This is a genomic window from Pseudomonas syringae, from assembly GCF_021606685.1.
In the GTDB taxonomy this organism is placed as follows: Bacteria; Pseudomonadota; Gammaproteobacteria; order Pseudomonadales; family Pseudomonadaceae; genus Aquipseudomonas; species Aquipseudomonas syringae_R.
Window position 1 is genome coordinate 1 of sequence record NZ_WKCB01000019.1, and the last position, 57671, is coordinate 57671.

44 protein-coding genes and 3 pseudogenes (1 of these 47 running past the window's edge) are annotated in these 57671 nt (G+C 60.7%); 18 read left to right on the forward strand and 29 right to left on the reverse strand.

Going from position 1 to position 57671, the window contains the following annotated elements; genetic code table 11:
- Positions 1-120 precede the first annotated feature (120 nt).
- The 4 genes from GIW02_RS27040 to GIW02_RS10025 all read right to left on the reverse strand — a co-directional run bounded on the left by GIW02_RS27040 (position 121) and on the right by GIW02_RS10025 (position 2202).
- Positions 121-246: a hypothetical protein gene (locus GIW02_RS27040; RefSeq protein WP_268935383.1), complete on the reverse strand. Its 126-nt coding sequence runs from the start codon at positions 244-246 to the stop codon at positions 121-123.
- Positions 247-417: 171 nt separating this feature from the next.
- Entirely contained in the window at positions 418-597 is a 180-nt protein-coding gene (locus tag GIW02_RS10015; RefSeq protein ID WP_236417727.1) for a hypothetical protein, read from the reverse strand.
- A 155-nt stretch (positions 598-752) separates the two neighbouring features.
- Entirely contained in the window at positions 753-1928 is a 1176-nt protein-coding gene (locus GIW02_RS10020) for a lactonase family protein (RefSeq protein ID WP_236417725.1), read from the reverse strand.
- Entirely contained in the window at positions 1915-2202 is a 288-nt protein-coding gene (locus GIW02_RS10025) for a DUF5629 family protein (RefSeq protein ID WP_236417724.1), read from the reverse strand. Before GIW02_RS10025 ends, GIW02_RS10020 begins: the two co-directional genes overlap by 14 nt.
- Positions 2203-2422: 220 nt before the next feature.
- Between GIW02_RS10025 and GIW02_RS10030 the strand changes: the two genes are divergently transcribed.
- Positions 2423-7291, forward strand: a complete 4869-nt coding sequence (locus tag GIW02_RS10030; protein WP_236417723.1) for a dermonecrotic toxin domain-containing protein — start codon at positions 2423-2425, stop codon at positions 7289-7291.
- 45 nt (positions 7292-7336) lie between these two features.
- On the opposite strand, the gene GIW02_RS10035 is transcribed toward GIW02_RS10030, so the two are convergent.
- Positions 7337-9712, reverse strand: coding sequence for an efflux RND transporter permease subunit (locus GIW02_RS10035; protein ID WP_236417722.1), 2376 nt, complete (start codon positions 9710-9712; stop codon positions 7337-7339).
- 15 nt (positions 9713-9727) lie between these two features.
- On the reverse strand, positions 9728-10762 hold the full coding sequence (locus tag GIW02_RS10040; protein WP_236417721.1) for a YCF48-related protein: 1035 nt from the start codon (positions 10760-10762) through the stop codon (positions 9728-9730).
- A 302-nt stretch (positions 10763-11064) separates the two neighbouring features.
- On the opposite strand from GIW02_RS10040, the gene GIW02_RS10045 reads away from it, so the two are divergent.
- Positions 11065-12180, forward strand: a complete 1116-nt coding sequence (locus GIW02_RS10045) for a Gfo/Idh/MocA family protein (RefSeq protein ID WP_236417720.1) — start codon at positions 11065-11067, stop codon at positions 12178-12180.
- Positions 12181-12310: 130 nt separating this feature from the next.
- On the opposite strand, the gene GIW02_RS10050 is transcribed toward GIW02_RS10045, so the two are convergent.
- From GIW02_RS10050 to GIW02_RS10095, 10 genes are all read right to left on the reverse strand, one after another.
- Positions 12311-14014: an AMP-binding protein gene (locus tag GIW02_RS10050; RefSeq protein WP_236421845.1), complete on the reverse strand. Its 1704-nt coding sequence runs from the start codon at positions 14012-14014 to the stop codon at positions 12311-12313.
- 31 nt (positions 14015-14045) lie between these two features.
- The gene (locus tag GIW02_RS10055; RefSeq protein ID WP_236415695.1) at positions 14046-15344 is read right to left on the reverse strand and encodes an acetyl-CoA C-acetyltransferase; all 1299 of its coding nucleotides are present in this window, start codon (positions 15342-15344) and stop codon (positions 14046-14048) included.
- A complete protein-coding gene (locus tag GIW02_RS10060) occupies positions 15341-16231 on the reverse strand; it encodes a MaoC/PaaZ C-terminal domain-containing protein (RefSeq protein ID WP_236415693.1) in 891 nt (296 codons plus the stop codon). Before GIW02_RS10060 ends, GIW02_RS10055 begins: the two co-directional genes overlap by 4 nt.
- A 4-nt stretch (positions 16232-16235) precedes the next feature.
- Positions 16236-17579, reverse strand: coding sequence for a 3-oxoacyl-ACP reductase (locus GIW02_RS10065; RefSeq protein WP_236415691.1), 1344 nt, complete (start codon positions 17577-17579; stop codon positions 16236-16238).
- A 337-nt stretch (positions 17580-17916) separates the two neighbouring features.
- Positions 17917-20442, reverse strand: a complete 2526-nt coding sequence (locus GIW02_RS10070; protein WP_236415689.1) for an acyl-CoA dehydrogenase — start codon at positions 20440-20442, stop codon at positions 17917-17919.
- Between the two features lie 292 nt (positions 20443-20734).
- Positions 20735-22150: an outer membrane protein transport protein gene (locus tag GIW02_RS10075; RefSeq protein ID WP_236415687.1), complete on the reverse strand. Its 1416-nt coding sequence runs from the start codon at positions 22148-22150 to the stop codon at positions 20735-20737.
- 127 nt (positions 22151-22277) lie between these two features.
- Positions 22278-22781 carry an alkane oxidation protein activator PraB gene (praB, locus tag GIW02_RS10080; RefSeq protein ID WP_236415685.1) on the reverse strand — a complete coding sequence of 168 codons (504 nt, stop codon included), beginning with the start codon at positions 22779-22781 and terminating at the stop codon, positions 22278-22280.
- Positions 22782-22913: 132 nt separating this feature from the next.
- The gene (praA, locus tag GIW02_RS10085; RefSeq protein WP_236415683.1) at positions 22914-23408 is read right to left on the reverse strand and encodes an alkane oxidation protein activator PraA; all 495 of its coding nucleotides are present in this window, start codon (positions 23406-23408) and stop codon (positions 22914-22916) included.
- 130 nt (positions 23409-23538) lie between these two features.
- Positions 23539-24819, reverse strand: a complete 1281-nt coding sequence (locus GIW02_RS10090) for an alkane 1-monooxygenase (RefSeq protein WP_236415682.1) — start codon at positions 24817-24819, stop codon at positions 23539-23541.
- A 300-nt stretch (positions 24820-25119) separates the two neighbouring features.
- On the reverse strand, positions 25120-26118 hold the full coding sequence (locus GIW02_RS10095) for an alpha/beta fold hydrolase (protein ID WP_236415680.1): 999 nt from the start codon (positions 26116-26118) through the stop codon (positions 25120-25122).
- A gap of 253 nt (positions 26119-26371) precedes the next feature.
- On the opposite strand from GIW02_RS10095, the gene GIW02_RS10100 reads away from it, so the two are divergent.
- Genes GIW02_RS10100 through GIW02_RS10110 form a run of 3 tightly spaced genes read left to right on the forward strand, consistent with a single transcriptional unit; the run spans position 26372 to position 29637 of the window.
- Complete coding sequence (locus GIW02_RS10100; protein ID WP_236415663.1) at positions 26372-27901, forward strand: flavin-containing monooxygenase; 1530 nt, start codon at positions 26372-26374, stop codon at positions 27899-27901.
- Positions 27898-28788, forward strand: a complete 891-nt coding sequence (locus tag GIW02_RS10105) for an SDR family NAD(P)-dependent oxidoreductase (RefSeq protein ID WP_236415661.1) — start codon at positions 27898-27900, stop codon at positions 28786-28788. Before GIW02_RS10100 ends, GIW02_RS10105 begins: the two co-directional genes overlap by 4 nt.
- 15 nt (positions 28789-28803) lie before the next feature.
- Complete coding sequence (locus tag GIW02_RS10110) at positions 28804-29637, forward strand: metal-dependent hydrolase (protein ID WP_236415659.1); 834 nt, start codon at positions 28804-28806, stop codon at positions 29635-29637.
- Here GIW02_RS10110 and GIW02_RS10115 read toward each other — a convergent pair.
- Entirely contained in the window at positions 29634-31709 is a 2076-nt protein-coding gene (locus GIW02_RS10115) for an EAL domain-containing protein (protein WP_236415697.1), read from the reverse strand. The genes GIW02_RS10110 and GIW02_RS10115 overlap by 4 nt on opposite strands.
- Before the next feature lie 314 nt (positions 31710-32023).
- On the opposite strand from GIW02_RS10115, the gene GIW02_RS10120 reads away from it, so the two are divergent.
- Entirely contained in the window at positions 32024-32290 is a 267-nt protein-coding gene (locus GIW02_RS10120) for a hypothetical protein (RefSeq protein WP_236415657.1), read from the forward strand.
- 22 nt (positions 32291-32312) lie between these two features.
- Positions 32313-32642: a DUF6388 family protein gene (locus GIW02_RS10125; protein WP_236415655.1), complete on the forward strand. Its 330-nt coding sequence runs from the start codon at positions 32313-32315 to the stop codon at positions 32640-32642.
- Between the two features lie 8 nt (positions 32643-32650).
- Here the strand turns inward: GIW02_RS10125 and GIW02_RS10130 are convergent, their stop codons facing one another.
- From GIW02_RS10130 to tssA, 10 genes and pseudogenes are all read right to left on the reverse strand, one after another.
- A complete protein-coding gene (locus tag GIW02_RS10130) occupies positions 32651-33493 on the reverse strand; it encodes a serine/threonine-protein kinase (RefSeq protein WP_236415653.1) in 843 nt (280 codons plus the stop codon).
- Positions 33494-33503: 10 nt separating this feature from the next.
- The gene (locus GIW02_RS10135) at positions 33504-34187 is read right to left on the reverse strand and encodes a PP2C family protein-serine/threonine phosphatase (protein ID WP_236421849.1); all 684 of its coding nucleotides are present in this window, start codon (positions 34185-34187) and stop codon (positions 33504-33506) included.
- A 214-nt stretch (positions 34188-34401) separates the two neighbouring features.
- Positions 34402-34746, reverse strand: a pseudogene (locus GIW02_RS27230) (FHA domain-containing protein); the annotation flags it as partial.
- A complete protein-coding gene (locus tag GIW02_RS10145; protein ID WP_236417302.1) occupies positions 34691-34822 on the reverse strand; it encodes a type VI secretion protein in 132 nt (43 codons plus the stop codon). The pseudogene GIW02_RS27230 and the gene GIW02_RS10145, both read right to left, overlap by 56 nt.
- Before the next feature lie 41 nt (positions 34823-34863).
- Positions 34864-34980 (reverse strand): annotated as a pseudogene (locus GIW02_RS10150) (helix-turn-helix domain-containing protein); the annotation flags it as partial.
- Positions 34976-35170: pseudogene (locus GIW02_RS10155) on the reverse strand (type VI secretion system baseplate subunit TssF); the annotation flags it as partial. The pseudogenes GIW02_RS10150 and GIW02_RS10155, both read right to left, overlap by 5 nt.
- On the reverse strand, positions 35160-35561 hold the full coding sequence (gene tssE, locus GIW02_RS10160) for a type VI secretion system baseplate subunit TssE (RefSeq protein WP_236417334.1): 402 nt from the start codon (positions 35559-35561) through the stop codon (positions 35160-35162). The pseudogene GIW02_RS10155 and the gene tssE, both read right to left, overlap by 11 nt.
- Before the next feature lie 14 nt (positions 35562-35575).
- Positions 35576-37051 (reverse strand): type VI secretion system contractile sheath large subunit, encoded by a 1476-nt coding sequence (gene tssC / locus GIW02_RS10165; RefSeq protein ID WP_236417304.1) that lies wholly within the window; start codon positions 37049-37051, stop codon positions 35576-35578.
- A gap of 27 nt (positions 37052-37078) precedes the next feature.
- Positions 37079-37576, reverse strand: coding sequence for a type VI secretion system contractile sheath small subunit (gene tssB, locus GIW02_RS10170; RefSeq protein ID WP_236417306.1), 498 nt, complete (start codon positions 37574-37576; stop codon positions 37079-37081).
- 32 nt (positions 37577-37608) lie between these two features.
- Positions 37609-39162: a type VI secretion system protein TssA gene (gene tssA, locus GIW02_RS10175; protein ID WP_236417308.1), complete on the reverse strand. Its 1554-nt coding sequence runs from the start codon at positions 39160-39162 to the stop codon at positions 37609-37611.
- A gap of 479 nt (positions 39163-39641) precedes the next feature.
- Between tssA and GIW02_RS10180 the strand changes: the two genes are divergently transcribed.
- Entirely contained in the window at positions 39642-40157 is a 516-nt protein-coding gene (locus GIW02_RS10180) for an Hcp family type VI secretion system effector (protein WP_236417310.1), read from the forward strand.
- Between the two features lie 54 nt (positions 40158-40211).
- Here the strand turns inward: GIW02_RS10180 and GIW02_RS10185 are convergent, their stop codons facing one another.
- The gene (locus GIW02_RS10185; protein WP_236417312.1) at positions 40212-41033 is read right to left on the reverse strand and encodes an aldo/keto reductase; all 822 of its coding nucleotides are present in this window, start codon (positions 41031-41033) and stop codon (positions 40212-40214) included.
- 106 nt (positions 41034-41139) lie between these two features.
- Between GIW02_RS10185 and GIW02_RS10190 the strand changes: the two genes are divergently transcribed.
- The 9 genes from GIW02_RS10190 to GIW02_RS10230 all read left to right on the forward strand — a co-directional run bounded on the left by GIW02_RS10190 (position 41140) and on the right by GIW02_RS10230 (position 51693).
- Positions 41140-41634, forward strand: a complete 495-nt coding sequence (locus GIW02_RS10190; protein ID WP_236417314.1) for a DUF1543 domain-containing protein — start codon at positions 41140-41142, stop codon at positions 41632-41634.
- 106 nt (positions 41635-41740) lie between these two features.
- Complete coding sequence (locus tag GIW02_RS10195; RefSeq protein WP_010210937.1) at positions 41741-42022, forward strand: peptidylprolyl isomerase; 282 nt, start codon at positions 41741-41743, stop codon at positions 42020-42022.
- A 130-nt stretch (positions 42023-42152) separates the two neighbouring features.
- Complete coding sequence (locus GIW02_RS10200; protein ID WP_236417316.1) at positions 42153-44015, forward strand: extracellular solute-binding protein; 1863 nt, start codon at positions 42153-42155, stop codon at positions 44013-44015.
- The gene (locus GIW02_RS10205; RefSeq protein WP_236417318.1) at positions 44015-45076 is read left to right on the forward strand and encodes a microcin C ABC transporter permease YejB; all 1062 of its coding nucleotides are present in this window, start codon (positions 44015-44017) and stop codon (positions 45074-45076) included. The genes GIW02_RS10200 and GIW02_RS10205 overlap by 1 nt, the downstream gene beginning before the upstream one ends.
- On the forward strand, positions 45076-46098 hold the full coding sequence (locus tag GIW02_RS10210) for an ABC transporter permease (RefSeq protein WP_236417320.1): 1023 nt from the start codon (positions 45076-45078) through the stop codon (positions 46096-46098). Before GIW02_RS10205 ends, GIW02_RS10210 begins: the two co-directional genes overlap by 1 nt.
- A gap of 10 nt (positions 46099-46108) precedes the next feature.
- Complete coding sequence (locus GIW02_RS10215; protein ID WP_236417330.1) at positions 46109-47680, forward strand: ABC transporter ATP-binding protein; 1572 nt, start codon at positions 46109-46111, stop codon at positions 47678-47680.
- Between the two features lie 147 nt (positions 47681-47827).
- Positions 47828-49225, forward strand: a complete 1398-nt coding sequence (locus tag GIW02_RS10220) for a sigma 54-interacting transcriptional regulator (protein WP_236421846.1) — start codon at positions 47828-47830, stop codon at positions 49223-49225.
- A gap of 295 nt (positions 49226-49520) precedes the next feature.
- Positions 49521-50912 (forward strand): GntP family permease, encoded by a 1392-nt coding sequence (locus GIW02_RS10225; RefSeq protein WP_236419871.1) that lies wholly within the window; start codon positions 49521-49523, stop codon positions 50910-50912.
- A 7-nt stretch (positions 50913-50919) separates the two neighbouring features.
- A complete protein-coding gene (locus tag GIW02_RS10230; protein WP_236419873.1) occupies positions 50920-51693 on the forward strand; it encodes a 3-hydroxybutyrate dehydrogenase in 774 nt (257 codons plus the stop codon).
- A gap of 155 nt (positions 51694-51848) precedes the next feature.
- On the opposite strand, the gene GIW02_RS10235 is transcribed toward GIW02_RS10230, so the two are convergent.
- Complete coding sequence (locus GIW02_RS10235; protein WP_236421847.1) at positions 51849-56360, reverse strand: hypothetical protein; 4512 nt, start codon at positions 56358-56360, stop codon at positions 51849-51851.
- Positions 56361-56483: 123 nt separating this feature from the next.
- Between GIW02_RS10235 and GIW02_RS10240 the strand changes: the two genes are divergently transcribed.
- On the forward strand, positions 56484-57671 hold the 5' portion of the coding sequence (locus GIW02_RS10240; protein WP_236416966.1) for an acetoacetate--CoA ligase. Its footprint extends 765 nt past the window's final position; only the first 1188 of its 1953 coding nucleotides appear in the window; the start codon lies at positions 56484-56486; its stop codon lies beyond the right edge, outside the window.

Consider the following 57671-nt stretch of genomic DNA (forward strand, 5'->3'; position numbering starts at 1 on the left):
GCCCTGAAACCAGGCACCGTGGGCTTACTGACACACCGCATTCATCTTGATCGGGGCCGCTTCGCAGCCCAACGCGGGCAAGCCCGCTCGCCACGAGAAGCGCGCCAGCGTGAGCGTTTCTTAGCCTTCGATGAGGCTTAGCAAGCGCTCTCGGGCCATGTCCGGCTCGCCGTCCACCGGCTGCACGGAGGACAGGATTGGTGCGGAATAGAGGAAAAGGATGAAGGCGGCGAGTCGGAGGGCCATGCTGTCGATTCCATGAAATAAGGCGCCAATATTTGAGCGCCAAATTAAAACACATGGCAATGTGCCATTGCTTCAAATTTCTTTCGACAGATGCAAAAACGCCAAACCACTGAAACGAACACGATGTCGTTTCAGTGGTTTGGCGTTTGAGTGCGGGCCGTCAAGCAACGCTCATTGCTGGGTTTTGTGGTCCAGGGCGGCGTAGAAGTTGGCGCTTTGTTGCAGGTATTTCTGGGTATAGGCGCTGGTGCTGGATTTTTTGCCGCTGACGTCGACGCTGGCGGCGGCAGGCAAGGCAACAGTGGCGGAAACAGCGGAAGCGGCGATGATGGAGAATAGATTCAGATTCATGGCGGTAACCCTTGTGTTCGTTTGGTTGAGTGGCCGGGAAGGCCTTGGAACCAAACTTACGCCCGAGCGCTACGCCTTAGAAATGCTTTGAAACACTAGCCGCTATCAATACAATTAATACACAGGCTCAGGCCCCGCATCGCGGGGCCTGTGGCTTATTGACGCAGCAGAAACTTGAGGTCGCTGGGGGCATCGATCGGCAATTTCTGCACGGTTTTACCCAGCAGGCCGGTCTTGGGGTCACGTTCGACCACCACAATTTGGTTACTTTTCTGGTTGGCGATCAACAGGAACTTGCCGCTTGGGTCGAGACTGAATTCCCGTGGGTGGTCGCCTTCCACGGTGCGACGCTGCAGTTCCTTGAGGTGCGCGGTGGCCGGGTCGATGCTGAACACCAGCATCTGGTTGGCCGTGCCGCGATTGCTCAGGTACAGGAATTTGCCATCGCTGGAGGCGTGCAGCGCGGCGCCGGCTTTATCGGATACCGGTTGCCCGTCAGCAAAGTTAACCAGTTGGGTTTGGCTGAGCTTGCCATCCTTGTAGTCGAAGACCGCCACCTGGGCGCTCATCTCGGTGGTCAGCCAGGCATGTTTGCCATCGGCGCTGAACAGCAAGTGGCGCGGGCCACTGCCCGGCGGCAATTGCACAAAGGCCGGGTCGGCCGGGGTCAGCGGCAGCTCGTGGTTGGCCTTGGGGTCGTAGCGGTAGGCAAAGACCTTGTCCGCGCCCAGGTCCTGTACGAACACGTACTTACCGTCCGGCGACGACACCACCGAATGCACATGGTTGGACGCCTGCCGCTCAGGGTTGACCCGGCTGGCCGGGTGCCCACTCAGTTGCACCGGCGCCGACAGCTTGCCCTCGGCGTCGACCGGCAATACCGCGAGGCTGCCGCCCGGGTCTTCGAGCACCGCATAGTTGGCGACGAACAGGTAACGCCCGTCTGCGGCCACGCTGGAATGGGTCGGTTCGTTGCCCAGGCTCTGCACCTGGTTGATCAGGGTCAGCTGATGATTCTGCGGGTCAATGCTGTAGCTGCTCACGCGGCCGACCGGGTCTTTCTGGCCTGGGCCGTTTTCATTGACCACAAACAGATGCTTCTGGTCTTTGGACACTGTGAGCCACGACGGGTTGGCCGCCTTGGCCGCCAGCACCGGCTTGCCGCTGAACTGCCCGGTACGGCTGTCGAACTGCAGGCGGTAAATCCCTTCGCTGGTGCCGGCGGTGTAGCTGCCGACCAACAGTTCATAGGTGTCCGCCGGTGCGGCTTGCACCGACATCGCGCCGACACTGCCGGCCATCAGCAGGGGCCAGAATTTACGCATCATCATCCGCTTCTTCCTCGTCGTTATTGTTGCCGGTGAAGGCGCTCATACAGATAAGGCGGTGCTCGCCCGAATCACCGGTAATTATCCAACTGTGCAGCGTGTCATCGAAACGAGCGGCCTGTACCTGTTCCAGGCTGAAGTGCCAGCGTTTTTCCGCACGGCCGTCCATGGCAGTGATCAGCAGTTGCGCGTCATCCAGCTCAAACTCGAAGGCGTGCAGCCCGTCGATTTCGAGCATGTCGCTGGTGGCAAGGACGGTCGTCAAATTATCAGTCATCACAGTCTTTCATCAGGTTCAAAGTGCTCATGATAGGCCAGTTTGTGACTTCAGCCTAAATCGCGAGTTCCGGGTTGCACCGATCCGCTGGCCGCGCTTGATCCCGCGACCGTGTTCTGCGAATACAAATGCGCCTGCCCGAGTTAACGGGCTACCACCTGCTCCGTGTGCCGAACACTAACGTGCGTATCACTCCCAACCGATACCGAGGCATGCATTCATGTCGCAAACACTCGTTCCACACGTTAGCAACGCGGCACAATCGGCCGTCCGCGCGCAGTTCGCTGATCGCCCGACACTGCGCTCAGTGGTTGCTCAACGCCTTCGCAGCAGCCTGCTGGAAAAATACCCGCCGCTTACCCTCCCAGTCGATCAACTACGCCTCGCCATTCCACGGGACAGCGGTGGGCGTGAGCTCTATCCACTGCTGGAGGTCGCGCTGCAGTACCTGGCCGATGGCACCTACCCAGACCTATCGACGCGCAATAATCTCGACGGCTATTTAAGCGACGCCACGGGTACACGATTGACCTATACCCTAACGGTCGCCAAACCCTACGACCTGAATGTTGTCGAGGCGGTCATACGGGAGCTGCAATGGCTGGTGTACATCAATTTTCAAGATGCACTCGCGCAGTTCTGGGGGCAGCCCGACGCGCCTGCAATCAGCCACTGGTCGTGGCTGTCGGGGTTGCTGCAAAGCAATCTGCGGGATGCTGCGATTCGCCACTCGCACACTGATGAAGCGCAGTTGCGCGGGCTCACCGCTCTGACTGACTGCCCGGATCGCCGGTCCCGCCTCGCCCTGCCGTGGCCCGACAATGGTGTTCACGCGTACACCCTGGAAAGCACGGTGACGTGGGCCGGTCATTCCGTCAGCGTGCAAGCGTGCGACATCCTGGTAACGGCTGCCAATCGGGTCTGGCTGTGCCGGTTTTCGGGAGAAATCGAAACCTATGCCAGCCTCGATGATTTCGGCAAGGCCTGGGGCGAGCGTCTGCAACAGCACTACCTGGCCGATGCCATTACCTGGCGTCAGTACGAACCTGACGGCTCGATTTTTGACAATCAGGCGGCGCTGGCGCTTAACCAGCAACTGGAGGATGTGGCCCAGACCACACTGCCCGCGCGGTGCAGCGTGGCGCAACTGGAACAACACTTTGCCGACATTACCGACCCAGCCCCGTTGTTTGACGCCGCCCTTCCCCCTATCCGCGCCATGAGCGTGCTCGCAACTGGCCTGCCGGACTGGCTCAAGGACGCCTCCCCCGCCGACCGTTTTGCCTATCGCCAGTGCCTGCTGGAAGAGGCCAGCGCCAAGCAACTGGCCAACGGCGACAGCTACTTGAACGGGCTGGACAACATCAAGGACTTCGCGAAAAAGGCACTGAATAAACAACTGTGCCTGGGTTACATGAAGGCGCACGCGCCGCAAGATTCCGAACTTTCGCAGATGTGCGCTGACGGAGCGCTGCCCTCATCCTATGCCGCAGACAAGCTGCAGGTGAACTTCAAGGTGCCCTATGGCGACCTGCGTGGCGGCTTCGTGGAATCCGTCAATATGGGCCTTATCGACCTGGCCCTGAAAAACCTCTCGGGCAAGCCCAAAGGGACGATGACGGTAAGCCACAGCAACGGCGAGGTCCTTGAAGCGTGGCTGACCCCGGAGTACCTGTTGGACATTGTGCAGGTCGTGGATATCGGTAAAGTCTACCCCGACTACATCCGCACGCATTTGATGGGCGAGAGCCCGGAGGCGCAACGGCGCCAGCAGCTGTTCGCCCAGTTACAGCCAGCGTTGCTGTCCACCCAGGCAACTGAGTACAGGATCCGTGGTTTGCACGGTTTTACGGCTCGTGGCCTGCAGTTGATCAAAGCCGTATTCAAGCCTGTCCGGGCACAACGCTGGGTGCAGGACGATGAAATTGTCATGCGCCCACTGGCCTTTCAGCGCAAGCCCGGGGCCACGGCTGATGTTGTGCAAAATATGTTTATCATCGAGACGCGCAACACCAAGAGGGGACCGCACCTGCTCTATCGCCCCTCCTACCAGGCCCAACTGATTCAGTTCGAAACCCGCGATGCGTTACTGGCAATGATTGCCACGCCGGGAGCGCTACAGGAGAGCGTCCTGGCATGGTTATCAGACGGCGCTCGGGGGATCTACAGCAATGGAGGCTTCCTGGAGCCGCACTATGTACGGATCGGCATCGGCTCGGAGTTCGACATGTTGCCCCCCGTCCCCAAACCGGCAACGTTGGCGAGCGTCGATGACAGCAGTGCTGACGAACTGCTGCAGTTTTTGCAGAGCGGCAAGCTCATGCAATTCCTGTATGGCAGCGAGGTATGCACGCTGCTGAACCAGGCAGAAGCCGACTCGACCGCCAATACCGAAAGCCGCTGGGCGTTGATTCTGGAGGGCCTGGAAATTGGCTTCAACACGGTGCTGACTGTGGCACGGGGCCCCATCGCGATAGTGGGCTGGATGCTGCAACTGGCCATGAGCCTCAAAAAGGATATTCCGGCCTTGGAGAGCGCTGACCCAATCACTCGAGAACTGGCCTGGGTCGACGTGTTATTGAATATCGGCATGCTGCTGCTGCACATGGGCCAACACACCGAGATTGCGCCTCCCGCCAACTCGGATGCCACTCGCGTGCTGGTGCTTGAACCGCTGCGCCGTAAAGCCTCCTCGCCGCTCACCCCAGCACCGGTCATCAAGCGTGGCACTGTGGGCGTTGCATCAGAGCCGCCAGGGGACGGTAAGACCCCACTCGACTTTGATCGATCCTTCAGCGGTGATTCGGCGGCGGGCGTCGCCCTTGAAAAACTGCTGGCGATCAGCGTGCCCTGGCCTGTCCCATTGCCGGAGCCCATCAGCATCGGTCTGTACGAAGGCCTCTACAGAATAGGTACGCGGTGGTACGCCAGCGTCGGTGGTCTGTTTTTTGCGGCGAAGATCGTCCCTGGTTTCGGCGAGGTGTTTATCATCGACCCGAATAGGCGGGAGCAGCCAGGGATAAAGCTCCAGTCACTTGGCCGAGGCCGCTGGATCCTTGACCGAGGGCCGAAATTGGTAGGGGGTGGCCCGAAACGCATACAGGGTGCAAGGCAAAGACTTCAAGAAACGAGGGACAGACTTACGAACAGGCTCGCCGAGCTAGCGGCAGAGTTCTCGGCGTTCTCGCAACCGCACGACCAATTAAGCGAGCGGTTGAAGGATGCCAGCAAGACGATGGAGACGGATTACAAAAAGCTTAACGAAGCCTGGCAGTTGCTCCAAAACGCCACCGAAACCAACAGGCGGTTTTTAACAGAGTGGCACGCGCAGGCAAAACTTCGACGACAAAATGCATCCATCCAATTCAAGGGTTTCCTGGACACCTTTCGAGATAGCCTGCCCAGGGCAACCGAGTTGGTTCAGGATATCAGCACAGTGGCAAAAGACTTGGCTAACGCGGGAGTGGAGACGCCAGGCAGGGAAAAACAACTGCAACTGATCTGGCAGAATTTGAATCTCATGCGCGAAATGCTAAGCAGCAGAACTGGAGACCTTTCCTTCAGCCGTGACGGCGAACGCATGCAGGATCTGATCAAGCGCGTGTACCCAACCGATAGGGCCCTGGTTGACAGCAACGCCAGCGCCGAATACCAAGCCAATATGTTGGAACTGTTCAATACCTGGGTCCAGGAGACGAGCTTTGCGAGAGACATGGAGTCCTTGCTTGAGCAACTCAATAATTATTCCAAAGCCGGGCGGGCGTTGCGGCACACACTGCTGAGCACAATCGATCCGCCGAGGTTCTTTGCCGCGAACGTAAAGCTCAAAGCCACCAGAATCCTGTTGATACTCGGTGTTGATATGGGCATCGAACCTCAGTCACCCCAGGAAGCCCAATTCCTCGGACACCTGGACAGAACTGACCTGTACAAGGTAATAAGCACCCACATCGAGGTTCGTAGCAATGATGGCTACTCCCTCACGGAAGAACGCAAGGTATACCAGACACTTATCAGCAAATATCGCCGTTATGAGGCGGCGATCAGCGCACTTGTGGATATTCACTCCGAAAGCATGAATTCGCCTTATTCCGACCGGCTTCTGCAGCGTTTGCACGAAGCACGAGCCATGGCAGAAAGCGAATTGGAAGACGTTGTGCGTAAGCAGGAAAAGCTCGAAGTAAAACTGCGACCGCCAATACCACGGAAGACCAAGAAAGCCACAAAACGCGTATTCAAGACCCGCAAAAAGGAATTCCTGATTGGTGACATACAGCCAGCCGAAGGAGAGAACGCCCACGACCACATCATCATTACGGACGCCGCCAATGGCGACACCATCGCCTCCTATGAAGCCAATGAAGACGGTTGGAGTGACCCCGCCGACACCCGGCAGACACAGCCTGCCCCGCTGCAGGAAGAGTCGCTGCCGACACTCAGGGATCAAGGGAACCGTCTGGTCCAGCAACGCTCCGACATCGAACACTGGGTTCGCAGCCAACTGTTGAAGCTCGACAGCCCACTCACCCGCGAAGACGTGAACCCTGCCGACTGGAGTGCCCTGCTCACCAACCATGCAGACGAACTCGCAGCCATCGCGGATGCATTGCAGCAACACCACCCCGGCTCACAGACGGCAGCCAAACTGATCGAGGACTATCGCGCGCACGCACGGGACATTTCCCGCTGGGCCGAGCAGGTCTGCGGCGACGCTTACAAGCGCCAATTACCGAGCATGGAGGGCCTGCAATACCTGTGGGACCATCAGCAAATCGATATCAACCTGACCAGTCGAGCCGACCCTCAGCGGCCGACACTCAGCGGCGATTTCTTTACCGAGTACGCGGTTTATGACAAGGCTGCAAAACCGCCGAAAGTGCTGTGGTACGCGCATTTTCACTACGCCAGCGCAGACGCGGATGCGGTGTGCACCCGCGCTCATTTGAAGTTGCCCGAGCAACGCAAATACACTCAAAAGGATTTGCTCAAGGTGCATGCGCAAGCGGGAGCCGAGCCGTTGGGCAAAATCATCTACGTGTTGATCACCGAGCCGCAAGACCAGCTATTTTTAGCCATTGCCCACACTTGAGGCCATAGACCGAAAAGCCGGGCACAACGCCCGGCTTTTCCCAGCTTAATGGGCAAACAACGAGTTACCCTTCTGCCCCGCCAGCTTCTCGGGTTTGATCAGGAAGCGTGCCAGCGCCGGCAACAGCCACAGCGCGCCGAACATGTTCCACAGCAGCATAAAGGTCAGCATCAGGCCCATATCCGCCTGGAACTTGATCGCCGAGAAAATCCAGGTGCACACGCCGATCGCCAGACACAGGCCGGTGAACAGCACGGCTTTACCGGTGGACTTGAGCGTCTGGTAGTAGGCCTCTTGCAGTGGCAACCCGGCACGCAGGAAGCTTTCCAGGCGGCTGTAGATATAGATACCGTAGTCCACGCCGATCCCCACGCCCAGCGCCACCACCGGCAAGGTCGCGACCTTGACGCCAATGCCCATGAACGCCATCAACGCGTTGCCCAGCACCGAGGTCAGCACCAGCGGCAGCACGATGCACAAGGTTGCCGCCCAGGAACGGAAGGTAATCATGCACATGGTGGCGACGCACAGGTACACCAGGATCAGGATGGTCAGTTCCGATTCCTTGATCACCTCGTTGGTGGCCGCTTCGATCCCGGCGTTACCGGCGGCGAGAATGAATTCCAGGCCGTCCTTGTTGTTGTCCTTGGCGAAGTCCTGCACCGCATGCACCGCACGGTCGAGGGTTTCGGCCTTGTGGTCGTTGAGGAACACCAGCACCGGCGCCAGCGAGCAATTGTTGTTGTACAGGCCATCGGCGCGGGCGATGGAGTTGTTCAGCACGTCCGGGTTACGCGACAGGGTTTCCCATTTCAGGTTGCCCTCGTTCATGCCCTTGATCATCTGCTTGGACACGGTCACCAGCGAGATCGCCGACTGCACGCCCTCGGTGTTCTGCATCTTCCACATCAACTGGTCGATGGGCGCCATGGCTTCATAGCGCGAACAGCCTTCGGCCTTGGTCTTGACCATCACTACCAGCACGTCGGAGCTGGTGGAGTAGTTGCTGATGATGAAGTTGTTGTCTTTGTTGTAGCGCGAGTCCGGGCGCAGTTCCGGCGCGCCCTGGTCGAGGTCGCCGATCTTGAGGTTCTGGCTGTACCAGAGGCCGCCGCCGAAAGCGACCAGCGCCAGCAGGATCGAGACGGGCGCAACTTTGGCGCTGGCAAATTTCGACAGCAGACGCCAGAACGGGTGGTCGCGGTGCGCGTCCTTTTTGCTCTTGGCGATGGCGCGCTTGCTGATGCCTACGTAGGAAATCGCCACCGGCAACAGGATCAGGTTGGTGAACACGATCACCGCCACACCGATGGACGCGCCGATGGCCAGTTCGCGAATCACGCCGATGTCGATGATCAGCAGCGTGATAAAGCCCACCGCATCGGCGAGGATCGCGATCATCCCCGGCAGGAACAGCTGCCGGAAGGTGCGCCGCGCGGCGGTCAACGCGTTATCCGCTTCGCTGGATTGCAGGGCGATACCGTTGATCTTCTGCACGCCATGGGAAATCCCGATGGCGAAAATCAGGAACGGCACCAGCATCGAATACGGGTCCAGGCCAAAGCCGAAAAAGTGCATCAGCCCGAGCTGCCAGACCACCGCCACCAGCGTGGTGCTCAGCACCGCGATGGTGCTGCGCAGGCAGTTGGTGAACCACAACAGCAGAATCAAGGTGATCACGAACGCGACGCCGAAGAACAGCACCACCATCACCAGGCCGTCGATCAGGTCGCCGACTTTTTTGGCAAAGCCGACGATATGGATCTTGACGTTGGGGTTTTGCGCTTCGAACTTATCGCGGATCTTGTCTTCGAGTTCATGGGAGAACTTGCGGTAATCCAGGGCCAGCAATTTGCCCTGGTCTTGCGGGTCCGGGTAGGACTCCAGCAACGGGATATCGACGATACTCGACTTGAAGTCGTTGGCCACCAGGCGCCCGACCTGGCCGGACTTGAGCACGTTATTACGCAGTTGATCGAGGCTCTGCGCCGAGCCGTTGTAGCTCTGCGGGATCACTTCGCCACCGGCAAAGCCTTCTTCGGTCACTTCGGTCCAGCGCACGCTGGGGCTCCACAGCGACTTGAGACCCGAGCGGTCGACGCCGGAGATGTAGAACACCTCGTCGTTGATCTGGCGCAGGGTCTCCATGTATTCCTTGGTGAAGATGTCACCGTCCTTGGCCTCCACCGAGATGCGCACGGTGTTGCCCAGGTTGGCCAGGTCGTTACGGTGCTCCATCATCTTTTCGATGAAGGGGTGCGTGAGGGGGATCATCTTTTCAAAGCTGGTGGACGGGCGAATCAACGTCGCCTGCCAGAACAGGAAAATACTCACCAGCAGGCAGATCACGATCACTGCCGGGCGGTTGTTGAAGATCAGGCGCTCAAGAAAGGTCGCTTTATCGTTGTGATGACTGCTCATTCTTTGCCCGCCTTCTTATTGTTTTTCGAGTGCTGCGCCGGTGGGCTTGGCGACGCGTACGCCACCCTGCCCGGCCAGAATCAGGTTGCCATTGCCGGCCGCCGTCACGGCCGACAGCGAAATACGGTCCGGGCGGTTGAACACGCTGAAGGTCTGCCCGTCGTCGTGGCTGACCACCACGCTGCCGCCGTTGCCGACCACCACGATGGAACCGTCATCGAGCAAGGTAGCGCCTGACAAACCAAACTCCAGCGCCCCACGCGCCGCGTTCAATTCGACCTGCTCCCAGGTGCTGCCAAAGTCGGTGGAACGGTACAGGTTGCCGCGCAGGCCATAGGCCAACAGGGTTTGCGGCTGGGCGGTGCTGATCACGCCAAACAGCGAGCCCTCGTAGGGGCCTTCGAGTTTCTCCCAGGTCTGGCCGTCGTCGCTGGAGCGGAACATGCTGCCCTGCTCGCCGACGATAAACAGCCCGGCGTCCTTGATCTGGGCAATGGCGTTGAGGTGGAACTGGTCTTCGTTGTCGAGACGGTCGCTGACGTCTTCCCAGGCCTTGCCGCCGTCGGTGGTTTCGATCAGCGCACCGTAGGCACCTACGGCCAAGCCGTGGTTGGCGTCGTTGAACCACACGTCGAGCAACGGTGCTTCACGCTTGAGGTCCTGGTATTGCTGGGTCCAGGTCGCACCGCCGTCGGAACTGGCGAGGATCTGCGCATCATGGCCGACCGCCCAACCTTGCTTGTCATCGACGAAAAACACCGCCGTGAGCAGTTGCCGGGTCGGCACTTTGGCTTGGGTCCAGGTGCTGCCCTGGTCATCGGAATAGAGGATGTGCCCGCGATCACCGACCGCCACCAGGCGCTTGCCGGCGTGGACCACGTCGATCATCAGGCCTTTGGCGGCCTTGGGGGATTCAATCGCAAACACTGCAGCAACAGTGGTATCGCTGGCGGCCTGGGCGGCAGTTACGCCGAATCCAAACAGCGAGAGCGCTGCGGCCAGCAACGCAACCTTGCGTGCGGCGCGTGGGCGGCGAACAACCCTACCCATGACAGGCTCACTCATAGACCTTCTCCCAATTATTATTTTTTGTTAGGTCGTCTCGCCTTCCAGGGCCTTGAAACCTGCAATCTAGAGCGCCTGAAGGAAGCAGGGGCCATCCTATCGGGCTTTCGAATCGTCTGACAATCGGCGCTACGTTATCTTTTGTTAACTGACGGCGTTTGGCCATGGCCTGAATAGGCGTGTATCAGCCTGGGTGATTAATGAATTTTAATTCCACCTATTGAGTTATGAGAATTTTTATTCCATAAATACGCTTCCTGAAAACAATAATGCAAAGGACCACGGCTATGCGTGAACTCGGAATCGGTTTGATCGGCACAGGTTTCATGGGCCGCGCTCATGCCCTGGCGTTCAACAATGCCCGTGCGGTATTCGAACTGCCGGTAACCGTCAAACTGGCCGCCCTGGCCGATGCCGACACCGAGCGCGCCCAACGCTGCGCCACGGCCTGGGGCTTTGCCCAGGCCCACGGCGACTGGCAGGCGCTGATCAATGACCCGGCCGTGGACATCGTGGCAATCACCACGCCCAACCATCTGCATTACCCCATGGCCATGGCCGCGATTGCCGCCGGCAAGGCGGTGTACTGCGAAAAACCCCTGGCCGTGAGCCTGCAACAGGCCAACGCCATGCGCCGCGCCGCCAGCGCAGCCGGGGTGGTGACGCGGGTCGGCTACAACTACCAGCACAACCCCATGATCGGCCTGGCGCGGCAGATGATCGCCAACGGTGACCTCGGAGAAATCATCAGCTTCCAGGGCGAGTTCAGCGAAGACTTCATGGCCGACCCGGCGTCACCGTGGTCGTGGCGCTGCGAAGTCGAACATGCCGGTGGCGCCCTGGCGGACCTGGGCAGCCACTTGTTGTCGATGGCGCATTACCTGGTGGGCGATGTGGTCAGTGTGTGTGCCGATACCCAAACCGTGCATGCCCAACGCCCCGCCGTAAAAAGCAGCGCCGATCTGAAAGCCATCGCGGTGGATGACCAGGTGCACGCCCTGCTGCGCTTTGCCAACGGCGCACGCGGTACGGTGAGCAGCAGCTGGCTCAAGCACGGCTACAAGAACCACCTGTGTTTCGAGGTCAGCGGCACCAAGGGCACGCTGGCGTTCGACCAGGAACGCCTGAACGAACTGCGCCTGTGCCGGGTCGGCCAGGAGGGTTTCCAGCGCCTGCTGGCCGGCCCCGCCCTGCCCGGCTATGCGGCGTTCAGTCCGGCTGCCGGGCACCAACTTGGGTACAACGAATTGAAGACGCTGGAGGTGCAGGAATTGATCATGGCCGTGGCTGGCCAGGGCGCGGATGGCACTGATTTTGAGGCCGCGTGGGCGGTTGAGCGGTTGGCGACGGCGATTCGCGTGGCGGCGGCTGAGGAGCGCTGGGTAAAAGTGGACTCGGTCTGAAACACCCTGCAAAACCCCTATGGGAGGGGGCTTGCCCCCGATAGCGGTTCGTCAGCCAGTCTATTTTTAGCTGATGGACTGCCATCGGGGGCAAGCCCCCTCCCACATTTGGATCACCTACAGATTCAAGTCAGCGCAAGGCTCTTCGCAACACTTTACCGACCGTGGTTTTGGGCAATTCTGTGGTCCGAAACTCCACGTACTTGGGCATTTTGTAGCCGGTCAGGTATTCCCGGCAGTGCGCCAGAATCTGTTCCTGGGTCAGGTTCGGGTCCTTGCGCACCACGATGATCTTGACCTTCTCGCCCGTCACGCCATCTTCCACGCCAATCGCCGCCACCTCGCCAACCCCAGGGTGCAACGCCACCACATCTTCGATTTCATTGGGGTACACGTTAAAGCCCGAGACCAGGATCATGTCCTTCTTGCGGTCCACCAGGCGAATGTAGCCACGCGCGTCCATTACGCCGATATCGCCGGTCGATAACCACCCTTGAGAATCCAGCACCTCAGCGGTTGCCTCGGGGCGTTTCCAGTAGCCCTGCATCACCTGCGGGCCGCGCACTTGCAACTCACCCTGCTCGCCAACCTGCGCCAACTCGCCGTCTTCGCGCACGAACCGCACCCAGGTCGACGGCAACGGCACGCCGATGCTGCCGGTGAACTCCATCTCGCGCATGCGGGCAATGTCGATGGGGCTGATGCTCACCACCGGCGAACACTCGGTCAGGCCGTAGCCTTCGATGATCGGCAAGCCGGTGACCTCCTTCCAGCGCTTGGCCACCGCGGTGTGGGTGGCCATGCCGCCGGCGATCACCATGCGCAGATCGGAAAAGTCCCGCGCGCAGAACTCCTTATTCTCCAGCAAGCCGTTAAACAGCGTGTTGACCCCGGCAATACCGTTGAAGCGTTCCTTGCGCAGGATCATCTGCACGCGTTTCACATCCCGTGGGTTGGCGATCAAGATGTTGCGCCCGCCCAGGCACATAAACATCAGGCAATTCACCGTCAGCGAAAAGATGTGGTACAGCGGCAGCAAGGTGACGTTGGTTTCCTGCTTGTCCTGGTCCAGTTGGTCGCCGACCCATGCCTTGGCTTGCAGCAGGTTGGCGATGATATTGCGATGGCTGAGCATCACGCCCTTGGCGTCCCCCGTGGTGCCGCCGGTGTATTGCAGGAACGCCAGGTCGTCGAGGTGCAGGGCCACAGTAAAGTGGTTTAGCGCCCGGCCTTGCTTGAGCACCTGGTTGAAGCGCACCGAACCAGGCAGATTGAAGCGCGGTACCTGTTTTTGCACGCGGCGCAGGATGAAGTTCATCGCCGCGCCTTTAAAGGTGCCGAGCAAATCGCCGATGGCTGCCACCACCACACGTTTGACGCTGCTGCCGGCCACGACTTTCTCCAGGGTGTGGGCGAAGTTTTCGAAGATCACCACGGTTTCGGCGCCACTGTCCTTGAGCAGGTGCTTGAGTTCATGGGCGGTGTACAACGGGTTGACATTGACCACCACCGCCCCGGCCAGAATGGTGCCCAGCAGACAGATCGGGTATTGCAGGCAGTTGGGCATCATCAGCGCCACACGGTCGCCCGGCTGCACGCCCTGGCCTTGCAGCCAGGCGGCAAACGCGACGCCTTGCACCTGCCAGTCGGCGTAGGTCATTTCCGTACCGATGCTGACGTAGGCCACCCGCTGATGAAACTTTTCCAGGTGTTCCAGGAACACCTCGCGCAACGACGGGTAGTCCTCGATCGCCGCATCGATGTCCGCCGGGACGCCCGGCAGGTAAGCGTCCAACCAGATCCGTTCGGTGTGTTCCTGGCTCACAGCGTTCATGGCAGTCTCCTTGTTGTTATGGTTGATAGCGCTACTTTTCGACGATGGCGGTAATGCCCAACCCACCCGCCGCACAAATCGAGATCAGGCCGCGCCCGCCGCCGTTGGCGTGGATGGTCTTGGCCAGTGCCGCCAGTTGCCGGCCACCGGTGGCGGCAAACGGGTGGCCGCAACCGAGCGAGCCGCCGTTGACGTTCATTTTGGCGCGGTCGATGGCGCCCAGCGGTGCGTCCAAGCCTAGCCGCTCACGGCAGTAGTCAGGGTCTTCCCAGGCTTTAAGGGTGCACAGCACTTGGGCCGCGAAGGCTTCGTGGATTTCGAAGAAATCAAAATCGGCAAAGCTCAGCCCTTCGCGTTTGAGCATGCGCGGTACTGCATAGGCCGGGGCCATCAGCAGACCTTCGGTGCCATCGACGAAATTCACCGCTGCGGTCTCGCCGGTGCGCAGGTACGCCAGCACCGGCCAGCCGTGTTGCGCGGCCCATTCTTCACTGGCCAGCAGCACCACCGAGGCGCCATCGGTGAGTGGCGTGGAGTTGCCCGCCGTGAGCGTGCCGTTCTGGCGGTCGTAGGCCGGGGCCAGGCCGGCGAGCTTTTCCAGGCTGGCGTCGGCGCGCAAGTTGTTGTCCCGCGCGAGGCCACGATGGGGGCTGATCAAATCGTCGAAAAAACCGCGTTTATACGCGGCATCCAGGCGCTGATGGCTGGTGAGGGTCAGTTCATCCTGGGCCAGGCGCTTGATCTGCCAGCGCTTGGCCATTTCTTCGCAGTGTTCGCCCATGGACAGGCCGGTGCGCGGCTCGCCATTGCGCGGCAGCAGCGGTTTGAAAAACATCGCCGGGCGCACCTTGAGCAAGGTCTTGAGCTTGTCGCTCAGGCCCTTGGCGCGGTTGGCCGCAAGCAAGGTATGGCGCAGCGACTCATTGATGCCGATGGGCGCATCGGAGGTGGTGTCGGCGCCGCCGGCGATGCCCACCTCGATCTGGCCGAGGGCGATTTTATTCGCCACCAGCAAAGCGGCTTCGAGGCCGGTGCCGCAGGCCTGCTGCACGTCGTAGGCCGGGGTGTCGGGGGAGAGCGTGGTGGACAGCAGCGACTCACGCGCCAGGTTGAAGTCGCGTGAATGCTTGATCACCGCGCCGGCGGCAAATTCGCCCAGGCGCTGGCCGTGCAAGTTGTAGCGGTCGACCAGGCCCTGCAAGGCGGCCACCAGCAAATCCTGGTTGCTGTCGTGGGCATACACCGTGTTGGAACGCGCGAACGGAATGCGGTTACCGCCGATAATCGCCACGCGGCGGGTCGGCGCTGGATTGAAGCTGTAGTCACTCATTTAAAATTCTCGTTCCAGATGAACAACCCGCGCATATGGGGTTTGTCGCCGGCCACATTGCGCACTTCGAACTCACGGCGCGGGCCGGTCACCGGGTGGCTCCACAGGGCGACCTGGCCGGGCAGAAAGATTGGCAGCTTGAAGTCGCAATGCGCCTCGGCCTGGCCCACTCCGCCAGGCGGTTGCTGGGCGGCCAGCGCGCGGCCGAGGGTCCACATGCCATGGGCGATGGCGCGGCGAAAGCCAAAGATTTTTGCACCGATCAGCGAGGTATGGATCGGGTTGAAGTCCCCCGACACCTTGGCAAAGCGCCGCCCCAGGTCGGCAGGCAACACCCAGCGCTGGGTGCGCAGCAGGCCCTCTTGCTGCAGGGGCAGCGTGTCGACCCACGGCTCGCCCAGCGGCTCTTTCACGTCGCGACGCAGGTACAGGCTGTCGCTTTCCCATACCAGGTTGCCGCCGCTATAAGCCCGGGTGGCGATGCTCAGCGCCTGGCCCTTGGGATGGGCGACCCAGCGCGCGCAAAACACCTCAAGGCGCAAGGCCTGGCCAGCTTCCAGGCGCTGGTGCTGACGGATGCGGTTGGCCAAATGCACCATGCCGCTGGCCGGGTACGGAAAGCTTGGCCGTGTCAGCAGCATCAGGTGCAAGGGGAACGCCAGCACATGGGGATAGGACAGCGGCACGCCTTGCTCGGGACGAAAACCGCAGGCGCGGCCATAAGCGGCAATGTCATTGGCCGACAGCTCCACCGCCGGACGCACCAGGCGTTCTTGGGGCAACAACGGCGCCCCGTCGAGCTTGGTTTTGCGCAGCGCGCGCACGCCGTCCAACAGCAATTGGGTACGGGTTGGCGCTGGATCGATGATCTGCGTCACGTAGTCCATGGGCTTAGGCTCCCAGCAGGCTTTGGCCGCACACGCGTACGATTTGGCCGTTGACCGCGCCCGACGCCGGGTGCGCCAGCCAGGCAATCGTCTCGGCCACATCGATTGGCTGACCCCCTTGGCTCATGGAGTTCATGCGCCGCCCCGCCTCGCGGATCATCAGCGGAATCCTGGCGGTCATCTGGGTTTCGATAAACCCTGGCGCCACCGCGTTTACCGTGACCTGCTGCGCCGCCGCACGGCTGGCCAGGCCTTGCACCAGGCCAATGACACCGGCCTTGGAGGTGGCGTAGTTGCTTTGCCCCAGGTTGCCGGCAATGCCAGAAATCGACGACACACAGACGATGCGCCCACCAGGGTTCACGCCGCCGTTCTCCAGCAGCGCAGTGCTCAGTTGCAGCGGCGCCTCGAGGTTCACCGCCATGACGCTGCGCCAGGCGGCTTCGGCCATTTTGGCAATGGTCTTGTCGCGGGTGATCCCGGCGTTGTGCACCACCACGTCGAAGGCGCCGTATTGGCTGACATGGGCCTGCAACAGGGCGGCGGCGTCGGGCGCGGTGATGTCCAATGCCAACGCGGAGCCGCCGACGCTGGCGGCCGCCTGTTGCAGCGCTGCCTGGGCCTGGGGCACGTCTACACACACGACGTGGGCACCGTCCCGGGCCAAGACCTGGGCAATCGCCAGGCCGATGCCTCGGGAAGCGCCGGTGACCAGCGCGCGACGGCCGACAAAAGGTTTGTCCCAATTGGCCGTGACCCGCCCGTCTACCGGGTTTTCCAGGCGCACCACCTGCCCTGACACATAGGCCGAACGGCGCGACAGGAAGAAACGCAGGCTGCTGTCCAACGCCTCCTCAGCGCCTGGCGCGACATACAGCAACTGCACGGTGATCGCCCGCCGCAGCTCTTTGGCCAGCGAGCGCACCAGCCCTTCGAGGGCCCGCTGGGCGACCGCTTGGGGCAGATCCGCGCAGTGTTCCGGCGCAGTGCCCAGCACCACCACGCGACCGTGTTGACCGAGACGTTTGGCGTTGGCGTGGAAGAATTCATACAGCTCGTCCAACTGTTGCAGGCTGGTCACGCCGCTGGCATCGAACACCGCGCCCTGCACCTTCACCGTGGACGGCGCCGTGGGTGTGGCGGGCGTGGCGATAACCGTGTCGGTGGCACTGAACACCTGCTGCACCTGCGCAGCCAGGCGCCCTGCCCCGCCGACGATCACCGGGTTGGCCAAGCCTACCTGGCCACTACGATGGCGTTGCAACGGCAACGGCTGCGGCAGGCCCACCGCCTGAGCCAGGCGGCGGCCCCAAGGGGAATTGACGAACGAAAGATAGCGGTCACTCATAGAGACACTCACTCACAACACAATCCTGGTTTGTAAACCCGATCCCCTGTGGGAGGGGGCTTGCTCCCGATAGCGGTGGGTCAGCCGATGAGTCGGTGACTGAGAGATTGCTATCGGGGGCAAGCCCCCTCCCACATTGGGGCGGCGTTTTTCCTGATTCGCCCAAGCGTTTTCGCGTATGCCTGCGCTGTTGCACTTACAACACATTCTGACCGTGTGAACCCGATCCCCTGTGGGAGGGGGCTTGCTCCCGATAGCGGTGGGTCAGCCAATAAGTCGGTGACTGAGAGATTGCTATCGGGGGCAAGCCCCCTCCCACATTTGGATCGAGTTTTCCCTAGTTGACCGCGGCGTTTTCGCCTTGGGCGGTGCGGCGTTTGGCCTTGGGCTCCAACGCCTGTTGACGCTGTTGCAACGCCTCCAGCAGGCCGAAGTCCTGCGGAAAGTCATCGACCTGGATAGCGTGGTCGGCGTATTCCACATAGCGCGCCAGAACGGCCTCTTCGTCTTCGCTGATCAGTTCCAGCGCCCGCGCCTTGACGCGCCAGGCGGTGAACGCCGTGGCGGAGATCGGCATCGGTTCGAGCAGGCCTTGCTTGATGGCAGGTTTGAGCCGCGCGTCGATCAACTCCACCTGCGGCAGCAGACGGAAGCCCAACTCGCCGTAGGCCAACTTGTCGATTTCCGCGCGTGGGATGTAGGAATTTGCCAGCAAACGGTCGCGGGTCTCGCCTGGGGTCTGCACTACATCGGCGACCTGGGCCAACAGCCGATCCGACGGTTTGTGCAGCGGAATACCGAACGGAAAGCTCAAGCCGCGCACCACGGCTGCGGCGGCTTTGGAGGGGTAGTTATCGAGCACTTCAGCCAGGGCTTCATGGGCGCGCAACAAGGCGTCCTGGGCCGACCAATGCACCAGTGGCAGGTCTGCCTGCGGCCGGCCGTCGTCCTCAAAGCGCTTGAGCACGCAGGAAACGATGTACAGCTGCGACAGAATATCCCCCAGGCGCCCGGTGATACTTTCCTTACGCTTGAGGGCTCCACCCAGCACGCCCATGGACACATCCGAGATCAATGCCAGCACCACCGACAGACGATTAGCCTGGCGATAGTAGGCCGCCAACGCCGGGTCGGTCTTGGCCGGGGCAGCAATCAGGCGTCCGCCGGTCAGCGCATGCACCGCCGCGCGTACGGTGTTGGCCAGCACGAAACTCACATGACCGAACATCGCGCTGTCGAACGCTTCCAGGGCCTTGCGCCGGTCCGGGTTACGCGCCGCTTCCATTTCGCGGAACACGTAGGGATGGCAGCGGATCAGGCCCTGGCCGAAGATGATCAGGCAGCGCGTCATGATGTTCGCGCCTTCCACCGTAATCGCGATGGGGCTTTGCTGGTAGGCGCGGGCCAAAAAGTTGTTGGGGCCCATGCAGATGCCTTTGCCGGCGACGATATCCATACCGTCGTTGACGATAATGCGGGCGCGCTCGGTGACGTGGTACTTGGCGATGGCCGAGATCACCGAGGGTTTCTCCCCCGCATCCAACGACGCCACCGACACCTTGCGCACCGCATCGCAGGCATACAGATGCCCGGCCATGCGCGCCAGCGGCGCCTGCACGCCTTCGAACTTGCCGATGGGCAGGCCGAACTGTTTGCGCATCGCCGCATACGCGGTGGTGCCGCGCACCGCGACCTTGCCCAGGCCGACATTGGCCGACGGCAGCGAAATCGCACGACCGGCGGCCAGGCATTCCATCAACATGCGCCAGCCGTTGCCGATTTGCTCGCGGCCGCCGATCACCCATTCCAATGGGATAAACACATCTTTGCCGGTCGTCGGGCCGTTCTGGAACACCGCATTCAGCGGCCAGTGACGCCGCCCGCTGTTCACCCCCGGATGGGACGTGGGGATCAGCGCACACGTGATACCGAGCGAACCGGGAGCCCCCAGCAAACCTTGCGGGTCCTCTGCACGAAAGGCCAGCCCGAGCACCGTGGCGATGGGGCCGAGGGTGATGTAGCGCTTGTCCCAGGTCACGCTGAACCCGAGCACTTCCTGGCCCTCGTGCAGGCCTTTGCAGACAACGCCCAGGTCCGGGATCGCACCGGCATCCGACCCGGCATACGGGCTGGTGAGGGCAAAGCACGGGATGTCTTCGCCCCGCGCCAGGCGCGGCAGGTAGTAATTGCGCTGGGCGTCGGTGCCGTAGTGCAGCAGCAGCTCGGCCGGGCCGAGGGAGTTGGGCACCATTACCGAGATCGCCGCCGCCGAGCAGCGGGTCGAGAGCTTCATCACCACTTGCGAGTGCGCATAGTGGGAGAAGCCTTTGCCGCCATATTGCTTGGGAATGATCATGCCGAGGAAGCCGGCGTCCTTGGTGTACTGCCAGCCTTCGGGGGACATGTCCTGCCAGACCTGGGTGGTTTCCCAGTCGTTGGCGATGTCGCACAGGGTTTCCACTTCATTGTCGAGGAATGCCTGTTCCTCGGCACTGAGGCTGGCCGGGGCCGCTTGCAGCAAGCGCTGCCAGTCGGGTTTGCCGCTGAACAACTCGGCGTCCCACCACACGGTGCCAGACTCGATGGCCGCGCGCTCGGTGTCGGACATCGCCGGCATGATCGTACGAAACAGGCCCAGAGCCTTGCTGGTCAACAGCGTGCGGCGCAGCGGCTTGATCGTCATCAGCAGCGCCGGCAACACCACCAGCACGGCGGCGACGCTGGCGCCGAACCCCGCGACCGCATTGAACAGATAACCCGCTGCCAGCCAGATCAGGCCAGTGCCCAACCACAGGGTGGCGGCGGCTTGTCGATACGCCAGGGCAATCGCGGCTGCGAAACCCACCAATAACCAGATAACCATGGGGATACCTCTACTCGATTCAGGGCACGGCTCAGGTGCGTAAGGTCCAAATGACCTGCGGCGTAAAGCCACACTACAAACTTGCCAGGCCAAATTCAAATTTTGTTTTGAAATTTTTATTTAATGCCGTGGCGAAAAAAAAGCGACTGAATGAATCAGCCTGTTGTGTTGCGTGGATAAAACCCGCGCAACGGCGCGCGTGGGCAACCGTTGGTGCATGACCGGTGCGGCACAGGGCAGACAGATGCGCTGCCTGCCAGGTTACACCGGCGTTGCACGACGTAAGGCTGGGTCAGAACTCGTACGTAACCCCCAAGCTGACGACATCGCCGTACGCATCGGCTTTGCCATCCAGCGTGGCACCGCCCAGGCGGTCCTGGTTTTGCGTCTTCAACTTGGCCTTCTCAACGAACTGGTGGGAGTACGACCCATCGATCCCCAGGCCTGGGATAGCCCGGATCTTGTAGCCGAAGCCCAGGGACGTGAAGATGCGATCACCGTCCGGGATGCGCGGGTCACGCGTCGAGTTGCGGGTCGGGGTCTGGTCCGTGGCCACACCTGCGCGCAAAGTGAAATCGTCGGTGAGTCGGTAGTCACCCCCCAGCGACACCATCCAGGCGTCCTTGTAGTTGTAAGGGATGGCGACAATGGTCGAGCCCTCAGACTTCAAGGTCAGGCTCTTGAACGATGACCATTGCGTCCAGGTGACGCTGGCGCCCAGGGCAAAGCGATCAGTGAACTGGTGCACCCAGTCGAAAGAGGCGTTGGCAGGCACATCCAACTGCGTGCTGGCCTTGCCCTGCATTTTAAGATTCAGGCCGGGATACAGAATGCCCGGCAGCCCGCCCTCGATCAGCGCCGTCGACCCTGGGTCGGCGTAGATGTTGTATTTACCCTCGAGTTTGTTCTTGATCTTGGCGTGGTAGTTCAAGCCGAGGGTGTCCTGGGGTGTTGGCTTCCAGGCCAGGCCGGCAAACCAGCCCACCGAGGTGTTGTCGACTTTGACCCGCATCAACGAATAGCCTACGCCCGCCGGGAATGGAATCGAATTCGGCGCCAGCGCGGCGGCGGCATACAAGTCGACGTTCTGGCTGACGAAACCTTTGGTGTGCTGAACAATGGCACCGCCGCCGATGGAGAAATCATCCGTGACCTTGAACGACAGCGAGCCCGTCAACCCAACGGTTTCAATCCGCGTATCAACAGCGAAATCGCGCCCTTTCCAGTCGTTGTCCCAGGTGGTACGCGCGCCCATGGGCACGACCTGGCTCAGACCAAAGGCGAAACGATCACCGATGGGCATGACCATGAATCCAGTCGGCAACCATGCGGTGAACCCCCCTTGTCCGCCGTCTCCGGTGCGCGGCACCGAATTGAATTGACCGGTATCGGGGTCGACGGTGGTGCTCGACGTAGGGTTGCCCGCATAGTCTTTGGCCGACCCCTTGTACTTGATACTGATGCGCGCGTAGTCAACGTTGAATTGCGAGATGTTGTGATCGATAAACGCCATGGCCGCCGGGTTGTTATAGGCCGCTGACGGATCATTCTTGAACATCGAACCACCACCAAACGCACGGCCCCAACCTTCCGCCCCGAACGTCGGAGTGGCGAAGCCGCCCGCGTGCGCAGTGCCTGTCATTCCCAGGAGCCCGCCCATGATCGCCAGGCTCAATAACGTGCGCGCCTGTTGTTTCTTATTATTCATGCTCAACTCCTTATTATTGTTATCCGCCACGGCCGGTTGTCCCGATCTGGCCTGCCGCCACAAGTGCCTCTTTCGAGGCACTTGCTTCTTTCAACGTGTGATCATCACGTCAAGCGCTTGAAGTCGCTCAGGGAGTAACGGTAAAGGCTGGAGTTGGCACGGCGGTCAACGCCGTGATTTTGCAAGAACCCACGGTCTGTGAGCTTGGTACCTTGAGCGTATTGGTGCTGTTGTTGAAGCCCACCTGGATGGTCACCGGTGAAGCGCTGCAGTCAGACAGGATCTTGAATTTCACGCCCGACACCGTGCCCGCAAAGTCAGTCGGCCCACCACCGGTTACGGTGAGCGCCCATGGCAACCCCTGCAGAACAGGCACCGCACAGAGCGAGTTGGAACCGCTGACAGTGGCGCCGGTAATCGAGGCGCCAGAGCCGTTGGCGGCGACGGTTCCGGTAAAGACGATGTTGCACGTGACCGGAAGGTTCAAAGACGCAGGCGACGTTACGGTAATGGAACCTGCCGTGGTGAACCCCGCACCGGCCGGCGCGATCGTTGCCGCATTGGCCATCGACACTGCACTCAGGCACAGCGCGAAGGACGAGACACAAACGAGGGTTTTCAAACTTTTCATTGTTATTCCTCACATGTTATGGCGAGTCATTTCGCCAGGGGGTAATGGCCATGAACGAGAGGTCACGGTGAAACTGCAGAACATCCCTTTCCAGCCAAATTTCAATTCGATTACCGCAGTAACATCCGGCGTTTATTCAACAACTTTGAAGTTCGGCGGCATCTTGATCGACACCGTCTTGATCTTGCAGTCTTCGCCAATCGGCACATTCGCGGCTTCCAACTTGCCCGTGGCGTTGTCCCATGTACCCTCGGCGGTAGAAGGCCCGCACTTGCCGCCGAGGCCGAAGGCGTGAACATCCACGCTGATCTTCGACATCGAACCGCTCTTGGTATCTTTGGCGACCAACACCCACGGCAAGTTGATGGCTTCGACGCGGCTGCACTTGAGGCCACCGTCGAATTCAACTTTGTCGACATTCACCGAGCTGCCATCCGCCGCCACTTTGCCGGCAACCTTGATGGTGCAGTCGGCGCTGATCAGCGCGCCTTTGGAGAAACTGATGGGGCCTTGGGCAGTGAACGCACTGCCGGCTGGCTCGATACGGGCGGCCTGGGCCTGGTGATAGGCGATCAGGCCCAATGCGGCCAACAGGATATGGCTGGTGAACTTGGCAGGTGCTTGCATGGTGTACGTCCTTCCCTTTAATTATTTTTGTTCGGGTCAAACAACTTTCTTGCAACTTATCTGGCAACGTCGGGGCGATAAAAAACTGCGCGACATACAGCCCCGAGCCTGTACACAGTGTTACCTCAGATCAGAAAGGTTTAGCGCTGTTGCTGTACTTCTCCAAATACTTCAACCGCTGTGAAGGCTGAAGATTGGTCAGGGTGATATCCCCGGCATAATGATTGACGACGCGATGGTCCATGCGCCGTCGCCATAAGTAAGGCACGTAAGCCCAGACAATCATGCTCGCGTAGCCATAAGGAAGTTGCGGCGACTCATCAAAATGGCGCAACGACTGATAACTGCGCGTGGGGTTGGCATGGTGATCGGAATGCCGTTGCAACTGGAACAGAAAGATATTGGTGACAATGCGGTTACTGTTCCACGAGTGCCGGGGTGAACACCGTTCATAACGGCCGTTGGGCAACTTTTGGCGTTTAAGGCCGTAGTGCTCCACGTAGTTCACCACTTCCAGCAACGAGAACCCGTAGATGCCCTGGATGATCAGGAACGGAATCACCGCCGCCCCCAGCCAGGCGATCATCGCGCCCCACAGCACCACGCTGTACATCCAGGCGCTGAGCACGCCGTTCTGCCAATGCCAGGCCGGCAGCCCGAGCTTGCGCAGACGCTCGCGCTCCAGGTTCCAGGCCGAGCGTGCGCTGAACCACACCGAGCGCGGCAGGAACGCCCAGAAACTCTCGCCCAGTCGCGAACTCGCCGGGTCTTCCGGGGTGGCAACGCGCACGTGATGGCCACGGTTGTGTTCGGTGTAGAAGTGCCCGTAGAAGGTCGGCGCCAGGGTCACCTTGGCGAGGAATACTTCCAACGCATTGGGCTTGTGCCCCAGTTCGTGGGCGGTGTTGATCGCGATGCCAGTGGCGGCGCCGGTCGCCATCGCCATGCCCAGGTAGGTAAACCAGGTCGGCTCGCCATGCAGTTGCGTGCGGGCGGTGATGTAGCCGGCCACCTGGGACAGCCAACTGGTGGGCTCCAGGTTTGCGACAGAATGCAGCAGGCCGCCCTGGATGATCCACGTTATACCGCCAGCGGCCAGCCAGCCGGTGATCACCACAGAAGAGATGACAAAGGCCACGCCGGTGTAAACGATCCAGCGGTAATAACGTTGGGATTCCAGGTGGCTGACGGCCGATTCGGGCGGGTTGCTCACGTCTTCACCGAGCAGGCCGTCGATCAGCGGGATCAGGCCGAAGATCACCAGCACGCCCACCCACCACAGTTGCTGGATACCGGTGCTGATGGCCAGGGCGCCGGACAACAGCGGTGTGGCCAGGGGCATGATGCCCAGCCACCACAGGTGGCGCTTGCCATCGGCCCATGCAGTTGGCGCTGCCAGAGTCTGGTTCATGGCAGCCTCCGGATGAGGCGATTGGGCAGGGAAAACAGGTTCAGGGAGCGCGGGGCGTTCCGGGAATTCAACCATGCGATAAAAGGCGTTTTTTTCATTTTTATTCGCTCTTAGGCATTTCAAAAATCATTTCAAAATAAATATTGAAATATTTTTTTAAATAAATAGCGCGTAATCGTTAGGTCGTCAACTACTTTTTCGAGGCCTTTTTCCGGTGACTGAACAGTCGGTTTTTCAGCCGTTCGGTCAGGTCTCTAGGGCAGGCATTTCGGACCGTTGAAGCCGCTACAGGGGTTTGGGTTATTTGCTCGCCAGGGCAAAAGGCGGGTGCAGCACGGTGGCGCTTTGCGCTGGCCGCGCGCGCTTGGCGACCTGTTGCACCGCCTCCACCACCCGTGCAGTCGCGGTGATCGGCAGCATATGGCCGCGCCCCTCCACCAGCTGCAGCTTGAGGCCCGGTACCTTGTCGGCGAGGGCCTGGCCGTGGCGGCGGAAGTCCAGCACCTTGTCCCGCGCGCCGTAGATAAGCCCGATGGGCAGGCTCAAGCGCGGGTAGCGCTTGACCATGTCCGGCAACACATCATTAACCAACGCAATCTCGCTGGAGGCGGCGTAGAAGTTGTCCGGACGCATGCCCAGCAGCCCACCGCCACGGGTGGCAAAATCTTCAGGGGCCGGGTCCGGCGCGAAGACGCCCTTCACCACCGCACGCCGCGTCAGCAGGCCGATGGGCACCGTCAGGGTGTGGGCCACCCAGCGCCGCAGCCATGCCGGGCGTACCGCCAGCGACCAGAACACCAGCGGCAACGTTGGCTGGGGATGGGTCAGCGGCGCCACCAGCACCAGGCCCGACACCGCCTCGGGATGGTCCAGGGCCAGCGCCAGGGCAATCGCCCCGCCGAGGGAATGCCCCAGCACCAGCGGTTTTTCCAGGCCCAACGTCGCGATGAAGGCCGCCACTTGGCGGGCCTGAGCCGGCAGGTCGGCCGCGGTGCCTGAATGCCGGGTCGAATAACCCGACCCTGGGCGGTCGAGGGTGATCACGCGAAACTGCTCACACAACTGGCCGGACAACGCATAGGTCAGGTTGCGACTGCTGCCCATCAGCCCGTGGATCATCAGCAACGGTGGGCCTTTGCCCTCTTCTACATAATGAAAGCGCTCGCCATCGACCTCCACGAAGCGCCCGTTGATCGGAACAGCCGCTTCAATACGCCGTGTCATCCGGCGACTGAAACCCCATAACACGGCGCTGGCGCCGACAAACACCGCCGCAGCAATAACCCACTCAACAGCCATAGCTCGGTCCTCTGCTTCCCTGCCGCTGGCGGCCTGACCGGAATTGATCAAGGCCTCAGCACATCGTCCAACCCTGGACCTGAACCTCATGCACACCGTGTTCGTCCGTCGGACGAATCGCATATGAAGGCGCAGGGGCTAGCGTAGGCGATATTTTCAGGTAGATTATTTAAAATCTTTTTTAAAATAATTAATTCAATTTTCCTTTGCAATGGTGTTCTATCTAAAAGACACAACAAAAGGAGCACACTCGATGCCCGATTCAATCGACATCGCCATCATCGGCTCAGGCTTTGCAGGCCTGTGCATGGCCATCAAGCTTAGAGAGGCCGGCTTCAGCGACTTCTTTGTCGCCGAACAGGCGCAGACCCTCGGCGGCACCTGGCGTGATAACCACTACCCGGGTTGCGCCTGCGACGTGCAGTCCCATGTGTATTCGTTTTCCTTTGCGCCCAACCCGGACTGGACGCGGCAGTTCGCGCCGCAAGCGGAAATCCGCGCGTACCTGGAGCAATGCGCCACACGCTTTGAGCTGGCGCCCTACCTGCGTTTTGGCATGGGTCTTACGCGCGCCGTGTTCGATGAGCAACAACAGCGCTGGCACTTGAGCTTCAGTAATGGCCGCCAGGTCAGCGCGCGCGTGCTGGTCTCGGGGATGGGCGGCCTGTCGCGCCCGGCGCTGCCGGACATTCCCGGGCTGGACAGCTTCAAGGGCCAGCGCTTCCACTCCCAACAGTGGGACCACGGCTATTCCCTCAAGGGCAAGCGCGTGGCGGTGATCGGCACCGGGGCCAGCGCCATCCAGTTCGTGCCGCAGATTGCGCCGCAGGTGGCCCACCTGGATCTGTTCCAGCGCACCCCACCGTGGATCATGCCCAAGCCCGACCGCGCGATTTCGCCGTTCGAACGCTGGCTCTTCAAGCACCTGCCCTTCACCCAGCGCCTGGTGCGGGGCGCGTTCTACTGGGCACTCGAAGGTCGCGTTGTGGGGTTTGCGCTGCACCCAAGGCTGATGAAGATGGTGCAGAAAGTCGCCCAGCGCCACCTGCGCAAACAAGTGGCGCGCCCTTCCCTGCGCAAAACCCTGACCCCGGACTACACCATCGGCTGCAAGCGCGTGCTGATTTCCAATGACTACTACCCCGCGCTGTCTCGCAGCAATGTCGAGGTGGTGACCACCGCCGTGGCGCGCATCGAAGCAGACGGCGTGATCACCGCCGACGGCACCAAGCACCCGGCCGATTGCCTGATTTTCGGCACCGGCTTCCAGGCCTCCGACCCGCTGCCCCGCGACTGCATCATCGGGCGCAACGGCGTCGACCTGATGGACACCTGGCACGACGGCGCCCATGCCTACAAAGGCACCACGGTGCCGGGTTACCCCAACCTGTTTTTGATCGTCGGCCCCAACACCGGCCTGGGGCATAACTCGATGATCCTGATGATCGAGGCGCAGGTGACCTACATCCTCGACGCCCTCAAACACATGCAGCGGCACCGCATCGCCACGGTCGACGTCAAGCCCGCCGTCGAAAGCGCCTACAACCAGCGTCTGCAAGACCAGCTCAAGCGCACCATCTGGAACACCGGCGGTTGCCAGAGCTGGTACCTCGACCCCCGCACCGGCAAGAACACTACCCTGTGGCCCGGTTCGACCTGGCGCTTCAAGCAAATCACCCGCCAGTTTGCGCTCAAGGACTACGTGGCCAGCCTGGCGCCGGTCAATCCACCACCGGCACCTGCGCCGTTGCCGCACGCCACTGCCCAGGGGAGCCTGTCATGAAGTCATTCAACGGCCGCGTCGCGGCCATCACCGGTGCGGCGTCCGGCATGGGCCGCGCCTTGGCGCTGGGCCTGGCGCGCGAAGGTTGCCACTTGGCGCTGGCAGACAAGAACAGCCAAGGGCTGGAGGAGACGCTGGCGCTGATCAAGTCTTCGACGCTCTCGCCGGTACGCGTCACCACCCAGCTGCTGGATGTGTCCGACCGCCAGGCGATGGAAGACTGGGCCACGCGCTGCGTTGCCGAACATGGCCAGGTCAATCTGGTGTTCAACAATGCCGGAGTGGCCCTGTCGAGTACCGTGGAGGGCGTGGACTATGCCGACCTTGAGTGGATCGTCGGGATCAATTTCTGGGGCGTGGTCCACGGCACCAAGGCTTTCCTGCCGCACCTCAAGGCCAGCGGCGACGGCCACGTGATCAATACCTCCAGCGTATTCGGCCTGTTCGCGCAACCCGGCATGAGCGGCTACAACGCGACCAAATTTGCCGTGCGCGGCTTTACCGAATCCCTGCGCCAGGAACTCGATATGCAACGCTGCGGCGTCTCGGCCACCTGCGTACACCCCGGCGGCATTCGGACGGATATCTGCCGCAGCAGCCGGATCGACGCGAACATGACCGGCTTTCTGATCCACAGCGAGCAACAGGCGCGCGCCGACTTCGAAAAACTCTTCATCACCGACGCCGACCAGGCCGCCAAGGTGATCCTGCACGGCGTCCGCAAAAACAAGCGCCGCGTGCTGATCGGCCGCGACGCGTATTTCCTCGACCTGCTCGCGCGCTGCTTGCCGGCGGCCTATCAAGCCCTGGTGGTATTGGCCAGCAAACGCATGGCGCCCAAACCGCGTACGCCGGTGTTTGAAACCAACGACGAACCTCGTCTCTGAACAGGAGCACACCGTATGTTGCCGATCCGCCGCGACATTCATTTCGACCTGCCCGCCGAGCGCATCAAAAATTGGCACGAGCAGGGTCCGTTCATCACGCATTTTTTCAATGCCCTGTCGCTGCTGTTTCCCCAGGGCGAGTTGTTTTTCATGGACAGCGTGCGGCATTACCGCCAGCGTCTCGATGACCCTGAGCTGAAAAAACAGATCCAGGGGTTTATCGGCCAGGAGGCCATGCACAGCCGTGAGCACGTGGCCTACAACGACCTGTTGCAAGCGGCCGGGCTACCGGCGCACACCTTGGATCGCCGTCTCAAGTTCATCCTCGACCTGCAAAAAAAACACTTCGCGCCATCGTTCAACCTGGCGATCACCATTGCCCTTGAGCACTACACGGCGATGCTCGCGGAGATCCTGCTGAGCGACCCGTCGCGTTTCGGCGATTCACTCAAGGGCTACCAGCAGATGTGGTACTGGCACGCCCTGGAAGAAACCGAACACAAGGCCGTGGCCTTCGACGTGTGGAACGCGGTGCTAAAGCCCGGGCCCAAACGCTACCTGCTGCGCACCGGCGCCATGCTGACCACCACGGTATTTTTCTGGCTGGTGGTGTTGGACTTCCACGTGCGTCTGCTGATTGCCGACCGCACGTCGGGTGGGTACCTCAAAGGCTTCTGGCGCATGCTCAAGTTTCTGTATGGGCCCAAGGGCGTTTTCCCACGAATGATCCGGCCGTGGCTGCACTACTTCAAACCCGGCTTCCACCCCTGGGACCACGACAACCGGGCGCGGCTGGCGGGCATCGACAGCCTGGTCGCAGACATCGAACAGACCCGGCGCGGCTACTAGGCCTGCGCCAGGGCCGCGCGCTCTTGCACAAAGCGTTGCAACTGATCGCCCGGCAGCGCCTTGCTGAAATACCAGCCCTGGATAATCAGCTCGGCGCCGCCAGTGAGGAAGGCCAATTGCTCGGCCGTCTCCACGCCCTCCACCACCACGCCCAGGTTGAGCGCCTCGCAAAAGCGCAGGATCCCGGTCATCACCTGGGCGCCTTTGGGGTCGTGCTGGGCCACCACGAAACTGCGGTCGATCTTGATAAAGTCCACCGGAAACTGGTGCAGATAACTCAAGGCTGAAAACCCGGTGCCAAAGTCATCGATATACACCTTGGCGCCGATCGCTTGCAGTTTCTGGATGATCCGCCGCGTGGCCTGGTTATCGCTCACCAACGCGTCTTCGGTGATTTCCACCGACACCTGGCCATGGGCCTGGGCCAGGATCTCCACCAGGCGTTCGCCACTCGCGGCGTCGGTCAGGGTGGCGCTGGAAATATTGATCGTCATCGGCAAGCTGAAACCGAGCTTCTGCCACTTCTGGTACTGGCGAACCGCCTGGGAGGCCACCCACACATCCACGTCCGGCATCAACCGCGCCTGGGCCAACCACTGCAGGAACTCCCACGGCGAGTGCACCGTGCCCTGGGCATCGCGGGCGCGCATCAGCGCTTCACAACCGGTGCACAGCCCGGTGCGGGTCGAAACTTGCGGCTGGAATTCGAGGTAAAACTCATAGTCGCTGATTTGCTGGATACGGCTCAGCTCAGTGGCCTGGCGCGCCAGCGCCTTGTGGGAAGCGAGTATCGGGTCCAGCTCGCGCAGCCGGCCTTTTTCTTCAAGGCCACGGAACGTCATGTCCAGCGACTTGAGGTACACCGTGCCGCCGTCGGTGGACTGGCGATGAATCGCGCGAACGTAAGGCGCGTACACCAACGTGCCAAGGGCCAACAAGGCCACTTGCAGGGCGACCGCGGCCAGATCGCCATGGGTACTCAGGTACGCGTTGAGCAGCACCGGCGCGGTGAACGGTACGCTGACCACCGCCGGCGACACCCACCCGATCTGCACCACACTCAACGCGACCACGGCGTTGAGCGCCGGCACCAGCAGAAACGGGATAAACAGGCGCGGGTTGAGAATAATCGGCAAGCCGAACAGCAGCACCTCACTGACGTTGAACAACGACAGGGGCACGCTGGCCATGGCCAACAGACGCATGGATTGGCTCTTGGAAAACAGCAGGATCGCCAGCAACAGGCACAACGCGCCCCCCGAGCCGCCAATAAATGCAAAGCTGCCCAACAGGCCGCTGTTCAACATGTATTTGATCGGCTCGCCCGCCGCGAACGCCGTACTGTTGAGCACCACCGCCTGGTCGAGCACATCGAACAACGGCTGCATGGCGTACACGCCGTGAATCCCGAAGAACCACAACAGCGAATTCATCAGGGTCACAAACAGGCCACTGCCGTAAGGCGACTCCAGGGCGCCGAGCACCTGCGGGCCCTGGATCTGCGCCACATAGGGCACCTGCAATAGCAGGGACAGCACCGCCACCAACGCCAGGGCGGTGATGGCCCCAGGCACCACCATATTGATCGTGCCCCGGAGGTTGTGCCCCACCAACTCTTCGTTGACCAGCCGGGTCCAGCGATAACGGTGCAACCAGGCAATGGCCGGCACGTTCAGCAACGGCGAGGCGATGGCGATAAACAGCACGAAGGTCGCCGACGCCCGCGGAAATTCACGCAGGACAAACGTCGCCACCACCACATGGGCCAGGCACAGAAACGCTACCGGCAGTTGCGGCAAGCGGTACTGGATCGCCAGCATATAACCGATGGACGCAGCCACCAGCAGCGGGATCACCGAGCTGATCTGGTTGTGCAGCCCGGCCAGGAACGTCACCACACCGGGGTCGAAGCCCAGTACCCGGGCAGATTCGGACAGGATCAGAAACCCTGCCGACACCAACAGGCACGGCAAGATCCACAGCAACCCCTCACGGATCGCACGCAGCGACTCGGTGCTGGCTAAAGCGGCCAGACGTTGGGTAAAGAATAGTTTGAACAGCGTTTGCGCCATGACCGTCCCTCTGCCCATCACACTCTGCCCCTTTGGGAGGCAGGGCCGGAAGCACCGGGGCTAACGCTACACGCCCTGGCACCGGGAGCGAAAGCCCTTTGCCATCTGCCACGGTGAATTTTCAGCAATGGATGTCAGCAAATTCCTACGGTTATGCAAATAGTTGGATTTTATGACCTAGGCCAGTCCCTGAATCTGCTTCAATGGGTACTATCTGGTTTTTTTTGACGCACCCACATTCGCACTGACAGGGTTTCAATTGCTCAAGGAAGGGTGTCTGCAAAAGCTGCAGGCGCCAGGGAGATAAACGCTAGATGCACGACAAGTTATCGATCACCCTACGCCCACTGTGTCTCAACATCGCGCTGTGGGCCGGTGGGGTTGCACTGCTGTTGATAAGCAAGGACGTGATTGAATGGGCTACCGGGTCGACCCGCGACAGCTCGCTGGAGCTGGCCTTGGTACTCAGCGCCTATCTGTTATTGTTTTTGCTCAAGCCGATACGCGCCGGCATCGAGCGCCAACAGCGCAAACGCACGCGCCGTCACGCGGCCCGCCACCGGGCCAAGACCGGCACCTGAACACCTGACCTGGAGCACACATTTGTCCCCACCCGGCGATAACCACCAACTCGCACTCGACCGATTCCTCAGCGAACACCCCGAGGTGGCCAGCGAACTCGATACCCTCAACCCGCTGGCCGCCCAAGCCAAGGGCGAAACCCTGGCGCAGTACCGCGCCGAACGGCTGCACGAAGCCTTCGAAGCCGAAGCCGAACGCCAGGGCCTGTTTGCCTGGGAGCTGACGCTAAAGCTCACCGCAGAATCCCCTCAGGCCTTTGAAGCCCAGCGCCTGGAAGTGCACAAGGAAGTGGCGCAGATGGCCGGCTTGAGCTGGGCTGAATACTGCCAGCTGCATGATTTGCCTGGCTGAGGCCTGACCTAGAAGAACCAATGGCGTCGCGGGGCGGCCAACGCTTCGCGCAATTCGGCGACGCTGATGCGCCGCTGCTCCGGGTCCAACGCCAACGCCAAACGCAACGCCGACCAACAATGCCTGGGCAACTGACGCGGGCGCGGCAATCGTTGGTTGAGCGCTCGCTCAGCGGGGCGCTGCCCCTGGGCCAGTTCATACACCACGCACGCGGCGCCATACAGGTCGGCACTGGCCGACAGCTCACCACCGGCCATCAGCTCCGGCGCCGCATACGCCGGCGTCCAAGCATTCAACCGGCTGCGGTTCAAGCCCGGCAACCCGGCCGTCGCCTGGGCCTGCGCGTGACCCAAGCCAAAATCGAAGACACGCACACCCTGCTCCCCCAGCATGATATTGGCGGGCTTCACATCGCCATGCAGCACGCCTTGCCGGTGGATATAGGCCAATGCATCCAGCAGTTGCAGCGCCAGAGGTTGCAACTCCTGCCAGGGCAACCCGTGCGGGCACTCCGCAAGCAGGCGGTCCAACGTCATGCCATGCATCAGTTCCATGGTAAAGAACGCAAGCTGGTGGTCGATGTCGACCTCAAAGCAATACGCGCGCACCACGTGCGGGTGCAGCAAGCCACGTGTCAGCGCGAACTCGCTGTACAGCAACACATGGCCGTCAGGGGACGCGGCAAACGTTTCGCCCAGCAGCTTGAGCGCCACGCTGGCGTTGGGCTCGCCCAATGTTTCGTGCAGCAGGTCGCGGGCGCGATAGACCACACCCATTCCGCCGGTGCCCAATACCCGCTCCAACTGATAGCGCCCGGCAAGCAGGTTCGGCGGACTGGTCGCCAGGCTCATGGAACAAGCCTCATTTCTGAATCACCACGGCGGTCAAGTCATCCCGCGCCGGCCCTCGCAGCACCTGGGCAAACAACCGGTCCAGCACCTGGCGTGGGGAGCCCACGCTCATGGCAATGCCTAAATCTCGATGGCTGAGCCCCTGGTACAAACCATCGCTGCACAACAAAAACACATCCCCGGGGTGGGTACTCAGTTCCAACACCTCGAGGCGCAATGGCTGTGGCGCCCCAATCGCACGGGTCAAGGCCCTGGCGCCGGGATGCGCCTGGGCCTGTTCCAGGCTCAACTGCTGCTTGTCCATCAGTTGCTGCTGCAAGGAATGGTCACGCGACAGCTGGTACAGCCGCTGTCGGCGCCACAAGTAGCAGCGGCTGTCCCCCGCCCAAATGCAGGCTGCACGGCGCTCCTCCAGCAATAACGCAACCACGGTACTGCCCATGATCCCTGCCGGGCCCTCGGCGTGCGGTATCAGCCCCAGTTGATTGTCCAGCCCACGCAGACATCCGCGAACGGCCTCGATGCGTTGGTCAAAACTACCGGTGCCCGGCAATGCCGCAAGGCGACCGACCACCGACTGGCTGGCAATATCCCCGGCCCGGTGCCCGCCCATCCCATCGGCGACCGCCCAACAGCCGCGCTGCGGGCAGTCGAGAAACGCGTCCTCGTTGCGCGCACGCCGCTTGCCTTGCAGCGTACGCCCGGCACAGGGAGGGGTCGGCCGATTGCGTTGACGTGTTCAACGCCTCCAGCGTCGCCGATGACGCATGGTTGCGTTGTTCGCGATCCAGTGCCTGAACAGGGTCGAGCCCAAGGAATGCATCATCGGGAATCGTGTCACTGGGGGCGAATCGGTCGTGCTCATCCAGCAGCAGCCGGGCACGAATATCCAGCGATCCCAACTGGTACACCTCGCCTTCGCTGATCAGTCGTGCTTGCCCTTTGCGCAGGCGTTCACCGCTGCCCGAGACAGTGATGCCGTTGCTGCTGATATCGGTCAGAAAGTAACGGCGGTCGCGGAAACTGACGAAACCATGGTGGCTGGAGATTAAGCGCCGGGGATCAGGGATGATCCAGTCACAGCCCATCCCGCGACCGATCACGCCGCCTACCCCCTCAAATACCTTGCGGGCGGGCGGTTCAGCGCCCGCGGTGTCACACACCTCAAACATTAATTTCATCACAGGGCTCCCCTGTTCAATGGCCGCGACGGGATGCCTGGGGGTCGCCCAGCGGTCGGTATTCAGCATCATCAAAGACATAATTGGCGTTACAGCCACCCAGCAAACACAACATCAGCACCACGGCGTGCCACGGACGAATCAACATCAGGTATCTCCAGAAAAATAAGGGGTCCACATGCGCAGCATTCAGCCCCCCTCGCGGACATCGCCCACGGGGATCTTCAAGTGCGAAAGACGGTAAAGCAGGGTGCGGCGAGCGACGCCCAGCTCACGCGCGGTACGGGTTCGATTGCCACGGTTCTGGCAGCTCGTCATCCAGCTTCTGGCGCAAGCGCCCGGTAAGAAAAGCAAAGCCCTCCAGCAAGCGCTCTACATCCGGGTCCTGCCCAGGCTCCGCAAGGAACGGCGCAAGTGCCGGGTTGCGCTCGGAGAACCGCCGCCCCAGCTGGCGCAACGCACCAAGCTCGCTCTGGTAATAACGGTTAAAGGACATTCGGCAAGACCTCGACCGGCCCGGCACCGCACAGTCGCGCGGTGAACACCACCGACTGCTTCACGCCCGCCACCATCATCGTCGCCTCGATGGCAAACGCCTGGACCAGTGGATCATGCTGCTGGGGTAACGCCGTTACCCGCACACCCCTCAAGCGAGGCTCATACGCGCGGATAAACCGTTCGATCAGTAGCCGCGCCTGGCTCAGTGATTCATGCAGGCTACGGTTCATATCGTTGAGGTCGGGCAAGCCATAGTCCGGCAATGTCTGAACGCTGCCCGCACGAATGCTGAGCATCTTCCCCAGGTGGGCCGCAACAGACGTTACGCCACTCACAGGGGCAGCAGCCGGGCGATCAAGGCGCTCGAACAGGCTTGGGTTGTGGGTCATGCCCTGGCCTTTGCTCATTCTTTGTCGAGCTTGCCAACGAGGGACAGCGTGAAGTCCGCACCCATGTACTTGAAGTGCGGGCGCACGCTCAAGTTGACGCGATACCAGCCAGGCTCGCCCTCGACATCACTGACCACGATGCGTGCGGCGCGCAACGGGCGCCGCCCGCGCACTTCGGCGCTAGGGTTTTCCTGGTCGGCGACATACTGGCGAATCCATTTGTTGAGTTCCAACTCCAGGTCCGTGCGCTCCTTCCATGACCCCAGTTGCTCGCGCTGCAATACCTTGAGGTAATGGGCCAGGCGGTTGACCACCATCATGTAGGGCAGCTGCGTGCCCAGGCGATAATTCAGCTCGGCTTCCTTGCCCTCGGCGCTGATACCGAACTGTTTGGGTTTCTGCACCGAACTGGCGGAAAAAAACGCGGCATTGTCACTGCCCTTGCGCATGGTCAAGGCAATGAAACCCTCTTGTGCCAGTTCATATTCACGTCGATCGGAAACCAGTACTTCAGTGGGAATCTTGGTTTCGATTTCGCCCATGCTGTGAAAGTGATGCAGTGGCAAGTCTTCTACCGCCCCGCCGCTTTGCGGGCCGATGATATTCGGGCACCAACGGAACCGCGCGAAGCTGTCGGTCAGGCGTGTGGCAAAGGCATAGGCGGTGTTGCCCCACAGGTAGTGCTCGTGGCTGTTGACCACGTTTTCCTGGTAGGCAAAGGTCTTGACCGGGCACTCAAGGGGGTCGTAGGGCGTGCGCAACAGGAATCGCGGCACGGTCAGCCCGATATAGCGTGCGTCTTCGCTCTGGCGAAAACTTTGCCATTTGGCAAACTGCGGGCCTTCGAAATGATCCTTGAGGTCCTTGAGGTCAGGCAGACCGGTGAAACTCTCCAAGCCGAAAAACCCAGGCCCGGCCGCCGCGATAAAAGGCGCGTGTGCCATACAGGCCACACTGGACGCGTATTGCATCAGCTTCACATCGGGCGCGCTTGGGGAAAGAAAGTAGTTCGCGATGATCGCGCCCACCGGCTGGCCACCAAACTGACCGTATTCAGCGCTGTAGATATGTTTGTACAGGCCGGACTGGGTCACTTCCGGGGAGTCTTCGAAGTCATCCAGCAGGTCTTGCCGGGAGACATTCAGCAGCTCGATCTTGATGTTTTCGCGGAAATTGGTGCGATCCACCAGCAACTGCAAGCCCTTCCAGGAAGCTTCCAGGGCCTGGAAGTCCGGATGGTGCAAAATCTCGTCCATTTGCCGGCTGAGCTTCGCGTCGATCTCCGCAATCATGCGATCAACCAGGCGTTTCTTGACCGGCTCGCCACTGTTGTGCGGCTTGATCAGCTCTTCGATAAACGCCGACACGCCACGCTTGGCAATGCCATAGGCTTCGTCATCCGCACTCAGTAACGTCTGGGCAATGATGTTATCCAGAATGCTGGGTTCGTCAGCCGTGCGTGCAGGCATCGGGTTCTGTTGGGTACTCATGGTGTCAGTGTCCTTCTACTGAGAATGTCAGGCGGTGTGGCTGTTAAGCCCCAGCTCGGCCAAAACCCGAGCGCGGGACTCGTCATCGGCGAGGGCCTGCTCGATGGCCTTGCGAAAGCTTGGTGTATTACCCAGCGGCCCTTTGAGTGCCATGAGCGCCTCACGCAGCGCCATCAGCTTGTGCAGCTCGGGAATCTGCTCGACCAGACTGGCGGGGTTGAAGTCCTTCATGGAGTTGATCCGAACCTGAATGGCCAGCTCTTCAACGTCGGCGTCATCCTGGAGACGGTTGGGTACGCTCAACGTCAGGCTCAGCGCCTGCTTGGCCAACACGTCATCCAGGGTGTTCTTGTCGAGCGCGATGGGCTTGCGATCCTCTAACTTGCGCATATCCTCACGCTGGGTGAAATCGCCCAGCACCAAGAGTTTCAACGGCAGCTCGACTTCTTCCTGCGCCCCACCGGTAGCGGGTTTGAAGGTGATATTGATGCGTTCTTTGGGTGCTACCGAACCGTCTTTGGCCATGGTTCTTCTCCTTTTTCAAGTGGCTCGAAAGCCTATTCAAGTACCGCTTCAAGATCGAAGAGGCACAGCCTGCGATGGGTTTCTTCCTTGCGCTCGCGCACGGCGTGGTTTTGCGGCAACAGGTCACAGCAGCGGTGCAGGAGCTGGGCCACTTGAAGGGCCAACTCCGGTTCCCAGCGCTCCAGGCCTGAACGTTGTAGCTCGTGGTCAAGGTGTTCGAGCTGGATCTTCGCCAACTCAGGCTTGCCCGCCTGCACACATAAACGCGCCTGTGCTAAACGCCAGAAAAAACGCGCACGATCACTACGGGCGGTGTGCATACCGTGCGTGAATGCAGGCATGGCCGCCTTGAGTCCGTCCTTTCGCAACCGCGGCGCGGCCTCTTGCAAGGCGATCTCCCACGGCGCCGCGTCAACATCAGCCACCATTGCCAGCGATTCCGGCCGCTGCAGGTGACGGGCCACCTGTAGCGCGATCCAGTCACGCGTGTCGGCGCTGGCAAAGGGCGTACCGTCGTGGAAACAAAAATCCGGCAGGTCAGGCAAGCGTTGCAGCAACAGCGCAAAACTCACTTCCAGTTCAGTCATGGCCAGGTCGGCCTGCAGGGCCTCAAGGCATTGCCAGACCTTGTGCAGCCCATCGAACCAGAACAGCGCCCCGGCGAGACTGGCTTCGAGCTCAACCAACAAGTCGGCGTAATGGCCTTGGGCAAAACGTTCCAGGTAACGCGTAAGCTTGTCAGGTGCCGGCCCGCGCAAGGGGGTGATGCGCTGGTTGTCGGCTTCCGGGTAACTGACCAACGTCAGCCACGCCAACGTCCGGTTCAGGCGCAATGCGCGCAGGTCGGCGGCGTTCTGGCGCAGCCACCAGGCGCACAACGGACGGGCCTGCTCCTGCAAGCTCCGTAACAGCCTGTGGGCGTCTTTTTCGTTGTCCACCACCGCCTCTGGCCTGAGCAACTGCGCGGTGACCTGCTTGACCTGAGCAATGACGCCGCTCACACCCGAAGCAGGAATATCAGCTTGACCAGCCCGTTCCAGGCGTTGAGCCAATTGCCTGCGAACCGGCAACAATAGCGGTGCATCATTTGGCAACTGCTCGCCCCACAATTCATCGAGGCGCTCCAGGTGCTCAAGCACCGATTGAAACAGCGGCTGTTGGCTATGCAACGACAGACTCTGTGTAAACAGCGGTTCCAGACGCGATACCAGCCAACTGAATGCTGCGCCACGGGTACGCGGCTTTTCAGGGTAGGCCGCGGGCCAATGCTGCTCACAGAGATAGCGCAGCAACCCGAGGCCAGCCAGCAGCCCGGGGAAGGATTCACGCTGGTGCAATGCCCAGGTCAGCCAGACGGCCACCCGCAGGTCCTTGGACTGTTGCCGCAATATGCACTCACTGACCTCCAGGACCGTATGCCAATCGGGCTGACCGGTACCATGCATTGATTGCGCCTTCCCGAGTTCGGTTTCCAGTCGCTCATAATCGGCTGAAAAGCGTATATCGCTGCCGACAAAACTGGATGCCGAACACGGTAACCGTGCAAGTTCAAGGTAGTGATCATAGAGCTTGTCTGAATAAGACATTTGACACCGCGTGCAACTATCCAAGACAAAAAGCCAACTAACGCACTGCCAAGTTACGCATCAGAATGACATATAAACTTCGCTCGACCTGCTACGAAGTTCGCAAACCTTAGCGGCCTATAAGGCATTCAGCAAGCAAGGAGCGAATACTTAGGAATTATCCTACAAGCTCCTAAAATCAAGGCCTGCGCAGTATTTTGCGCAGCCAAATACTCACGACAAACTGAATTGCCTCGCAACCCCTAGTGCCAACAGGGCGTTGGCCCCATGAGCAACTAAGTGCGCACATATGCGCAACCAGTTCCCATTTAAATTCAAACAAACCCTGATCCTGGATTGAAAACTCAACCGACAACAGCGTCAGACCATTGTTTTTATTGGCAATCACACTTTCAGGCACGCTTCTTGTTATAGGTACTTGCCCAGTCGGCACACTTACCGATTGGAACTACCTCATCATTCAGGCAAGGAAACCCGTCATGCCAACACCCGCCTATCTCTCCATTACCGGTGTCAAACAAGGTTTGATTACGGCAGGCACATTTACCCAGGACTCGGTAGGTAACATTTACCAGGAGGGGCATGAAGACCAGATTCTGGTACAGGCCTTTTCGCATCAGGTGATCATCCCGCGCGACCCGCAGTCCGGTCAGCCAACGGGTCAAAGGGTTCACAAGCCCTTGATGATCAGCAAGGTCTTCGATAAATCCTCGCCCCTGTTGTTCGCGGCACTGACCAGCGGCGAAGAGGTCAAGTGCCGCCTGGAATGGCTGCGTACTTCATCGGCCGGCACCCAGGAGCATTACTTCACGATTGAACTGGAAGGCGCGACCATCGTGGACATCCAGTCGCGCATGCCTAACTGCCAGGACCCGAGCAATGCGCACTTCACCCACCTGGAGGATGTGCATTTCACCTATCGCAAGATCGTGTGGACCCACGAAGTGTCTGGCACTTCCGGGTCGGACGACTGGCGCAGCCCGGTAGCAGGCTGAAGCAGCCCGATGCGTAAACGGCGACCAGGGAGGGTCGCCGTTCAGGCCTGTCGACTACACCATCGCCAGCGGGTGCTTGCGCTTGGGCGCACCGAACACGCGGTCGATGGCGTCCAGGTCGTGTTCATCCAGCACCAGTTTGGCGGCAGCGGCATTGAGCCGTACATGCTCGGGATTGACCGCCTTGGGAATGGCGATCACACCGTCCTGGCGCAACACCCAGGCCAGGGAAACCTGGGCCGGGGTGACTTCGTGGCGACGGGCGATCTGCTTGAGGGTGGGGCTGGAGAGCAACTCCCCGCCCTGAGCAATCGGGCAGTACGCCATCAGCGGCAAATGGTGCTGCTGCCACCAGGGCAGCAGGTCAAATTCGATACCGCGCTCTTCAATGTTGTAGAGCACTTGGTTGGTCGCACAAGCCGGGGATGCGAGTTCCTGCAGGTCGGCCACGTCAAAATTGGAAACACCCCAGCGGCCGATCTTGCCGGCCTCGCGCAGGCGCTCGAAGGCTTCCACGGTTTCCGCCAGGGGGTACTGGCCACGCCAGTGCAACAGGTACAGATCGATGTAGTCCGTGCCCAGGCGCTGCAAGCTTGCTTCACAGGCACGGGGCACGCCCTTGTGGCTGGCGTTATGCGGGTAGACCTTGCTCACCAGGAACACCTGGTCACGCCTGCCGCGAATGGCTTCGCCGACGACCGACTCGGCACCGCCCTCGCCGTACATTTCAGCGGTATCGATGAGGGTCATGCCCTCGTCGATCCCCAGTTGCAACGCCGCCACTTCAGCGCGGTGCTGGTCCGGGTTTTCGCCCATGCGCCAGGTTCCCTGGCCGATGACGGGGACGGGCACACCGGCCAGATCAATAGTTCGCATGACAACCTCCTGGTGAATTCGCCGATTAACAGTGTGGCATTGACCGGACAAAAGGGTTCAATCGAAGTATGGTTGCCCTCTGCCAAGTCGCCAGGAAGGAACTGCAATGCTGTTTGTGGTGATGCTCGGGGGCAAGCACCCCAGGGCGAAAATAGAAGTTCACGATGTGGTGTTCGCGGCGGCGGACACCCTGCAAGGCACCTATGCGCAATTGCGCGAGGGGTGGTTCGGCAGCCCCAAGGGCGTGCATATCGATGCGTGGATGGCGGTGGATGGTGTTGACGGTTGGAAAGTCGAACTCAGCCACCTGGCACCCCAGGCTGGCGAGCCGCGCTTGTACTTCATCAACCTGGGGGGTTATGAAGCCAATAGTTTTGGTGAGGCGCATCATTACCTGCTGGTCGTCGCCCGCGATAAACGTGAAGCGATGACCAAGGGCAAGCAACAGATGCTCGGGCACTGGTCCCAGGCCCACACCGACGCGGTGCTGGATATCGATGACTGCCTGCCCATCGACCTTGTGGACGGCCGCTATGTGCACCTTGTGCAGGCGCCGCACCGGGCAATCACGCAGCGAAACGACTATATCGTGTTGTCGTGAGGCGCCGACTGCCCTGAACTCAACCGATCAAATACCGGGAACTTTGCCAGGAAATAACCGCCTGAATCCGGTACGCTCACCCTTTTTACTCAAGGAGTTACTCCCCATGGCCAAAGCTACCGCCCGTCACATCCTCGTTTCCACTGAAGACAAGTGCAACGAACTCAAGGCCCAAATCGAAGGCGGCGCTGATTTCGCAGAAATCGCCAAAGCCAACTCCAGCTGCCCATCCAGCCGCGACGGCGGCAACCTGGGTTCGTTCGGCCCAGGCCAGATGGTCAAGGAATTCGACACTGTCGTGTTCAGCGCCCCGGTCAATACCGTGCAAGGCCCGGTGAAAACCCAGTTCGGTTATCACCTGCTGGAAGTGACCAGCCGCCAGGACTGATCCAGCCTGTGCTGATGCAATAAACAACGGCCCGCCTATTGGTGGGCCGTTGTGCATGTGATGACTGGCGACGCTGATGCCGTTAGCGTACAAATCCCTATTCTTCTTTACCCGGCATTCAAGGCTGATAATGCGATTGGCTTTCTCCACCACACTGTTCAGTGCTGCCCTGGCGCTGCTGTTTGCCAGCACTGCCGTGATCGCGGCGCCCCAAGCGTCCCTGACGGTATACGGCGAGCCGGCCAAGTACCCCGCCGGCTTCAGCCATTTCGACTACGCCAACCCCAACGCCCCCAAGGGCGGTAGCCTGCGGCGCTCGGCGCTGGAGATCGGGCGCTTCGACCATGTGTTGCCGTATATCGATAAAGGCATCGGCGTGTCCCAGGTCGACGGCTGGCTGTATGCGCCCCTGGCCCAGCGTTCCCTGGACGAGCCGTACACGGTCTATGGCCTGGTCGCCGAGAAGATGGAACGCGCCGACGACGGCCTGTCCCTGCGCTTCTTTCTCAACCCCAAGGCACGTTTCGCCGATGGCAAACCGATCACCGCCGAAGACGTGCGCTACAGTTTCGACCTGCTGATGACCCAGGGCAGCCTGCGTTTTCGCACCCTGTTCGCTGACGTCAAACACGTCGAAGTCGAAGGCGAGCGCCAAGTACGCTTCGATTTCTCCAGCAATGAAAACCGCACCCTGCCCCTGGATATCGCCACCCTGCCGGTGTTCCCCGAGCACTGGTGGAAAACCCGCGACTTCGCCAACGGCGGCGGTTATGAAGCGCCATTGGGCAGCGGCCCGTACAAGGTCAGCAAGATCGATTCCGGCAGCACCATCACCTTTACCCGCGACCCGAACTGGTGGGGCAAGGACCTGCCCGTCAGCCGAGGCCTGTACAACTTCGATCACCTGAGCCTAGAGTACTTCGGCGACACCGAAGTGGCCCGCCAGGTGCTGCGTGGCGGCGCCTACGACTTCAACCGTGAGTTTTCCGCCACCGGTTATTCGATCGGCTACAACGGCCCGGCCCTGGATGATGGCCGCCTGCAACGCGCGCATTTGGCCAAGGAAATGCCGCAGCCTGCCCAGGGTTATGTGTTCAACGTGCAAAAGCCGATGTTCAAGGACCGCCGCGTGCGCCAGGCCCTGGCGATGCTGTGGGATTTTGAATGGGCCAACCGGCAGATGATGCGCACTATGTACATCCGCCAGCAGAGCTTCTTCTCCAATAGCCCGCTGGCCGCCACGCAGTTACCGAGCAAGGAAGAGCTGGCCATTCTGGAGCCCTTGCGCGGCCAGGTACCCGATGAGGTGTTCACTCAGGTGTTCAAGGCGCCGGTCACCGATGGCAGCGGCATGATCCGCGACAAGCAACTGCAAGCCCTGGCCCTGCTGGAAGCAGCGGGTTGGAAGCCGGACGGTGACAAGTTGGTGAATGCCGAGGGTGAGCCGCTGGAGTTCACCTTCCTGAATGCCCAGAGCGGCCTGGAACGCCTGTTGCTGCCGTACAAGCGCAACCTGGCGCAGATCGGCATTACCCTGAATATCCGCCGCATTGACTCCTCCCAGTACGTGAACCGGCTGATGGCACGCGACTACGACATGATCGTCACCGGCTTCCCGGTCACCACGTCGCCGGGCATGGAGCTTTACAACTATTTCGGTTCGTCCGCCGCGTTCGATCCGGGGGCCAACAATTACATGGTGCTCAAGGACCCCGCCGTCGACAGCCTGATCAAAGGCCTGGTCAAGGCCGACACCCAGGCACAGATGCTCACCTACGCCCACGCCCTGGATCGCGTGCTGCAATGGAATTACCTGTGGATTCCCAATTACTACCCGCCCGGCACTTCCGCCGCGTGGTGGAACCGCTTCGGTCGCCCGGCCATCGAGGCCAAGAACGACGAAGCCCTGGAAACCTGGTGGGAAATCAGCCCCACGCCGCTGACGAATGAGCAAATGACTGCAGAACTGAAAAAACGCGCGGGGGCCCACTGATGTTTGCCTACATCGTGCGGCGCCTGCTGCTGATCATTCCGACGCTGGTGATCATCCTGTTGGTGAATTTCGTCATCGTCCAAGCCGCGCCCGGCGGGCCGGTGGAACAGGCCATTGCCCACCTGCAAGGCATCGGTGGTGGTGGCGTCGGTGGCGGCTCCGGCGAAGGGCTCAGCAGCGGCTCGCGCGCCAGCCGTGGTCTGGACCCGAAACTGATCAAGGACATCGAGAAACAATACGGCTTCGACAAGCCCGCCCCGGAGCGCCTGTGGTTGATGCTCAAGAGCTACGCCCAATTGGATTTCGGTAACAGCTTCTTTCGCGGCAAAACGGTGATCGACCTGATCCTGGAAAAGATGCCGGTGACCATCTCTCTGGGCCTATGGGCGACGCTGATCACCTACCTGGTCTCGATCCCCCTGGGAATTCGCAAGGCAGTGCGCCACGGCAGCAGCTTTGACGTATGGAGCAGCACCGCCATCGTGATCGGCTACGCCATGCCGGCGTTCCTGTTCGCGATGTTCCTGATCGTGGTCTTTGCCGGTGGCACCTCGCTGAACTGGTTCCCGGTACGCGGGCTGGTCTCGGAGAACTTTGAGGAACTGAGCACGGTGGGCAAGATTGCCGACTATTTCTGGCACCTGGTGCTGCCGGTGACCTCGCTGGTGATCGGCGGGTTCGCCACGCTGACCATCCTCACCAAGAACTCGTTCCTCAATGAAATAACGCGTCAGTACGTCGTCACCGCGCGCGCCAAGGGTTTGAGTGAACGGCGCGTGCTGTACGGCCATGTGTTCCGCAACGCCATGTTGCTGGCGATCTCGGGGATTCCCCAGGCGTTTATCAGCGTGTTCTTTGCCGGCTCGCTGCTGATCGAGGTGATCTTCTCCCTCGATGGTTTGGGCCGCATGAGCTACGAAGCCGCTGTGTCCCGTGACTATCCGGTGGTGTTCGGCTCGCTGTTTATCTTCACCTTGTTTGGCTTGCTGATAAAACTCATCGGCGACCTCTGCTACACCCTGGTGGACCCGCGTATCGACTTCGCCGCGAGGAACGCCTGATGCTGAATCTGTCTCCCGTAGCCCGTCGACGCTTCGAGCGTTTCAAGAAAAACCGTCGCGGCTGGTGGTCGCTGTGGCTGTTTATCGGCCTGTTTATCCTGACCCTTGGCGGCGAACTGATCGCCAACGACAAACCCCTGGTGCTCAGCTTCAAAAACGAGCTGTATTTCCCGGTATTCAAACGCTACACCGAGCAGCAGTTTGGCGGGCAGTTGCCGTTCCAGGCCGACTACCGCAGCGACTACGTGCAAAAGCTGATCAAGCAGGACGGCGGCTGGATGCTGTTCCCACCGATCCCGTTCAGCGATGACACGCCCAATTACGAGTTGAGCCGCCCTGCCCCCAGCCCGCCCTCGGCGGTGAACTGGCTGGGCACCGACGACCAATCGCGGGATGTGCTGGCGCGGGTGATCTTCGGCGCGCGCGTATCGATATTGTTTGCCTTGGCGCTCACGGCCATCAGCGCCGCCATCGGCATCGCCGCCGGCGCGTTGCAGGGCTACTACGGCGGCTGGGTCGACCTGATTGGCCAGCGCGTGCTGGAGGTGTGGTCGGGGCTGCCCGTGCTGTACCTGCTGATTATCCTGTCGGGTTTTGTCGAGCCGAATTTCTGGTGGCTGCTGGGGATCATGGCGCTGTTTTCCTGGCTGGCCCTGGTGGACGTGGTGCGCGCCGAGTTCCTGCGCGGGCGCAACCTCGAATACGTCAAGGCTGCGCGGGCCTTGGGTTTGGGCGACGCCAAAATCATTCGCCGGCATATCCTGCCCAATGCCATGACCGCCACGCTGAGTTACCTGCCGTTCATTCTGACCGGGGCGATTTCAACCTTGAGCGCCCTGGATTTTCTCGGCTTCGGCATGCCGGCGGGTAGTGCGTCACTGGGCGAGTTGATTGCCCAAGGCAAGCAGAACCTGCAAGCGCCGTGGCTGGGCCTGACGGCGTTTTTCACCTTGGCGCTGATCCTGTCGCTGCTGGTCTTTATCGGCGAGGCGTTGCGTGACGCCTTCGACCCACGCTCATGAGTAATTGCGTATGAACCTGATCGAGATCCGCGACCTCAGCGTCGCCTTCAGCGGCCAGACCGTGGTCAACACGCTGAGCCTGGACGTACGCCCCGGCGAGTGCCTGGCACTGGTAGGCGAATCGGGCTCGGGCAAGTCGGTGACGGCGCATTCGATTCTGCAACTGCTGCCGGAGGCCGGCACCGTCACCACCGGCTCCATCCGGTATCGCGGCCAGGAACTGATCGGCGCTTCGGCGGCCACCCTGCAGAAGCTGCGCGGCAACCGCATTGCGATGATCTTCCAGGAGCCGATGACCTCCCTCAATCCGCTGCACAGCATCGAAAAGCAGATCGGCGAAACCCTGCTGCTGCACAAGGGCCTGGGCGGCAAAGCAGCACAGGCGCGCATCCTCGAACTGCTCGACCTGGTGGGCATCCAGAAACCCCAGGAACGGCTCAAGGCTTACCCCCACCAGTTGTCCGGCGGCCAGCGCCAACGGGTGATGATCGCCATGGCCCTGGCCTGCGAGCCGGAGCTGTTGATCGCCGACGAGCCAACCACGGCGCTGGACGTGACTGTGCAGCGCAAGATCCTGTTGCTGCTCAAATCCCTGCAACAACGCCTGGGTATGTCGCTGCTGCTGATCAGCCATGACCTCAACCTGGTGCGCAGCATTGCCCAGCGCGTGTGTGTGATGCGCGCCGGGGAGATCGTCGAGCAGGCCGACTGCCAGACCCTGTTCACTGCACCGCAGCACCCGTACAGCCGCCTGTTGCTCGACGCCGAACCTTCCGGCGATGTGCTGTGCAGTGACCCGCGCGAGACGGTGTTGGACGTCGCCGACCTGCGCGTGCAGTTCCCACTCGGCGGCGGGCTGTTTCGGCGCAAGCACTACCTGCGCGCCGTCGACGGCATCAGCCTCAGCGTGCAGCGCGGCAAGACCCTGGGGATTGTCGGCGAGTCCGGCTCGGGCAAATCCACCCTGGGCCAGGCGATCCTGCGCCTGCTGGATTCCACCGGCAGCATCCGCTTCCAGGGTGAAGCCCTCGACCCGCTGAACAACCAGCAGATGCGCCCGTGGCGCAAGCAGATGCAGGTGGTGTTCCAGGACCCCTACGGCAGCCTCAGCCCGCGCATGTCGGTGCAACAGATCATCAGCGAAGGCCTGGAAGTGCATGCGCCGTGCAGCTTGGCCGAGCGTGACGCGCAAGTGATTCAGGTGCTCAGGGATGTCGGCCTCGACCCTGCCAGCCGCCACCGTTACCCCCATGAGTTTTCCGGCGGCCAGCGCCAGCGCATCGCCATCGCCCGCGCGCTGGTGCTTAAACCTGCGTTGATGCTACTCGATGAACCCACTTCCGCCCTCGACCGCACGGTGCAGAAGCAGGTAGTGGCGCTGCTGCGCGAACTGCAGGAAAAATATGGCCTGACCTACCTGTTTATCAGCCACGACCTGGCGGTGGTGCGCGCCATGGCCCATGACATGATCGTGGTCAAGGACGGCAAGGTGGTGGAGCGCGGCGCGAGCCATGATGTATTCGAATCGCCGCAGCATCCGTACACCAAAGAGCTGCTGGCGGCGGCGAACATCCCCTTGTAAAAGCAAAAGCAGCCCCCTGTGGGAGCGGGCTTGCTCGCGAAGACGGCGTGTCAGCCAGTGTATCCGGAACTCATACACCGCTTTCGCGAGCAAGCTAGCTCCCACAGGATCGCGCACCCACCCCCACTGTAGGTTGGCGACATAACGATGAAAATCACCGATAACCTCACGGATTACCAGCAGGTTCGCGGCCTGGCAATTCAGTCGTTGTTCGAGATTATCGAGCAGTCCAGCGAAGGCACGGTGATCGTCGACCGTGACGCGAACATTGTCTGGATGAACGAGCGCTACGCCAAGCGCTTCGGCCTCGGCAGCGCCGATGAAGCCATCGGCCAGCCCTGTGAGCAGGTAATCGTCAACAGCTTGTTGCGCCAGGTTGTGCGCACCGATCAGCCGATTTTGCTGGATATCCAGGACACGCCCAAAGGCCCGTTGGTGGTGATGCGCCTGCCGATCCACAACGACGCCGGCGCGGTGATCGGCGCGATTGGCTTTGCGCTGTTTGATGAGTTGCGCAACCTGTCGCCGCTGATCGAGCGTTACTTGAGCATGCAGCAGGAGTTGGCCTCCACCCGTTCGCTGCTGCGTAAACGCCAGAGCAAGTACAACTTCGCGCACTTTATCGGCACCAGCGCCGCCAGCCTCGAAGTCAAACGCCGTGCACGGCGCAGTGCGAGTGCCGAATCGCCGGTGCTGCTGCTGGGCGAAACCGGCACCGGCAAGGAGCTGCTGGCCCAGGCCATCCACGGCGCATCGGCGCGTGCGCACAAGGCCTTTGTCAGTATCAACAGCGCAGCGATCCCCCATGACTTGCTGGAAGCCGAGTTTTTCGGCACCGCGCCGGGGGCGTTTACCGGCGCCGACCGCAAGGGCCGCCCCGGCAAGTTCCAGATTGCCCAGGGCGGCACGCTGTTCCTCGATGAAATCGGCGACATGCCCCTGCCGCTGCAAAGCAAATTACTGCGGGTGTTGCAGGAAAAGGAATTCGAACCGGTAGGCTCCAACGAGATGCTGCACAGCGACGTGCGGGTGATCGCCGCCACCTCCCTGGACCTGGAAGCCGCGATCAAGCGCGGCGAGTTTCGTGCAGACTTGTATTACCGGCTGAATGTGCTGCCGATCCAGGTGCCGCCGCTGCGTGAACGGCTGGAGGACATCCCCGCGCTGAGCGAGGCGATTCTGGAAGAGCTGCACAGCCAGCACGAACTCGACCACGACGCCCTGAGCCTGTTGGCACAGCACGCGTGGCCGGGGAACATCCGCGAGCTGCGCAATGTGCTGGAGCGCGCGGCCTTGCTGAGTGATGACCTGGTGCTGAATGCCACGCAGATTCGCGCAGCTATCGGCACATTCAGCCCGGTGGCGCGGGGCCCGGCGGAGGCAGTCGAGGGTGAGACGTTTGCGGCGGCGCGGGAGCGTTTTGATCGACAGGTGATCGCGGCGGCGCTCAAGGGTTGTGAGGGGAATGTGGTGGAGGCCGCGCAGAGCTTGGGATTGGGTAGATCGACCTTGTACAAGAAAATGGTTGCCCTTGGCATTGCCTGATCTCACTTCAGAGACATGATTCTTCAAACAGAGATATTTCATGTGGGAGGGGGCTTGCTCCCGATAGCAGTAGGTCAGTCACCTTGTGTGCTGGCTGATAGACCGCTATCGGGGGCAAGCCCCCTCCCACAGTTGTTATTTGTTTGTCTCTATAACGAGACGGGATTTGATATGTGAAAATTAAAATCTATAAATAGCTTTAAATTTCAGTAATTTACAAACATGGCACGCATCTCGCTATAGCCCCCTCCTACAGCAACACCCCACAAAAATAACAATCCGATGGAGACACACCATGAGTGTGATCATTGCCCTGGCAGCCTTGGCGCTGCTGATGCTGGCTGCTTACCGTGGCTATAGCGTTATCCTGTTTGCCCCCATCGCCGCCCTAGGCGCCGTGCTGCTCACTGACCCGTCTGCCGTTGCCCCTGCCTTTACCGGGGTGTTCATGGAGAAAATGGTCGGCTTTATCAAACTGTATTTCCCGGTGTTCCTGCTCGGTGCGGTGTTCGGCAAGCTGATCGAGCTGTCGGGCTTTTCGCGCTCGATTGTCGCCGCTGCAATCCGCTTGCTCGGCACACGCCAGGCGATGCTGGTGATTGTGCTGGTCTGCGCCCTGCTCACCTACGGCGGCGTGTCGCTGTTTGTGGTGGTGTTTGCGGTGTACCCGTTCGCCGCCGAGATGTTCCGCCAGAGCAACATTCCCAAGCGCTTGATCCCGGCCACCATCGCCCTCGGCGCCTTTTCGTTCACCATGGACGCCCTGCCCGGCACGCCGCAGATCCAGAACATCATCCCCAGCACGTTTTTCAACACCACCGCCTGGGCCGCGCCATGGCTGGGGGTGATCGGCACAATCTTCGTGTTCTGCACCGGCATGCTGTACCTCGCGCGTCAACGCAACAAAGCCCAGCGCGCCGGCGAGGGCTATGGCACCGAGCTGCGCAACGAGCCGGAAACCGCTGAAAACCTGACGCTGCCCAATCCGTGGATTGCCCTCTCGCCATTGATCCTGGTGGGCGTGATGAACCTGCTGTTCACCCACTGGATCCCGCAGTGGTACGGCAAGACCCACAGCCTCAGCCTGCCGGGCATGAGTACGCCGGTGACCACCGAGATTGCCAAGCTCACGGCAATCTGGGCGGTGCAGGCCGCGTTGCTCGTAGGCATCCTCATGGTGCTGGCGTTCGGTTGGTCGGCGATCAAAAGCAAGCTGGCCGAGGGCAGTAAAAGTGCGGTCAGCGGTGCACTGTTGGCGGCGATGAACACCGCGTCGGAATACGGCTTTGGTGCGGTGATCGCCTCGCTGCCGGGCTTTCTGGTACTGGCGGACTGGCTCAAGGGCATTCCCAACCCGTTGGTCAACGAAGCGATTACCGTGACCCTGCTGGCCGGTATCACCGGTTCGGCGTCCGGCGGCATGAGCATCGCGCTGGCGGCCATGTCCGAGAGCTTTATTTCAGCGGCCCATGCGGCCAATATCCCCCTTGAGGTGCTGCACCGCGTTGCGGCCATGGCCAGCGGCGGCATGGACACCCTGCCCCACAACGGCGCGGTGATTACGCTGCTGGCGGTCACCGGGCTGACCCACCGCGAAGCCTACAAGGACATTTTTGGCATCACGATCATCAAGACCCTCGCGGTGTTCGTGGTGATCGGTACTTTCTACGCCACCGGCATTGTGTGAGGTTTTCATGACGACATTGAACGGCAAGACCGCCCTGGTCACCGGCTCCACCAGCGGTATCGGTTTAGGGATTGCGCTGAGCCTGGCCAAGGCCGGCGCCAACCTGATCCTCAATGGCTTCGGCGACGCCAGCGCAGTGATCGCCCAAGTGCAGGCGTTCGGCGGCAAGGTCGGCCACCACCCGGCGGACGTCAGCGACCCGGCGCAGATCGCCGACATGCTTGCCTACGCCGAGCGCGAATTCGGCGGCGTGGATATCCTGGTGAACAACGCCGGCATCCAGCATGTGGCGGCGGTGGAAGACTTCCCGGTGGAGCGCTGGGACTCGATCATTGCGATCAACCTGTCCTCGGTGTTCCACAGCACACGCTTGAGCCTGCCAGGGATGAAGGCCAAGGGCTGGGGGCGTATCGTCAACATCGCCTCGGTGCACGGCCAGGTCGGTTCAGTCGGCAAGGCCGCGTACGTGGCGGCCAAACACGGGGTAATCGGTTTGACCAAGGTGGTTGGCCTGGAAACCGCCACCAGCAATGTCACCTGCAACGCCATCTGCCCAGGCTGGGTGCTGACGCCGCTGGTGCAGAAGCAGATTGATGATCGCGTCGCCAACGGTGTGGAGCCAGAGCAGGCGCAACATGATTTGCTCGCGGAAAAACAACCGTCGCTGGAGTTTGTGACGCCGCCGCAGCTCGGTGAGCTGGTGTTGTTCCTGTGCAGTGAGGCGGGCAGCCAGGTTCGGGGGGCCGCCTGGAATATCGATGGGGGTTGGCTCGCGCAATAACCCCCCGCCCTCCGGTGATTGGGGGCTTATAAAGATTAATCGCCAGGCAGAGAGTGCCTGCCTCACTCTCTGCCTGGCGAATTGAGGCGACTGTCAGGAGGCGGGATTTTTCGCCTTCGGATAACCAAAGTGAGCCTTTCTATAGTTGATTATTTTCAACTCAGCATTAGGCGCCCCCCCACGCCGGAGCTGTTGACCCAAATCTTTGAGCCGTGCTTCTTCTGTACCACCGTGGCCAGTTTTGTTACGAAGTCGCGCCTCACCTGAGCATCCGCCAGTTGTTGCACACTCGCACCCGGCAGGTTCGGGTACTGTGCCGAGAGGTCCTTCGTTAATTCGAGACGGGATCGCGTGACGGCGTCCGATCCATTGCGTAAGGTTACTGTGCCTTCAAAGGCCTTCACTAGCCGCTTGATGATTTTTTGAAACCGGCTGGCAAAAGAGAACCCCCTGCCCTCTGCCAAGTGACAAACCAGCAATCGGACATTATCAAAGCTTGAGGGGTCCACACCTTTGCTTTTCAACAAAGCAACCAGTTTTTTTGCGTCGTAAGGCTTGCCATCCACCATCACCTCTGAACCCTCGAGAAGCAGCTTGTCCAGCCAATTACGGTTAGTACCGTGCGCCACGATATTGAGCCGTTTGTGCCCTTTATAGGTGTCGGTGAATGTATGGATTTCAGTGCCGATCAATTGCAGATCTTCCATTTTTCCGCCCATCTGGATGACGTTATCCTGCTCCAGCCCCTGCTCCAGAAAGCTGGGAACCGCTGGCGCCACACCGGGCGTACTGACCGGAAGGGCGGAGGCCTCGGGTGTGAAACCGCTCAAGGGCGGGCCATACGGCTTACCAGTGCGCGCATCATGGGCATACCATTTTTGCGCAGCCTCATCATATTGCGCGAGAACGGCAACCGACCCCGCTTCACCTCGCACCGATCCCACTGCCACGTCACCGCGCCGCACGAGGTCACTCAACGCAGAGGGGCTGAGGATGTGTTGCCGGTTGAGGCCATGGCCGGCTGACGACAATTCACCTGCGCCATCACCCAACTTCACCGATGACGCAACCTCCCCCTCCAGCGCATTGCCGACACGTGAACTGACAAGCGACTCGACTTCTCGACTTCCCAGTTTGCTCAAGGCACTGGCCCCCGCCTCGACCAGCTTGAGTTCGGGCGCGAGAAACCCAAACACATCAAACGCAAGGTCGACGGCCGCCGCGCCATAATGACCCGCCTTTGCATCTTCCGCAGCGGCGACAAAGGGGATCATCCTGACCAGCGTATCTTTGATGCCCGTATCAGACTGTACTTTGTCGACATGGGCAGTCGTGCCTTTGGACTTTTCCTTGAGCGCCTCAAAACCCGAGACAAAATAACCTGCTGCGGCATTTGCCAGATTTTTTGTGTTCTGGGTGAAAAAACTTCTCGGAATGCTGTCGCTATTGGAGGGTTCGTCAGCGGATATCGACCCGCTGCCCGTTACACCGGAAAAGGGGATCCTTTCGATAATCACATTTTTAGACGTCTTGCCTTCCTGGGGCTTAGCGCCCTTTTGATAGGCGGGAAAGTCCAGCGCCAGGGAACCGTGGGTGCCCACTGTCAACGGATCGGGCAAACCGCTGTGTTTACGCAGCAGCTTCTGGCTCGGGAATAATTCGTAATCTGTTGGCGGTGAGGTTCTTCGTGTGCGAATCACCAGGCCGGAGTCGCCGCCGCGCACGGCATATATTTCGGGGTTGCCGGATTGGAAGTTCTTGCGGTCCTCAAGTGGAAGGTCAGCCAACAGATTACGGATATTCAGGGCCACACTGCTTTTGAGCCTTACGCTGTAGCCATCCGCTTGCGCTTGATAAAGCCCTTTGAGGTCAGGCAGTGACTGGGCGGCTTGTAGTACACGCTGGAATGGGACATTGCTGTCCTCACACGCCCATTTGAATTTCGACTCATTCAGGAGGCCCGACATGTAGAGTTCCACGATTGAGTAACGCGGCCCCTTCGAAAAGTCAAAAGGCTTGCCCGCTTGATCTGACCTGACCGACATCTTTTCAAAGTCGATATCGTTACCCAGCACTTTTCTCAATTGCGCCAGCGCCAGCGCCTTGTGTGACGGGATAGCGGCCTGCTGTGCGTCACTGGCCGAGGCCAGTTCCGTGCGTTGCTGATTGAATCGCCTGCGCGCCAGCTCGATGCTTTCGTTGGAATAGACGCCGTCAGCGCGCTTGGCGATAAACCCGTTGATGATGCCCCAGTCCACAATCGCATCGCGCTGCGCGCCAACCTGCATGTCCTGCTCGCTGAGCGAGATCGGCTGCGTATCACCAAACGCCATCACCTCCCGGAAGGTCATGCCCTGTGACGCGCCCGGCGCCATCTTTTCGATACGCGCCACCGCCATGCTGAAGCTGCACCATGCATGAGAACCATAGACAAGGGTGCTGGGCATTTCTGCGACTAGAAACTCTGGCGCCATGCCAGCCAGCAGCAGTCGGCCAGCAGCAGGCGCCAGTGGCTCCCTGACCTTACCTTGGGTGGTCAAATGGTGGGTCAGGCCGTCGACAATCGCCTGTGGCGTCAAGCCCCAGTTACTTTCCTGGGCCAAGTCGTAGCCTGCCACGCGGTTACGCTGCGTACCGGCGGCCGGATCAAGGTTGAGCACCATGGCTGCGGCCGCCCAATCCACCGCGCTGGTTGCTGTGGATTTACCTCCCAGCTTTTTTTCCAGCACTTCGGACAGCGCCTTGGCCTGAGTGCTGGAAAGCAGCCGTTCAAGCGTTTTCGCCGCCCCCTCGCCTGCAAGTGTTCTAACCGTGCTGCCGAACAGCCGGGCTATCCCGCCGCGCCGAGGTATCCCGTGTACCCCCAGAGACTCAGCGCTCACCGCACTAACCTGCCGGCGCTGTTCGCTGCTCAGCATAGGTGGGGTCAACAGCCGCCAATAGTTGCCTTGCGCAGGCGCTTGCAGCGGCGCACTGTTCAGCACTTTACGCAGGTTCGACAACTGCTCTCGATTGTGCGGAACACTCAAGCCACTGCCTTGAATGAAGTCACTCACGCTCACGGTGTGACCTGGGTGCGCGGAGTGATGCTGCCCGTAGGGCGAATCGGGGTGCACCCGCAAGATGCTGTCCTTGAGCAACCGGCTGAAGTTATCCAATGAACCATTGGTAAACACTTTTTCGACGTCGGCAAGGCTCTGGGTCAGCGCGTGTTTGTCATGCAGCTTGCCTATTGCCAATTGCTGGGCTTGGAGCGAATCCATTGAAGAGATACCGCCCCTGTCTTGGCTGATGAACGAGGCCGGGTTGCTCTCGATCTCATCCGCCGTCTGGCCCGCGTCATGTTCATCAAAGCCAACAAGGTTATGGCCATAGAAGGCTGCCACCAGTTTCAGTGGCGCGGCGTTTTCAGGGAAGTCGACGGGCGACGGCGCTTTATTGTGGCGGCTGACGGCCACCGCGGCCGTAGCCGACTGGATCGGGGCCAGTGCTTGCGCCCACTCCTTGTTGTGATCGAAGTTTCTGGCTTGAGGCGTACCATTGAAGGTTGCGTACACATCGTTATGCAGTGGGGAGACTTGCAGCGTCGATACATCTACGCCATTGGCCTTTACCCAATTCAGGAATTGCGGCGTCTTGAACGCATCGCGATAGAGTTGCCACCATTGCCCGAAGGTGGACCCCTTGGGTATTTCGCTCATGGTCTTCTGGTAGAGCGCATCTCCGTCCCAGGGACCTTGACGCAGCTCTGCAGCAAATCGAGCCCCCAGCAGCCTGTCGGCCTTGGCCTGGGCGGATTTGTCGGGTTGCCCAACCATAACGCTATAGTCGTCGTCAATCTCGGCGAGCACTTGCTGTTGGTCCGCAAGCGCCTGTGGGCCACGCACGGTTGGCGAACGGCCTGAGTCGTGGGCTGGGATGTCCGGAAATGCTCCGAGTTTTTTGAGTTCGGCTGCCCGTTCTTGAGCACGCCACGTGGCGGGGTCGGCGTTGTTTTCAGCATAAAAATTGCCCACCACCTCCAGCGGCACACCTGCATCGGGGCTTCCAAGGGAAATGGGAGTGCCACGACGCGGCGGCGCAAGCACTCTCGCCGCGCTCAAGATAGGGTCCGCCACCTCCGTCCACCCCACATCGGCGCGCAGGAGAACTTGTTTTTTTTCACCGTTGAACTCACCCACCAAGGTCCCGGTGTCGGGATTCAGGCGCATGGTGGCAACGTTCAGACCCACCTCCTTGCTCCACTGCACAAAGTTGGGGTTGTTCAAGGCGTCGCGGTATTGCTGCCACCACACCCCTATGCTCGAGTTGCTTGGGACATCCGCGAGCATGGTCTTTTGGTAGCTGGGCCAGTCATTCCATCGGGCAGACTCCAACCCTGCGATGTACTTCGCCGCGACTACCTTGTCTGCGTCCTGCTGCGTACCCGGAACCGCGACCAAAGGGGCCGCGACGTGGCGTGAATGAGAGTGCCGTCCGTGCGTGTGGCGCACACCCCTTTGAAGAGAAACATGCGCGCCCTCATCCAGCGGGCGGTCAGGAGCAGCATGATTGTTTGGGGTGGACGTTTCTGTACTCAAACGAGGTAAAGAAGAAAATCCTACGTTAAAGGGCTGCATTTTTCTCACGCCTTGGGGTTGTTGACCTACACCTGATTGGTCGAACATCCTCAAACGGTTCATGCTAAATAGTACGAAGATATGTTACGCGTCCCACATCCTAACGGTTACTTAACGCTTGACCCGCAACACCGCTCACCCAACGCTTGAGAACACAATAAAAGGCCAATAATGTCCGACATCCTCTGGCAGCCCTCCCCCGAACGTATCCACACCACACGGATGGACCAGTTCCGGCGCTTTATCAACCAGTGCTACAGCGTGCAACTTCATGACTACCCCGCCCTGCACCAGTGGAGCATCGACCAGCGCGCCGACTTCTGGCAGGCCATCGTGGTTTTTTTCGACGTGCAGTTTCGCAGCGCACCCACGGCAGTGCTGATCGAAGACACCCGGATGCCCAGCGCCCAGTGGTTCCCCGGTGCGACCCTGAACTTCGCCGAGCACCTGTTGCGCCGCCGTGATGCGCACCCGGCCGTGGTCGCCATCAGCGAAGACGGCCAGCGCGAACAATTGACCTACGCCGAGCTGGCCGCCCATGTCGCCGGCCTGCAACGCAGCCTGCGGGCAGCCGGTGTCGGCCTGGGGGATCGGGTGGCCGCGTGCATGCCCAATACCTGGCAAACCCTGGTGGGCATGCTCGCCACCACCAGCCTCGGCGCGATCTGGTCATGCTCGTCGCCGGACTTTGGCACCCAGGGGGTGATTGACCGTTTTGGCCAGATCGAGCCCAAGGTGCTGATCACCTGCGCGGGTTACCGCTACGCCGGCAAAGCCATTGATCAGAGCGCCAAGTTGAATGAAATCCTCGAACGGCTCCCGTCCCTTGAGCAGTTGATTATCGTGCCGTACGCACGCCCGCAGGCGCGCATCGAGGACTACGGGACCCAGGCCAGCGTCGCGCTGTGGAACGACTTCTACCAACCCGGTGGCGAGCCTGAGTTCGTCGCGGTGCCGTTCGACCATCCGCTGTACATCCTCTATTCCAGCGGCACCACCGGCGTGCCCAAGTGCATCATCCACGGCACCGGCGGCGTGCTGCTCACCCACCTCAAGGAGCACGGCCTGCACGCCGACCTGTCCCGGGATGATTGCCTGTTCTACTACACCACCTGCGGCTGGATGATGTGGAACTGGCTGGTGTCGGTGTTGGCACTGGGGGCCACGGCGGTGCTGTATGACGGCTCGCCTTTTCACCCTGGCCCGGAGCGTTTGATCGACCTGATCGATGCGGAAAAAATCAGCGTGTTCGGCACCAGCCCCAAGTTCCTCGCCACCCTGGAAAAGGCCGGGCTGCAACCGCGCTTGAGCCATGACCTGGGCAGCCTCAAAGGGCTGATTTCCACCGGCTCGCCACTG

Bases quoted from the DNA above. Each gene is read 5' to 3' on its own strand.
- GIW02_RS10130 (WP_236415653.1), bottom strand. From the start codon at position 33,493: ATGAGCCTGGCGACCAGTCCGCCGAACCTGCTTGCCGGGCGCTATCAG.
- GIW02_RS10035 (WP_236417722.1), bottom strand. From the start codon at position 9,712: ATGAGCAGTCATCACAACGATAAAGCGACCTTTCTTGAGCGCCTGATC.
- tssE (WP_236417334.1), bottom strand. From the start codon at position 35,561: ATGACCCACAACCCAAGCCTGTTCGAGCGCCTTGATCGCCCGGCTGCT.
- GIW02_RS10090 (WP_236415682.1), bottom strand. From the start codon at position 24,819: ATGAACCAGACTCTGGCAGCGCCAACTGCATGGGCCGATGGCAAGCGC.
- GIW02_RS10110 (WP_236415659.1), top strand. From the start codon at position 28,804: ATGTTGCCGATCCGCCGCGACATTCATTTCGACCTGCCCGCCGAGCGC.
- GIW02_RS10030 (WP_236417723.1), top strand. From the start codon at position 2,423: ATGTCGCAAACACTCGTTCCACACGTTAGCAACGCGGCACAATCGGCC.
- GIW02_RS10215 (WP_236417330.1), top strand. From the start codon at position 46,109: ATGAACCTGATCGAGATCCGCGACCTCAGCGTCGCCTTCAGCGGCCAG.
- praA (WP_236415683.1), bottom strand. From the start codon at position 23,408: ATGCAAGCACCTGCCAAGTTCACCAGCCATATCCTGTTGGCCGCATTG.
- GIW02_RS27040 (WP_268935383.1), bottom strand. From the start codon at position 246: ATGGCCCTCCGACTCGCCGCCTTCATCCTTTTCCTCTATTCCGCACCA.
- GIW02_RS10180 (WP_236417310.1), top strand. From the start codon at position 39,642: ATGCCAACACCCGCCTATCTCTCCATTACCGGTGTCAAACAAGGTTTG.
- GIW02_RS10020 (WP_236417725.1), bottom strand. From the start codon at position 1,928: ATGATGATGCGTAAATTCTGGCCCCTGCTGATGGCCGGCAGTGTCGGC.
- GIW02_RS10225 (WP_236419871.1), top strand. From the start codon at position 49,521: ATGAGTGTGATCATTGCCCTGGCAGCCTTGGCGCTGCTGATGCTGGCT.
- GIW02_RS10075 (WP_236415687.1), bottom strand. From the start codon at position 22,150: ATGAATAATAAGAAACAACAGGCGCGCACGTTATTGAGCCTGGCGATC.
- GIW02_RS10025 (WP_236417724.1), bottom strand. From the start codon at position 2,202: ATGACTGATAATTTGACGACCGTCCTTGCCACCAGCGACATGCTCGAA.
- GIW02_RS10145 (WP_236417302.1), bottom strand. From the start codon at position 34,822: ATGTTGATTCGTCCGTGGCACGCCGTGGTGCTGATGTTGTGTTTGCTG.
- GIW02_RS10045 (WP_236417720.1), top strand. From the start codon at position 11,065: ATGCGTGAACTCGGAATCGGTTTGATCGGCACAGGTTTCATGGGCCGC.
- GIW02_RS10095 (WP_236415680.1), bottom strand. From the start codon at position 26,118: ATGGCTGTTGAGTGGGTTATTGCTGCGGCGGTGTTTGTCGGCGCCAGC.
- tssC (WP_236417304.1), bottom strand. From the start codon at position 37,051: ATGAGTACCCAACAGAACCCGATGCCTGCACGCACGGCTGACGAACCC.
- GIW02_RS10055 (WP_236415695.1), bottom strand. From the start codon at position 15,344: ATGAGTGACTACAGCTTCAATCCAGCGCCGACCCGCCGCGTGGCGATT.
- GIW02_RS10205 (WP_236417318.1), top strand. From the start codon at position 44,015: ATGTTTGCCTACATCGTGCGGCGCCTGCTGCTGATCATTCCGACGCTG.
- GIW02_RS10235 (WP_236421847.1), bottom strand. From the start codon at position 56,360: ATGTTCGACCAATCAGGTGTAGGTCAACAACCCCAAGGCGTGAGAAAA.
- GIW02_RS10060 (WP_236415693.1), bottom strand. From the start codon at position 16,231: ATGGACTACGTGACGCAGATCATCGATCCAGCGCCAACCCGTACCCAA.
- GIW02_RS10070 (WP_236415689.1), bottom strand. From the start codon at position 20,442: ATGGTTATCTGGTTATTGGTGGGTTTCGCAGCCGCGATTGCCCTGGCG.
- tssA (WP_236417308.1), bottom strand. From the start codon at position 39,162: ATGTCTTATTCAGACAAGCTCTATGATCACTACCTTGAACTTGCACGG.
- GIW02_RS10015 (WP_236417727.1), bottom strand. From the start codon at position 597: ATGAATCTGAATCTATTCTCCATCATCGCCGCTTCCGCTGTTTCCGCC.
- tssB (WP_236417306.1), bottom strand. From the start codon at position 37,576: ATGGCCAAAGACGGTTCGGTAGCACCCAAAGAACGCATCAATATCACC.
- GIW02_RS10050 (WP_236421845.1), bottom strand. From the start codon at position 14,014: ATGAACGCTGTGAGCCAGGAACACACCGAACGGATCTGGTTGGACGCT.
- GIW02_RS10120 (WP_236415657.1), top strand. From the start codon at position 32,024: ATGCACGACAAGTTATCGATCACCCTACGCCCACTGTGTCTCAACATC.
- GIW02_RS10100 (WP_236415663.1), top strand. From the start codon at position 26,372: ATGCCCGATTCAATCGACATCGCCATCATCGGCTCAGGCTTTGCAGGC.
- GIW02_RS10200 (WP_236417316.1), top strand. From the start codon at position 42,153: ATGCGATTGGCTTTCTCCACCACACTGTTCAGTGCTGCCCTGGCGCTG.
- GIW02_RS10040 (WP_236417721.1), bottom strand. From the start codon at position 10,762: ATGGGTAGGGTTGTTCGCCGCCCACGCGCCGCACGCAAGGTTGCGTTG.
- GIW02_RS10195 (WP_010210937.1), top strand. From the start codon at position 41,741: ATGGCCAAAGCTACCGCCCGTCACATCCTCGTTTCCACTGAAGACAAG.
- GIW02_RS10185 (WP_236417312.1), bottom strand. From the start codon at position 41,033: ATGCGAACTATTGATCTGGCCGGTGTGCCCGTCCCCGTCATCGGCCAG.
- GIW02_RS10210 (WP_236417320.1), top strand. From the start codon at position 45,076: ATGCTGAATCTGTCTCCCGTAGCCCGTCGACGCTTCGAGCGTTTCAAG.
- GIW02_RS10115 (WP_236415697.1), bottom strand. From the start codon at position 31,709: ATGGCGCAAACGCTGTTCAAACTATTCTTTACCCAACGTCTGGCCGCT.
- GIW02_RS10220 (WP_236421846.1), top strand. From the start codon at position 47,828: ATGAAAATCACCGATAACCTCACGGATTACCAGCAGGTTCGCGGCCTG.
- GIW02_RS10065 (WP_236415691.1), bottom strand. From the start codon at position 17,579: ATGAGTGACCGCTATCTTTCGTTCGTCAATTCCCCTTGGGGCCGCCGC.
- GIW02_RS10230 (WP_236419873.1), top strand. From the start codon at position 50,920: ATGACGACATTGAACGGCAAGACCGCCCTGGTCACCGGCTCCACCAGC.
- praB (WP_236415685.1), bottom strand. From the start codon at position 22,781: ATGAAAAGTTTGAAAACCCTCGTTTGTGTCTCGTCCTTCGCGCTGTGC.
- GIW02_RS10190 (WP_236417314.1), top strand. From the start codon at position 41,140: ATGCTGTTTGTGGTGATGCTCGGGGGCAAGCACCCCAGGGCGAAAATA.
- GIW02_RS10105 (WP_236415661.1), top strand. From the start codon at position 27,898: ATGAAGTCATTCAACGGCCGCGTCGCGGCCATCACCGGTGCGGCGTCC.